This window comes from Bradyrhizobium hipponense, from assembly GCF_008123965.1.
GTDB classification, from domain to species: Bacteria; Pseudomonadota; Alphaproteobacteria; order Rhizobiales; family Xanthobacteraceae; genus Bradyrhizobium; species Bradyrhizobium hipponense.
The window spans coordinates 110,483-167,309 of record NZ_VSTH01000078.1 but is presented as its reverse complement, the minus strand read 5'-3'; the positions used below and the strand labels follow the sequence as shown (position 1 = coordinate 167,309).

50 protein-coding genes, 1 tRNA gene and 1 pseudogene (1 of these 52 only partly in view) are annotated in these 56,827 nt (G+C 62.1%); 27 read left to right on the top strand and 25 right to left on the bottom strand.

Annotated features, from left to right (window positions below):
• Window positions 1-202: 202 nt before the first annotated feature.
• From FXV83_RS23195 to FXV83_RS23180, 4 genes and pseudogenes are all read right to left on the bottom strand, one after another.
• On the bottom strand, window positions 203-1,399 hold the full coding sequence (locus FXV83_RS23195) for a DUF932 domain-containing protein (protein WP_430648944.1): 1,197 nt from the start codon (window positions 1,397-1,399) through the stop codon (window positions 203-205).
• A gap of 391 nt (window positions 1,400-1,790) precedes the next feature.
• Window positions 1,791-2,102 (bottom strand): DUF736 domain-containing protein, encoded by a 312-nt coding sequence (locus FXV83_RS23190; RefSeq protein ID WP_148741686.1) that lies wholly within the window; start codon window positions 2,100-2,102, stop codon window positions 1,791-1,793.
• Window positions 2,103-2,872: 770 nt separating this feature from the next.
• Window positions 2,873-3,574, bottom strand: a pseudogene (locus FXV83_RS23185) (chromosome partitioning protein ParB); the annotation flags it as partial.
• A 670-nt stretch (window positions 3,575-4,244) separates the two neighbouring features.
• Window positions 4,245-4,766, bottom strand: coding sequence for a Cache 3/Cache 2 fusion domain-containing protein (locus tag FXV83_RS23180; protein ID WP_148741685.1), 522 nt, complete (start codon window positions 4,764-4,766; stop codon window positions 4,245-4,247).
• 900 nt (window positions 4,767-5,666) lie between these two features.
• Here FXV83_RS23180 and FXV83_RS44950 point away from each other — a divergent pair.
• Together FXV83_RS44950 and FXV83_RS23170 are read left to right on the top strand one after the other, a co-directional pair.
• Window positions 5,667-6,005, top strand: a complete 339-nt coding sequence (locus tag FXV83_RS44950; RefSeq protein ID WP_187436095.1) for an ABC transporter substrate binding protein — start codon at window positions 5,667-5,669, stop codon at window positions 6,003-6,005.
• Entirely contained in the window at window positions 5,944-6,549 is a 606-nt protein-coding gene (locus tag FXV83_RS23170) for an ABC transporter substrate binding protein (RefSeq protein ID WP_148741683.1), read from the top strand. Before FXV83_RS44950 ends, FXV83_RS23170 begins: the two co-directional genes overlap by 62 nt.
• Window positions 6,550-6,917: 368 nt before the next feature.
• Here the strand turns inward: FXV83_RS23170 and FXV83_RS23165 are convergent, their stop codons facing one another.
• Complete coding sequence (locus tag FXV83_RS23165) at window positions 6,918-7,865, bottom strand: MBL fold metallo-hydrolase (protein WP_235940107.1); 948 nt, start codon at window positions 7,863-7,865, stop codon at window positions 6,918-6,920.
• Window positions 7,866-8,823: 958 nt separating this feature from the next.
• Between FXV83_RS23165 and FXV83_RS23160 the strand changes: the two genes are divergently transcribed.
• The 3 genes from FXV83_RS23160 to FXV83_RS23150 all read left to right on the top strand — a co-directional run bounded on the left by FXV83_RS23160 (window position 8,824) and on the right by FXV83_RS23150 (window position 12,955).
• Window positions 8,824-10,458, top strand: coding sequence for a recombinase family protein (locus FXV83_RS23160; RefSeq protein WP_148741682.1), 1,635 nt, complete (start codon window positions 8,824-8,826; stop codon window positions 10,456-10,458).
• 360 nt (window positions 10,459-10,818) lie between these two features.
• The gene (locus FXV83_RS23155; RefSeq protein WP_148741681.1) at window positions 10,819-12,372 is read left to right on the top strand and encodes a hypothetical protein; all 1,554 of its coding nucleotides are present in this window, start codon (window positions 10,819-10,821) and stop codon (window positions 12,370-12,372) included.
• A gap of 325 nt (window positions 12,373-12,697) precedes the next feature.
• Complete coding sequence (locus FXV83_RS23150; protein WP_148741680.1) at window positions 12,698-12,955, top strand: hypothetical protein; 258 nt, start codon at window positions 12,698-12,700, stop codon at window positions 12,953-12,955.
• A gap of 201 nt (window positions 12,956-13,156) precedes the next feature.
• Here FXV83_RS23150 and FXV83_RS23145 read toward each other — a convergent pair whose 3' ends face one another.
• Window positions 13,157-13,576, bottom strand: a complete 420-nt coding sequence (locus FXV83_RS23145; protein WP_148741679.1) for a hypothetical protein — start codon at window positions 13,574-13,576, stop codon at window positions 13,157-13,159.
• 549 nt (window positions 13,577-14,125) lie between these two features.
• Between FXV83_RS23145 and mobF the strand changes: the two genes are divergently transcribed.
• From mobF to FXV83_RS44190, 6 genes are all read left to right on the top strand, one after another.
• Window positions 14,126-16,762: a MobF family relaxase gene (mobF, locus tag FXV83_RS23140; protein ID WP_148741678.1), complete on the top strand. Its 2,637-nt coding sequence runs from the start codon at window positions 14,126-14,128 to the stop codon at window positions 16,760-16,762.
• Window positions 16,763-16,865: 103 nt separating this feature from the next.
• Window positions 16,866-17,048, top strand: coding sequence for a hypothetical protein (locus FXV83_RS23135; protein ID WP_148741677.1), 183 nt, complete (start codon window positions 16,866-16,868; stop codon window positions 17,046-17,048).
• Between the two features lie 136 nt (window positions 17,049-17,184).
• Window positions 17,185-17,730, top strand: a complete 546-nt coding sequence (locus FXV83_RS23130) for a hypothetical protein (protein WP_235940097.1) — start codon at window positions 17,185-17,187, stop codon at window positions 17,728-17,730.
• A gap of 145 nt (window positions 17,731-17,875) precedes the next feature.
• Entirely contained in the window at window positions 17,876-18,463 is a 588-nt protein-coding gene (locus FXV83_RS44200; RefSeq protein WP_235940096.1) for a recombinase family protein, read from the top strand.
• Entirely contained in the window at window positions 18,375-18,689 is a 315-nt protein-coding gene (locus tag FXV83_RS44195) for a recombinase zinc ribbon domain-containing protein (RefSeq protein ID WP_235940094.1), read from the top strand. Before FXV83_RS44200 ends, FXV83_RS44195 begins: the two co-directional genes overlap by 89 nt.
• Before the next feature lie 51 nt (window positions 18,690-18,740).
• Entirely contained in the window at window positions 18,741-19,082 is a 342-nt protein-coding gene (locus FXV83_RS44190) for a hypothetical protein (protein WP_235940092.1), read from the top strand.
• 253 nt (window positions 19,083-19,335) lie between these two features.
• Here the strand turns inward: FXV83_RS44190 and FXV83_RS42940 are convergent, their stop codons facing one another.
• The 3 genes from FXV83_RS42940 to FXV83_RS23115 form a co-directional block, all read right to left on the bottom strand.
• Window positions 19,336-19,506, bottom strand: a complete 171-nt coding sequence (locus FXV83_RS42940; protein ID WP_187436094.1) for a hypothetical protein — start codon at window positions 19,504-19,506, stop codon at window positions 19,336-19,338.
• A 223-nt stretch (window positions 19,507-19,729) separates the two neighbouring features.
• The gene (locus FXV83_RS23120) at window positions 19,730-19,894 is read right to left on the bottom strand and encodes a DUF2934 domain-containing protein (RefSeq protein ID WP_148741675.1); all 165 of its coding nucleotides are present in this window, start codon (window positions 19,892-19,894) and stop codon (window positions 19,730-19,732) included.
• Between the two features lie 534 nt (window positions 19,895-20,428).
• A complete protein-coding gene (locus tag FXV83_RS23115; protein WP_148741674.1) occupies window positions 20,429-23,374 on the bottom strand; it encodes an EAL domain-containing protein in 2,946 nt (981 codons plus the stop codon).
• 210 nt (window positions 23,375-23,584) lie between these two features.
• On the opposite strand from FXV83_RS23115, the gene FXV83_RS23110 reads away from it, so the two are divergent.
• On the top strand, window positions 23,585-23,941 hold the full coding sequence (locus FXV83_RS23110) for a methylamine utilization protein (RefSeq protein WP_235940091.1): 357 nt from the start codon (window positions 23,585-23,587) through the stop codon (window positions 23,939-23,941).
• Window positions 23,942-23,946: 5 nt separating this feature from the next.
• Here FXV83_RS23110 and FXV83_RS23105 read toward each other — a convergent pair whose 3' ends face one another.
• Entirely contained in the window at window positions 23,947-25,008 is a 1,062-nt protein-coding gene (locus FXV83_RS23105) for a hypothetical protein (RefSeq protein WP_148741672.1), read from the bottom strand.
• Between the two features lie 238 nt (window positions 25,009-25,246).
• On the opposite strand from FXV83_RS23105, the gene FXV83_RS42935 reads away from it, so the two are divergent.
• Window positions 25,247-25,408 (top strand): hypothetical protein, encoded by a 162-nt coding sequence (locus FXV83_RS42935; protein ID WP_187436093.1) that lies wholly within the window; start codon window positions 25,247-25,249, stop codon window positions 25,406-25,408.
• Window positions 25,409-25,430: 22 nt separating this feature from the next.
• Here the strand turns inward: FXV83_RS42935 and FXV83_RS23100 are convergent, their stop codons facing one another.
• The 3 genes from FXV83_RS23100 to FXV83_RS23090 form a co-directional block, all read right to left on the bottom strand.
• Window positions 25,431-26,468: a cytochrome-c peroxidase gene (locus tag FXV83_RS23100; protein WP_148741671.1), complete on the bottom strand. Its 1,038-nt coding sequence runs from the start codon at window positions 26,466-26,468 to the stop codon at window positions 25,431-25,433.
• A 384-nt stretch (window positions 26,469-26,852) separates the two neighbouring features.
• Window positions 26,853-27,044 carry a hypothetical protein gene (locus FXV83_RS23095; RefSeq protein ID WP_210250750.1) on the bottom strand — a complete coding sequence of 64 codons (192 nt, stop codon included), beginning with the start codon at window positions 27,042-27,044 and terminating at the stop codon, window positions 26,853-26,855.
• A 457-nt stretch (window positions 27,045-27,501) separates the two neighbouring features.
• On the bottom strand, window positions 27,502-27,900 hold the full coding sequence (locus FXV83_RS23090; RefSeq protein WP_148741669.1) for a hypothetical protein: 399 nt from the start codon (window positions 27,898-27,900) through the stop codon (window positions 27,502-27,504).
• Between the two features lie 1,047 nt (window positions 27,901-28,947).
• Here FXV83_RS23090 and FXV83_RS23085 point away from each other — a divergent pair.
• The 3 genes from FXV83_RS23085 to FXV83_RS23075 all read left to right on the top strand — a co-directional run bounded on the left by FXV83_RS23085 (window position 28,948) and on the right by FXV83_RS23075 (window position 31,683).
• Window positions 28,948-29,136, top strand: coding sequence for a hypothetical protein (locus FXV83_RS23085; protein ID WP_148741668.1), 189 nt, complete (start codon window positions 28,948-28,950; stop codon window positions 29,134-29,136).
• 304 nt (window positions 29,137-29,440) lie between these two features.
• The gene (locus FXV83_RS23080) at window positions 29,441-31,366 is read left to right on the top strand and encodes a diguanylate cyclase domain-containing protein (RefSeq protein ID WP_148741667.1); all 1,926 of its coding nucleotides are present in this window, start codon (window positions 29,441-29,443) and stop codon (window positions 31,364-31,366) included.
• Window positions 31,363-31,683 carry a PilZ domain-containing protein gene (locus FXV83_RS23075; protein ID WP_430648943.1) on the top strand — a complete coding sequence of 107 codons (321 nt, stop codon included), beginning with the start codon at window positions 31,363-31,365 and terminating at the stop codon, window positions 31,681-31,683. The genes FXV83_RS23080 and FXV83_RS23075 overlap by 4 nt, the downstream gene beginning before the upstream one ends.
• A gap of 666 nt (window positions 31,684-32,349) precedes the next feature.
• Here the strand turns inward: FXV83_RS23075 and FXV83_RS23070 are convergent.
• Both FXV83_RS23070 and FXV83_RS23065 read right to left on the bottom strand, forming a co-directional pair.
• Window positions 32,350-34,314, bottom strand: coding sequence for a DUF6538 domain-containing protein (locus tag FXV83_RS23070; RefSeq protein WP_148741666.1), 1,965 nt, complete (start codon window positions 34,312-34,314; stop codon window positions 32,350-32,352).
• A gap of 97 nt (window positions 34,315-34,411) precedes the next feature.
• Window positions 34,412-34,486 (bottom strand) — tRNA-Gln (locus FXV83_RS23065).
• A gap of 255 nt (window positions 34,487-34,741) precedes the next feature.
• Between FXV83_RS23065 and FXV83_RS23060 the strand changes: the two genes are divergently transcribed.
• Window positions 34,742-36,520 (top strand): acyl-CoA dehydrogenase family protein, encoded by a 1,779-nt coding sequence (locus tag FXV83_RS23060; RefSeq protein ID WP_148741665.1) that lies wholly within the window; start codon window positions 34,742-34,744, stop codon window positions 36,518-36,520.
• A 235-nt stretch (window positions 36,521-36,755) separates the two neighbouring features.
• Here the strand turns inward: FXV83_RS23060 and FXV83_RS23055 are convergent, their stop codons facing one another.
• The gene (locus FXV83_RS23055; RefSeq protein WP_148741664.1) at window positions 36,756-37,997 is read right to left on the bottom strand and encodes an MFS transporter; all 1,242 of its coding nucleotides are present in this window, start codon (window positions 37,995-37,997) and stop codon (window positions 36,756-36,758) included.
• 304 nt (window positions 37,998-38,301) lie between these two features.
• On the opposite strand from FXV83_RS23055, the gene FXV83_RS23050 reads away from it, so the two are divergent.
• From FXV83_RS23050 to FXV83_RS23015, 8 genes are all read left to right on the top strand, one after another.
• Complete coding sequence (locus FXV83_RS23050; RefSeq protein WP_148741663.1) at window positions 38,302-39,060, top strand: enoyl-CoA hydratase-related protein; 759 nt, start codon at window positions 38,302-38,304, stop codon at window positions 39,058-39,060.
• A gap of 187 nt (window positions 39,061-39,247) precedes the next feature.
• On the top strand, window positions 39,248-40,909 hold the full coding sequence (locus FXV83_RS23045; RefSeq protein ID WP_148741662.1) for a bifunctional metallophosphatase/5'-nucleotidase: 1,662 nt from the start codon (window positions 39,248-39,250) through the stop codon (window positions 40,907-40,909).
• A gap of 134 nt (window positions 40,910-41,043) precedes the next feature.
• A complete protein-coding gene (locus FXV83_RS23040) occupies window positions 41,044-41,973 on the top strand; it encodes a histone deacetylase family protein (protein WP_148741661.1) in 930 nt (309 codons plus the stop codon).
• Between the two features lie 73 nt (window positions 41,974-42,046).
• Window positions 42,047-42,298 carry an exodeoxyribonuclease VII small subunit gene (locus FXV83_RS23035; RefSeq protein WP_008132970.1) on the top strand — a complete coding sequence of 84 codons (252 nt, stop codon included), beginning with the start codon at window positions 42,047-42,049 and terminating at the stop codon, window positions 42,296-42,298.
• A 590-nt stretch (window positions 42,299-42,888) separates the two neighbouring features.
• A complete protein-coding gene (gene dxs, locus FXV83_RS23030) occupies window positions 42,889-44,817 on the top strand; it encodes a 1-deoxy-D-xylulose-5-phosphate synthase (RefSeq protein WP_148741660.1) in 1,929 nt (642 codons plus the stop codon).
• A 194-nt stretch (window positions 44,818-45,011) separates the two neighbouring features.
• On the top strand, window positions 45,012-45,566 hold the full coding sequence (locus FXV83_RS23025; RefSeq protein ID WP_148741659.1) for a nucleoside 2-deoxyribosyltransferase: 555 nt from the start codon (window positions 45,012-45,014) through the stop codon (window positions 45,564-45,566).
• A 22-nt stretch (window positions 45,567-45,588) separates the two neighbouring features.
• Window positions 45,589-46,323 (top strand): TlyA family RNA methyltransferase, encoded by a 735-nt coding sequence (locus FXV83_RS23020; RefSeq protein ID WP_187436092.1) that lies wholly within the window; start codon window positions 45,589-45,591, stop codon window positions 46,321-46,323.
• Window positions 46,316-47,563 (top strand): class I SAM-dependent RNA methyltransferase, encoded by a 1,248-nt coding sequence (locus FXV83_RS23015; protein ID WP_148741657.1) that lies wholly within the window; start codon window positions 46,316-46,318, stop codon window positions 47,561-47,563. The genes FXV83_RS23020 and FXV83_RS23015 overlap by 8 nt, the downstream gene beginning before the upstream one ends.
• Before the next feature lie 40 nt (window positions 47,564-47,603).
• On the opposite strand, the gene FXV83_RS23010 is transcribed toward FXV83_RS23015, so the two are convergent.
• The 5 genes from FXV83_RS23010 to FXV83_RS22990 are packed head-to-tail and all read right to left on the bottom strand — an operon-like array spanning window position 47,604 to window position 52,540.
• Entirely contained in the window at window positions 47,604-48,455 is an 852-nt protein-coding gene (locus FXV83_RS23010; protein WP_148741656.1) for an ABC transporter permease, read from the bottom strand.
• A 2-nt stretch (window positions 48,456-48,457) separates the two neighbouring features.
• A complete protein-coding gene (locus tag FXV83_RS23005) occupies window positions 48,458-49,306 on the bottom strand; it encodes an ABC transporter ATP-binding protein (protein WP_148741655.1) in 849 nt (282 codons plus the stop codon).
• A complete protein-coding gene (locus FXV83_RS23000; protein ID WP_148741654.1) occupies window positions 49,303-50,349 on the bottom strand; it encodes an ABC transporter substrate-binding protein in 1,047 nt (348 codons plus the stop codon). The genes FXV83_RS23005 and FXV83_RS23000 overlap by 4 nt, the downstream gene beginning before the upstream one ends.
• 38 nt (window positions 50,350-50,387) lie before the next feature.
• Window positions 50,388-51,608: a CaiB/BaiF CoA transferase family protein gene (locus FXV83_RS22995; protein ID WP_148741653.1), complete on the bottom strand. Its 1,221-nt coding sequence runs from the start codon at window positions 51,606-51,608 to the stop codon at window positions 50,388-50,390.
• Window positions 51,605-52,540 (bottom strand): hydroxymethylglutaryl-CoA lyase, encoded by a 936-nt coding sequence (locus FXV83_RS22990; RefSeq protein WP_187436091.1) that lies wholly within the window; start codon window positions 52,538-52,540, stop codon window positions 51,605-51,607. Before FXV83_RS22990 ends, FXV83_RS22995 begins: the two co-directional genes overlap by 4 nt.
• A 193-nt stretch (window positions 52,541-52,733) precedes the next feature.
• Between FXV83_RS22990 and FXV83_RS22985 the strand changes: the two genes are divergently transcribed.
• Complete coding sequence (locus FXV83_RS22985) at window positions 52,734-53,540, top strand: GntR family transcriptional regulator (protein WP_235940089.1); 807 nt, start codon at window positions 52,734-52,736, stop codon at window positions 53,538-53,540.
• Between the two features lie 48 nt (window positions 53,541-53,588).
• On the opposite strand, the gene FXV83_RS22980 is transcribed toward FXV83_RS22985, so the two are convergent.
• Together FXV83_RS22980 and FXV83_RS22975 are read right to left on the bottom strand one after the other, a co-directional pair.
• Window positions 53,589-54,191 (bottom strand): hypothetical protein, encoded by a 603-nt coding sequence (locus FXV83_RS22980; RefSeq protein ID WP_148741650.1) that lies wholly within the window; start codon window positions 54,189-54,191, stop codon window positions 53,589-53,591.
• Window positions 54,192-54,262: 71 nt separating this feature from the next.
• Window positions 54,263-54,718 carry a GNAT family N-acetyltransferase gene (locus tag FXV83_RS22975; protein WP_148741649.1) on the bottom strand — a complete coding sequence of 152 codons (456 nt, stop codon included), beginning with the start codon at window positions 54,716-54,718 and terminating at the stop codon, window positions 54,263-54,265.
• A gap of 180 nt (window positions 54,719-54,898) precedes the next feature.
• On the opposite strand from FXV83_RS22975, the gene FXV83_RS22970 reads away from it, so the two are divergent.
• Window positions 54,899-55,783: a nucleotidyltransferase domain-containing protein gene (locus tag FXV83_RS22970; RefSeq protein WP_347341080.1), complete on the top strand. Its 885-nt coding sequence runs from the start codon at window positions 54,899-54,901 to the stop codon at window positions 55,781-55,783.
• 4 nt (window positions 55,784-55,787) lie between these two features.
• Here FXV83_RS22970 and FXV83_RS22965 read toward each other — a convergent pair whose 3' ends face one another.
• Complete coding sequence (locus FXV83_RS22965) at window positions 55,788-56,420, bottom strand: hypothetical protein (RefSeq protein WP_148741647.1); 633 nt, start codon at window positions 56,418-56,420, stop codon at window positions 55,788-55,790.
• Window positions 56,421-56,563: 143 nt separating this feature from the next.
• Window positions 56,564-56,827 carry the 3' portion of a DUF1194 domain-containing protein gene (locus FXV83_RS22960; RefSeq protein WP_148741646.1) on the bottom strand. 615 nt of this gene lie beyond the right edge of the window, so only the last 264 of its 879 coding nucleotides appear in the window; the start codon falls outside the window, past its right edge; it ends in the stop codon at window positions 56,564-56,566.

Here is a 56,827-nt window from a genome sequence, read left to right as displayed (position 1 = left end):
CTCATGCTCTTCAAATGAGAATTCTTCTCAAGGTGCGGACCGTTCTTCCTCGCGAGCCGGGCCGATAGGCCCGGCGAGCGGCAGGCGCGGCCACGCGTCAACCGCCGATCCGGCAGCCGGATCGGCGGCAAATTACCTTCTTTCGCTCAGATGGGGCATCAGCCGTGCAGCCGGGGGAGCAGCTGCACGGCTGATGCGATGCTCAGGCGGCCTGCTCCAACAATCGCTTTGCCTTACCCTCAAGATCAAGGCGCACATCCTGATGAGCCTTGCCGCGGGCAAGCGCCGTGATCCCCTGCACGAAATCGAAAACGCTTTCCGGGGGGCGCCCTTCCTCCTGCAACACGGTTGCAATGATCTTGGCAGTCTCCGCCTTGGAGAACCCGCGCTTGCGCAGGAAGCCGTCTCGGTCCTCCTCTGTCCGGGCAACGATCCGCTCGCGTGCGGCTCTTATCCCCGCGATGAACGGGGTGGCCGAGGAGTTGGCAAAGCTTGTCAGGGCGGGAGCCGCTTCGTGCGCAAAGCGCTGCGCCGCGAACTTGGAATGGCGGATGGTGATTTGCTCGAAATTCTCGACGCCCCAAAGGTTGCGGTTCATACAGACCGCGCGGAGATAGAAGCTCGCGATTCCAAGCGTCTTGCTGCCGACTTCACTATTCCAGCAATAAAATCCCCGGAAATAAAAATCCGGCGACCCGTCCGCCAGGCGCCCCGCTTCAATCGGGTTGGTGTCGTCGACGAGAAACAGAAACACGTCGCGGTCGCTGGCGTAAAGCGTGGTTGTTTCCTTGGTCACGTCCACAAAGGGATTGTGGGTCATGGTCGCCCAATCCAGCACGCCCGGGACCTTCCATCTTGTGTCACCGCTCCCATTGCCGGCGATCTTCATCACGGCGGCCGTAAGTTCGTGATCCCAGATACGCCCGTAGTCCGGACCAGTCACTGCGCGAAGCTCGACCCGCCCATCATCGGCTTCGAGTGTTTTCAATAGCTCTCCACGATGTGACAGCAAACCGTGTTGCAGGTTGATCCCGGCAAGCGGCGCAGGAAGCTGCCGCATGTAAGATGTCGGGGCGCCGACAAGGCTGCACAATTGCCCAAAGCTCCAATGCGTTGGTGCGACCAGTGCGCTGCGGCCTGGCACCGCTAATGCCAGTTGTTCGGCGTTGTCGCGGCTTGCCTCCACCCGCACGGCTCGGCTCTCAAGGGTGCGGGTTTGGGCGCAATCAGCGCGGCGGCGCACTGCGTCATGAAGATCGGTCAGGCTGAGATAACGCTCGTCATCGGGGCGGGAAAACCACTCCGAAGACACGCGGCCGATGCGTTCGCCGCGCGCCACGTTCACACGAAAGCCGCTGGAAACAGGTTGCTCGTTCCGGGTCACGGTCATCATGGTCATTGGTCTTTCTCCTATGGGCTTGGGTTGAAGCGCAGCGCTGCGCTGCAACCCTGCCCGTCGGCGAGACCGGGGTAGCAAGAGCAAGGGCGGCGGGACGCGGAGGGGGATCACCCGCCCAAAGGGGCGCGCGTCCAGCGCGCGTCTGCACGCGCCTAACGACCATGTCGTTCAAAACTTTCGTGGGCGCGGAAGACCGGGGAAACCGCTCCAGCCGGCACCGGCTTCGGTGCTTCACCCTTGCTCGCGCGAGGGCGGAGCCCTTAGCAATCGTCCTGAAAAAGTATGCCCGAGGTTCTCGCCGAAGGTCTTCCACTCTTCCTTCTGCGCGTCGGGCCATAGGCACGGAAAAGAGCCCCGCCTCCGAGGAGGCGGGGCGGATCGGTTCGGCGGGTTACTCGCCGTTGCGGCGGGACCAGATCAGCGTGTAGCTGTCGTCGCCTTCGCCCTTGACCAGCGAGGCGTAGATCGGGGCCGGGAAGCTCGGATCGTCGAGCTTGACGGAGAGATATTCGCGGTCGGTCTCCCGCGCGGTCTTCTTCCACGCTGCACCGAACTCGGTCGCACCCGACCGGATGCGATAGTCCGGCGCCTTGTCGTTGTCCTTTTCGGATGCGACGAAGGTTGCCTTGACGTTGAGCGTAAGCGTCTTGACCGAGCCAGTGAAGCCGTTGTTCGACGCGGTGAAGGTGCCGATGGTAGCCATGGTGTCTCCGTTCTGTTGTCGGGCCGCGACCGTCGCAGCCTTGATGGCGGTCCTTGGCCCGGGGAGCGATCGGCCCGCAGCCGTCAGGCCCGCAGCAGAGCGTAGGACGGCGTGAGACGGCTTTTTTGTCTCCCGCGAGGAATGCCGCCACTTCGCGGCAGGGGAAAAAAGCCGGCGAAGCCGTTGCGGGAAGGCGATCGAGGCTCTTGCCGTCCCTCGGGACTGATCCGTCCATTCGAGGTTGCAGAGGACGCGGCGCGTGAACGAACCGGCGGAGACACCGTGGCTAAGATCATCCAACCATCACAAGGAAAACGGCTCACGGACGGCGCAGAGACGCTTGCTGGCGCATCAACGACGACAAAGATCCGACATGGGGACCGACACCTTTCGATTTCGCATCTGTGCGCGCACATTCGGATGCCTCTGGAAGACCTCGCGGAGTTGAGCCCGTGATGCGATCTCGACGTGAGACTCCGATCGTTCAGACGGTAGACCTCGTAAAAAGGGCCGCAACGACGAGCTGCTCCACGCAGAGCTGGTCTCGCCGCAACGGCGACTGATCCGGCCGGATCGAACGACCACCAATCCTCTTGGTGGCGGGACCACAAACGTGCCCAGACGCGCCTCTTCTTGCCTTGCTTTCGAAATGCTAACGGTCGGGATATGGGAATCGTGATGATGGCCGCGCGCCGTAAGGCGCGCGGCCCAAAAATTCGACAGTTGCGGGCGAGAAGGCCGGGACCGCAAGACGGTCCCGGCCTTGCCGATCACTCGGCCGCGTTGGCGTAGGCGTTCGCAGGCCCATCCGTGGCAGCATCCGCCGCTGATTGCGTCACGTCCTGCTGCGCGGCTTTCGGCAACCGTATCAGCGCAGGCAGCCAATCCGTTGTAGCCAGCAACTGCTCGGCAGCTTCCGCCATGTCCGGCTTCTTCATGTCGGCCATGCGGTCCGCTGCCTCAGCGCTGACGGCTTCCCGCACCGCTTCGATGATGCGCGCCTTGGTGACGCGCCCGAAATAGGTTCGCACCGTCGGTCGCCAATAGCCGGTCATGTCGAGAGCTACGGCTTCGGCCAGACTATCGGCAGTTGCCAGCGCACGCGGTCGATGATCGCGCGGCAATTTGACGGCGTTGACGGTCAGAGCCGCGCAATGCGCAAAGATCGCCATGCGGCTGTCGTGGTCGAGGGCAACGACGAATGCCCAGAGATCGGCGACATCTCGCGGCAACTGCGCCGCCCAGCGCGCGTGGCGATCCGACCAAGACAGGCCCGCTTCGGTATCCGCTATTCCGTCCGCGTGAGAGCCAAGGAACAAGCTGCCCGGACGAATATCGAGGACATTGGCCTCGGCTCCCCGATAAAACGTCTGCGCCACCAGCGCATGGGTGACGGCGACAAGCGCGACGTCGGGTTGCTCCGACAAGGCCAGACGAAGGCCAAGGGTTCGGTGCGCCGTCAGGTCGGCGACGCTCTCGCGCTCGGTTACGCCGATACGAGCGGCATGCATTTCAGCGCTGGTCGGGCGTAGCGCCGAGCGAATGGCGGACCAGCTGATTGGTTTTGGCCCGACCCGGTTATTGACGTGACCACACGTCAGGCTCAAGTCGAGCCTATAGTAACGAGAGGTGACCACCCCACCCCACAAGCAGACCCGCACCTTGCTGCAGCCGGTATGTGATGAAAGGGCTCCGCGATTGTAACGCCGAACGCAGCGCGGTTCTTGCAGCACCGAATTTCCTGATCGAAGGCGACGCAGGCGCCCCGGCTGGCGCCAATCATTCGACGTGAGTAGGTAATGAGAATGGCTCTTTTAGTGCTTCGATCAGGAAGCCGTGGGGCCCCAAAACGGGTGGGGTACTTCTGACAAAAAATAGACCCTCGACGCCGCCACGTTCAGCGGATCGGCTGCTTACCTATTGCTTACCCGACGCGACGCCCCGAAAGGCGGGGAATTGCAGAAATGCCTTGAAATCCTGGCGCGCCACGGCCGATGAAGATGGGCACTATTGTTTCGCCGTGGCGCTATGATGCTGCAGCCCGCCACGCGCTCCAATCGGCCAATCTGCGACGGCTTGCGATCTTGCGCTACGCCTCACGGACCAGGTTCTTGCCGGTCTCACCGGCTGGGGTCGGACGGTCTACTTCAAATAACCTACGTAGTAGATTCCGATCACGTTTTTCGACGAATCCCGTATCGGCTTGTACCCTGTGATGTAGGGTTTGCCGAGGATGTCCACCTCTCCATAGAACGCTTCGTCTTTCCTGATGGACTCGATCGCTTTGCCTTTGGGATCCAGAATGGTTCCGATCGCTCGCGAGCCATCATCCTTTTTCACGTTGGTGGTGACGCGGACATATTCCTCACCGCTCTTCACGAAGATCGTGGCCGTCCCCTGAGCTTGCTTCACGACCTCATCAACCAAGTCGAAATTGTTGTTCATCTTGGTTGAACCAAAATAAATGGCAGGCACCTCCTTACCAGCGACAGCATCGGTCCCTTCGATCCTTGGCGGACCTAGTTTGTTCGCCATCGACTCCAAGAACTCCATCGCCGTCTTCACCTTAGCATCCTGAGCTTGGCCAACGTTCGGCAGAAGCATCGCTGCCCCGATCAGGTACGTGACTGTCAAGATGCCGATAGCAATTTGCTTGAAGTTCATGAGCGTTCCTCCTTGAAAAACGCCTGCGTGCGTCAGGGTCCTCACCGCATTTCGGTGACGGCTCGGAGGATCAGGCTGTAGCGGTTTGGTTCGATGTCACGCTATGACCTCGCACTTATGGGCGTGTCGACGCGCGTCTTGACCAAGTCCGGCACAATAATAGCCATGCGCTTGATCACTTGTGATGATAGGGGAAAGTAGGTCGCAGTGCCATCTTGATCCGCAGACCGCAGAGCGAGCGACGGTAATATAAAAGCGACGGTGTCGCTCCGGGCCGTCGGGGGTCGTAAGTGTTTGTTTGCACGTTGTTTTGAATGGCACTGCAACGGCACCGTGCAAAGCGCTTCAGTGCCGCTTGAATGAAAAAGGCATTTGGAATCAATATGCCGAGCGCCACGCATCGCAGCGTAGCGGTTTGCCGCGCGTGCTCGGGAAGATGCCCGGCCATGATCGCATGGGAGGCCGCTGCCACCCTGCTGCGCTATGCCGAGGCAACCGGCAGCAAGTTCCACGTGAGGCTGTCGGCGGCTTGATGCGGCGCTTGCCGGCGGCAGGGAATGAAATCGCGCAAATTCGCAGAATGGCGCGCCACGGCCGATGAAGGTGGGCACTATTGCTTCGCCGTGGCACTATGATTTCTAAGCCTGCCGTGCGCTCCAATAGCCAAAGCTGCGGCGGGATGCGGTTCGCGCTATGCTTGGTTGGCGGCCGGTCGTGCCGATACGGCAGGGTGCCCCGTCCCCCCTTCAGAGCGCCCGCTGCGATCGAACCCGGCGACGGACACAATGTGCCAAGAACCGCTTATGTCGCCCTCGGTGGCTGGGTCTAATCACCCAAGGTGCTGCTCTCGCTCGCGCGTGTTATTATCCTTGCCGAATTCGTCCCAGGAGAACCGCACCCATGAAGCGCATAGGCATCATCGTTGCCGGCTCAGCCTACCCAATGGATGGTTTCAAGTCGGGACTCCGGGACCTGGGGTGGGTTGAAGGCGAAGGCGTCAGCTTTGAAATACGAGCAGCCGAAGGACAACTGCAGCGGCTGCCTGAATTTGCCTCCGAAATGGTCAGCCTGGGTGTCGACCTTATCGCCGTCATTGGAGCGGTGACGGTGCGAGCGGTTCGCAAGGCTACCTCGACCATACCAATTGTATTCGCGGTTGTGGTCGAGCCGATCGGAGATGGATTGGCCACGAACCTCGCGCATCCCGGCGGAAACGTTACAGGGGTCACTACCTTTTGACCCGCAGCAGGCCGCAACACAATTGCGGTTTCTCAGCGCCGTGATTCCTGGCCTTGAACGTGTCGCTATCCTTAGCGATCTCGGCGTTTCTGACTGCATGTCAAATTCGAACCGGGAAGCAACGCTTGCTTTGCAACTCCGCCCCCAAGTGATCCGCGTCGAGGCGCCTGCTCCGGATTACGAGAGTGCCTTTGCGGCAATGGAGCGCGAGCGCGCACAGGCGCTAGTCGTCCTTGAAGAGCCGATCAACCAGGCTTGCAGGAAACAGATAGCGGATTTGGCTGCGGCCCACCGTCTACCCACGGTCTTTCCAATATCGATGCTCGATGCGGGCGGCTTGATCGCTTACGGGACTAGTCTGCGCAACGCGACGCAACGCATGGCCGGCTATGCCGACAAGATCTTCCGAGGGTCCAATCCAGGCGACATACCGATTGAGGCAGCGTTGTCGCATGAGCTCGTGGTCAACCTTCAAACCGCACAGCAACTTGGCGTCACCGTCCCATCTCGAGTACTCGCGCAGGCGGATCAAATTATCCAGTGACCGTATCGCAGTTGTGTGGTGACCGTCATATCCGGCCGAAGAGCGGCAAAGAACCGCGTGAAATCGGCGCTGGCAGGATGCCCCGTAGTGCTCTGGCGAAGTGGCGCGCCACGGCCGATGAAGATGGGCACTATTGCTTCGCCGTGGCGCTATGAAGCAGCACTCGAAATCGCGCTGCGACCGACGAACGCACTCATTCCCGGCCATCGGCGCGATGACAACTTGAAGCTTGCTTGCTCAGGCAGCGAAGACGAAGCGTGTCCCCGTGTAGGAGCGCAGGAGCTTATTTGGCATCTCGGCCCTGGCGATCTCGTAGAACGACTCGCCGGTGCAATGCAGTGGGATGACGTAGTCGATATCGATCTCCCTCAGCGCTTTGATCGTGTCGCGTACATAGTCTTCCTTATAGGGGCGAGGTGGAATCCGCCGATCACCGCGTGAACTTTGTTGATCCCGGAAGCCGCTTGGGCCTGCTTGATCGCGTTGATCACGCCGCGATGGCTGCATGAAGTCAAAACGATAAGCCCGCGTCCTTTGAGGTTGAACGCGGCGGCGATCTCATGCCGGAACTGGTCGGGAGTGACCGTCTTTGTCCGCTCGTCCTCCGGAAGCCGGTCGGCATAGCAGCCCATCCCGTGGTCCACTCCGATCTTCATGGCGCTGGGCGACAGGAGCTTCTCAAAGCTCGCTTGGCCGATCTGCCCCGTGGTGAATCCGTGACCACCTACCAGCGCCGGTCCTTCGGCATATGTGACCGCAAGATCGGCGTTTTCCAGCGCTTTGCGATCCAAGGTGCCGAAGTCGCCGCGCGCCGGCGGGGCCGTCCACTCGCGCGAGCAGAACGCCTCCTCGCCGCCGACATAAATCGGCAGCTTGGCTTTCAGCTTGCCCTTGTTGTGCCGCAGGAAGCCGGCGAGACCGCCGAAATGATCGTAGTGACCGTGACTCAGAACGAGGGCGTCGAGCTGCGCCGGATCGATGCCGATGAGATCGGTGTTGTTGATCAGCGCGTCCGGCGTGAAGCCGAAATCCATCAAGACATTTCGTACCTCAGTGCCGCGCCGCGACTCGACGTGCATCGACAGGCCGAACTCGCTGATCAGCGTTTTACCAGGCGGCTTGCCGCCGCCAATGCCCCAGCCGAAGTGTTCGATGTCGACATCGGTCACCTTCCGGCTGGGCGCGACCGCGAATTGGTAGCTGTCCACGATGACACGTATGGCTACCCGGTCGATTTCCGGAACCGCGCCCGAGATCGTTTCAGCGCGTACTGGCTTCGCGCCGCCTATCAGCATCGTCACAATCGCGGTGAACATGGCAGCGCCGCCGCCGCACACAACATCACGCCGACGCATTGCGTTGCACTGGCAAATTAACATGACGAAATCCTCCTTTTGCGTGGCCTCTGCTGCCGCAAGGCGTCACGGACACACACTCCAGGGCGGAGGCGTTGGGGTGCCGAACACGCCAGCGTCTGGCAGCTCGCACACCGAGGATTAGAGGCATGCTATTCCGGGCTGGACACTATAGCGAGTCTCATTCGGGACGAGCGGGGCCGAGCGCAGTTTTGACGGCAAGATAAAAGCGACGGTGTCGCTCCGGGCCGTCGGGGGTCGTAAGTGTTTGTCTGCACATTGATTTGAGTGGCACTGCAGCGGCACCGCATGAAGTTGGCCTGGTGCCGCTCGAACCGAGAAAGCATTCAAAATCAACGTTCCGAGCGCCATAGTTCGCAGCATAGCGTCTTGTTGCGCGTGCTCGGCGGGATGTCCGGCCAAGATCGCATGGGAGGCCGCTGCCGGACCAACGGAGCGCCGTCAAGGCTCGCGCTGCGCGCGACCGGCTCCGCCGGCTCGCGGCCTTGACTGCGCTCCGCTGGCCCGGCTCTTTTGCTTCCATGCGTTCATAGCCTGCTCTGCGCGATCGCGCTCATGCTGCAGAGAAAGTGCGAGTTCGCAGGGCTACGGCGTGACTTGGCGTGGACATCGGCTGTTCTGTGGATCGGTCAGGCTTGCCACAGTGGCGCCATGGCTCCCCCTCACAAATCGCAGCTACGGCGTCCGCCGGACCGGGCCCCACTTGACGATCTCTACGATTATGCGCGTGCGCCCGCGCGTCCTGGTCGACGACGAGCGAAGCGCGCTTCGGTGACATTGGCGGTGACGGACGACTGGCCTAAGGACGTGCCGGTGACCGAAGCCGAGATCGATGTCTTCGAAGCCTGGTTCGGTGATCTGTTCGACGAGTTGTTTGGAAAGTGCTAGGGGAATCACCATGGCTGCAACGGTTCGGGCGGCGCTCTACCTGCGGGTCTCGACGGGACGGCAAGCCGATAGCGATCTCTCCATCCCAGATCAGCGCCGCCAAGCGAAAGGCTATTGCGCCTCCCGCGGCTGGGAGATTGTTGCCGATTATGTCGAGCCCGGCGCCTCCGCGACCGACGATCGGCGGCCGGAGTTCCAGCGCATGATCGACGCGGCGACCACCAAGCCGCCGACGTTCGACGTGATCCTGGTCCACAGCTTCAGCCGCTTCTTTCGCGACCAGTTCCAGCTTGAGTTTTACGTCCGCCGGCTTGCCAAGAACGGCGTGCGGCTGGTGTCGATCACCCAGGAGCTCGGCGACGATCCGATGAGCAACATGATCCGCCAGATCATGGCGCTGTTCGACGAATACCAGTCCAAGGAGAATGCCAAGCACACGCTGCGGGCGATGAACGAGAATGCGCGTCAAGGCTTCTGGAATGGCGCGCTGCCGCCGATCGGCTACCGCATCGTGGAGGCCGCCGAGCAGCGCGGCCATCGCACGAAGAAGACACTGGAGATCGATCCCATCCAGGCCGAAACCGTGCAGTTGATCTTCCGCCTGGCGCGCGAGGGAAACGGTTCATCGGGGGCAATGGGCGTCAAATCGATTGCCAAACATCTGAATGAATCCGGCATCCGAACCCGCGACGGCGGACGCTGGGGCGTCGACGCCGTGCACAAGGTGCTCACACGAACGACGTATATCGGCCGCCACCGCTTCAACACCAAATACTGGAAAACGCGCGAGCGCAAACCGGAGGCCGAGGTGGTCGAAATGGCGGTGCCGCCGATCATCGACTTGGCCGAGTTCGAGACCGTGCAGACGCTGCTCAAGACGCGCTGCCCCGCTCTAACCGCGCCGCGCGTCGTCAGCGGCCCGCCCCTCCTTACCGGCATCTGCTTCTGCGCCGCTTGCGGTGGCGCGATGACGCTACGAACCGGGAAGAGCGGGAGATACAAGTATTACACCTGCTCGACAAAAGCGCGCCAGGGCGAGACCGGATGCAAGGGTCGGACTGTTCCAATGGAAAAGCTCGACAGTGTGTTGGCCGAACACATCGAGCACCGTCTTTTGCAGCCCAAACGTCTCGAGCACATCCTGTCACGCGTGCTCGACCGTCGTGAGGAACGTGCCACGCGTCGAACGTCGTATATCGCCGAATTGCGCAAGCGTGCGGCCGAAGCGGAAGCCAAACTCAAGCGGCTGTACGATGCCATCGAAAACGGCATCGCCGACGTGTCCGATCCGCTGCTCAAGGAGCGCGTGACCGAGCTGAAGGCCGTCCGCGACCAGGCCGGCGCCGACGCAGAGCGGGCCGAGGGCGCGCTCGATCGGCTCGGGCCGAGCGTCACACCGCAGGCCTTGAAGACCTTCGCCAGGCAGGCCCGCAGGCGCATGAGGATTGAGTCGGGCGGCTACCGTCGCGATCACGTCCGCGCCCTGGCTCAGCGCGTCGAGGTGGACGCGAAAGAAGTTCGCATCATGGGGTCGAAAAGCGTACTGCTGCGCACGCTCGTCGCCGCTGAAAGCGCAAAAACGCCAGGTTTTGGAGTGCCCAGTTTTGTACCGAAGTGGCGCACCCGACACGATTCGAACGTGTGACCTTTGCCTTCGGAGGGCGGAGCCCTTAGCTCGTGAAGTGAGCCGGATGGAAGAGAGCGTGCGGGGTGGCGCATTGACGGGTATCGTCCGGGTTGGTCGGTTCAGCGCGGCGGTTTGCAATAGCTGCAATTTTAACGGCTTTTATCTTCGGTTTGAGGCGAAGGCGTTCACGCGAGCTCAAACCTTCTGGCCTATCCCTGTTTCCTGAAAGCTCAGGACGGTTCTGCCAGTTCTCGCACCTCCACGCGCCGATGTAAGCGGATCGAAGTGCGGTCCGGTTACGCGCGGTCGGAATGAAGGCAGCCACTCTGACATCCAACGAACAATTGCTAGAAGCATTATACAAAAGCGGACGGAACGATGAGCCTGGAAGTCCTGAGAAGAGCAGCCTCAACCCTCGGCGGCAGCGAAGACACCGACTATGTTGATGGTCCTGAAATCCCAGCTCATCTTCATCTCGACGAGCCGCCGCGGCCTTGGGATGCCGAGTACACTCATTCGGTGTTCTTCAACCCAGATCGATTTCCGACGGACGCAGAGCGCGACGAGTTGCTGGAGCGCGTTCGTCGCCAATTCCCTGAAAACCTTAGGTGGTGCCTCGAGCCGGTAAGCGCACTGACTTTGCACGGTCGCATGCACATCTACAGCGCGCATCATACCACGCTTTTCGAGCAAAATGGATACGTCGCGGAGATTGAACCGCCGCGATTCAAAAGCGGCCCTCGCGCAACGCGTTCGCTGCGAAGCCAGCAGGCTTGGGACGCGTTTTATGCGAATTGCACGATCGCGGAGGCCGTCGTCGATGCCTGGCTCAGGCTACCGGCGGGGCTGCGAGCACGCACCGTGTTCGAGGATCTGCGAGTGGATGCCGTCGCTCCGATGGTCGGCCGACTCGACGATAACGCCCCTACAAAAGGCGCAAGCGTCCTGTATAACTACCATGGGATGTTGGTCGCGCCGCGTGGTCTTCTAGCCAGCCGGCGTGAGGGGGGAGAACCCTGGATCGCATACCCGGCCGAACCTGTCACATTGAGAACTGCTTTTGCAAACGGTCGAAGAGTCCTGAACGCCTGGACCAGTGACGACCGTCGCAGCATTCGGCAACGGATCTATAAGGAGATCCGAGCCTGGTCGGAGCTTCAGCGAGGCCAGTTCAGGATCGACGCGATCGTCTTATGGATCGCGCAGACCCTCGGCATCCTTCGCGTCCAGGCAACCGAATGGAAGCTCCGCGAGAAACCCAGCTACGTGCGAAGCGGAACTCGCGAGTTCGAAGGTGACGAACACGCTTTTCCGACCAAGGCTGATTTCGTGCGCGAGGAGTTTCGTTCGCTCACGGATGGGCTTCGGGGAGAACTCCCGAATTTCCGTGCTCCAATTATCAAACGCCCGCCCGTGACTGCGCGAGCGGACGTCATATCGCTTCTTGCCGGAGGGATCGGCCTCGAGGACGAAGCGATTTGGCGAGACGATCGGATACACCGGGACAACTTGGCAAGGCAGGAGCTCGGCTATCTCGCAAGCTGGATCGGCGAACTGAAACGATTTCATCGGGCCACGTTGACAGCGGGAGTTGCACGGTTGATGGAGGAGGTTGTTAGCGAGGAGCCGGCGAGCCTTCAAGAACTCGACATGACCAACGACGACTTGTCGGGACCTCGCTTGATCAAGGCGCAATTTCCTGTCGCTGTTTGGCGCCAAACGCTCGATTTTGCGGCGGAAGCGCTGCAACATTCGGATGGGATTGAGATTCAATACCGCTGGAATGACAACCCCACCGATCCAGTTGCCGTTCTGCGCGACAACGACACGATCGTCATCGTCGGACCGCTGCTGGATTTGAGTGCGGAGCGGCGCGCAGGGTGGGCAACCCGCGCAGATCGTTTCCAAGAGACCCGCTCTCTACGGTTCTGAGAGCTCCAGGGCCAGGCGGCGGCATCAGTGATGCCGTCGCTTTGCTCCGAATATTTGGCGCGCATTCCGACGAAGTCGGCCAGGGATACCGAGCGACACCGGCCGCCTGTACCGATGGAAGCCGGCCGGGGATTTCCGATGCTCGCTTTAGTGCGGTTAATGTCTCAGCCTTTCGCAAGCCTCGATTTTTGCAATGCAACTCACGGAAGCCCTTTCAGGTCTTGGATGTCGGTCGATCGGTTCGGCTAACCGATCGGGTTCGCGGGTCGGATGCCAGTAGGTACCGATTGGACTCGAATCCCAGTCTAACGAAAGGCTCAGCACAATGTGTGCCGACCATGAGACCGACGACGCCCTCAAAGTGCGGAAGTGCCGCGCGCTTCTCGATCCTCTGATGGAGATCTGCGCCACGGAAGAGCTGGCACTTGAGATGTGGAGGCGAATCATTGGCCTTCACTTCGACGGGGTGAATCCGCCGGTGTTGCACGATCAGGATGTCCGGACGCTGGCCGGCTGGCTGAACGGCGCAACAAAAGCGGTGGTCGAACTCACGAACTCGGACTTCTTCGACAAGAAGTCCTGACTTCGGAAGCATCGCCCCCAAAGAAAGAAGAGCCCGGCGAGGAATCGTCCGGCTCTTCTCATTGCTCAGTCGCAATAATCGTGAATTTGCGTTGCAATGCGGTGCAAATCACGCCGGCACTATGCGTGATTGAGATGGCCTACTTTGATGGAGGCGATCGTAACAGCAGAGGACGCGGCCGTGAGCCGCGCCCCCCTTGGCTCAGAAGCGGTCCGAGACGGACGCGCACCTCTTTGCGAAGCTTCCGTGCTCATCAACCATCACGGCCGCGGTCAAGGTCGACAGCAAGGAGGTAATGACAACCGCGCGCAATAGCCGGGTCATACGCGGCAGCAGCAGCCTCTTGAGCACTGCGATGTCCGGCTCCTGATGATCGATGACGTACCATCGGAGATCTGCGCCAGTGCGAATGCCGACGACAACACCGGCAACCACGCAGACCCAATCCCAAAACGTCGTCCGCAGATAGCAATCGGGATGCCCAGCCGGCGAACCACCGAACCAGGTTTCGAGGGCATTCAAGCTCCATCCCTCAAGATTGAGCATCAGGATGCCAGAGACGCCCCAACAGGCGACAACCGTCAGCACCATGGCTGCGAAACCAAAAGTGCCGTTGGCCAAGCCATTGATCGCCGAGGCCGGGGTGACGGGATTTCCCCGAACCCTCTCCTGTTCCGCAACCCTCAGCAGCTCGCGGAGCGCGGGCCACAGCCGTTTCAGATCGTGATGCACTAGCAGTCTCCCTCGTTGCATTAACGCGGTCGCTTAACTGGTCGCCACCGCAATGAGGGCGAATGTAGGAGGGGTGTTGCGGCCGTGATTTGCAATGCAATGGAAAATGCTGGCCGGCTCGCGAGCCAAAGTGAGCGACGTAACAATGAAAAAGCTGGTTCCGCCACTGCCTACTGGCCCGTCGCGCCACGTACTGTGCTCGCGCTTCGAAGGAGTACCATCAGGTATTCACAATAAGATGGCGGACTTGTTGAGCAGCGCGCGAAGGCCGTCTCACTGTGTCTTTTTCTTTCAACAGGTTTAACGGAGTATCCAGCGACATCAGCCGAGTTCAGAACTATCGATTTGCATTGCAAAACAAAGCCTATGCGAATTTTGCGATGCAAATCACGCCGGCACTATCCGTGATCGAGATGGCCTCCTTCGATGGAGGCTTCCATGGTTGCGACAATCGCAGCTGGCACAACGGCACAGTATTATTCCCGGCAGTCCGAATACTATCTCGGCGGCGGCGAGCCTGCGGGCCGTTGGATTTCGTCCACCAATAATTTCGGCGTCGAGCATGGCGCAGAAATTGACAACACGCTTTTCGAACGCCTTCACGCTTGCCTCGACACCGATGGCCAACCGCTGCTGTCCAATAGCGGCGGCACGAAGAAGCGCGTCGGCGGCATCGATCTCACGCTGTCAGCACCCAAGTCGGTCTCCGTTGCGTATGCCCTCGCCAGCGACGAGACAAGGCGCGCCATTGAGAAGGCTCAGCACGAAGCGTGTGAAGCAACAATCGCTTTCCTCGAAAGGAATGCCGCCTTTTGCCGTCGCGGCAAGAACGGCCATCGGCTCGAACGAGCAACGCTGACGGTTGCCTCGTTCCAGCATGGCGAAGCGCGTCCCGTCGAGCACGATGACGGCAAGGTCTACGCGGACCCGAATTTGCACAGTCACGCAATTCTGCTGAATTTTTCGCTGCGTGAAGACGGCACCGTGGGCGCCTTGGATGCGAGGCACTTATTCGCTCACAAGATGGCGGCCGGATCATTATACCATCTCGCATTTTCTTCAAATTTGAAGAAAATTGGTTTCGAAATCGGGGAGATCGGCAAGAACGGCATCTTCGAGATCGTCGCGCCGGAGAACAACGCGGAGCAAAAAGAACAAGCGCGAAAATTCCGCGACCTGCAGCATCACTGGTCCGGGCGCCGGAGAGAGGTGGAGCAGGCGATTGCCGCGGAAGGCCTGTCGACCGCAGAGGCGCCGGCCCTGGCAGCGGCGATCGCGCTGGGGACCCGGTCGTCGAAGACCGAGGAACGCACGATCGACCGTTTCGAACTGTGGGCCAGCGAGGCCGGACGATTTCTGACGGTCGATCGTTTCGTCGAGTCCATGCGGACGTACCGCGAGATCGACCCAGCTAGGCGCGAAGAGATCATTGCGGAGCGCGTGGCAGCGATCCCCGGCGAGTTGACCGAGCACGAGAGCGTCTTTGAAAAGCGGCACCTCTATGCCGCGGTGGCAAGCTGCCTCGTGGGCACGGGGGTAGATGCCGCGCGGGTCGAGGTGGAAGTCGAACGCCTGATCGAAACTGGCGTTGTCGTCGAGCTCGGCCGCGACGCCCTGCAGCAGGCGGTCTATTCGACGCCCGAGCAAATCGCGATTGAGCGTGAGCTGGTCTCCCTTACCGAGCGCCTGGCACGGGAGCACCGGCCGGCACCGGATCCCGATTACGTTCTGCGACTGTGCCGGGAACGCGGACTCTCGGAGGAGCAGACCAGGGCCGCCCAAGCGGCGACATCGTCAGCCGCAATCGGGGCAATCGAGGGGGCGGCCGGCTCGGGCAAGACCCACTTGCTCGCCAGCGTCGTGGCCGCGCACATCGATGCTGGCCGGCGCGTGATTTTCGCCGCGACGGCTTGGAAGATCGCTCTGGAAGGGCAGGCGCTCGGCATCGAATCGCGGGCGATAGACTCTTGGCTGGCGCAAACGACGCAGCCGTTCCTGGATAGCAACACGGTGCTCATCGTCGATGAAGCGGGCCTTTTGTCGTCGCGCCAGATGCACGCAATCGTCAGCAAGGCAGTGCAGGCAGGCGCCAGGCTGTTGTGCGTGGGGGAGCGCAGGCAACTTTTGCCGATCGGCGGCGGCAGCGGCCTTTCCATCGTCGCCAGCGTCACGGATACCGCGCGCGTTGAGACGATCGTTCGGCAGCGCCAGCGCTGGATGCGCGAGGCCATCACTGATTTCGCAAACGGACGAGCCGAAGCGGGCCTGCAAGCGTTCGATGAGCGCGGCTGTCTGACCTTCGCTGCTGGCGAAAAGGCAGCGGTCAGGGCTCTGGTCGACGCCTGGGAGAAAACCCAAACCGTCGTCACTAACCCGAACGTGCTGCTGATCGCCAAGACGAATGCTCAGATTCGCGCGGTGAACGACGAGGTGCGGGCGCGGCTGAAGCGCGTTGGACTGATCGGGGGCATTGAGATCGCCATCCCCGCGGTGACGCCGTCGGGCCACGGTCAGACGCTTGAATTCGCGGTCGGCGACCGGGTGCGTTTCCTGGTCCGTCATGACGGGCTCGGCGTCATCAACGGCACCACGGCGACCATCACCGATATCGAGAATGCCGCCACGCTCGATCCGATCATCCGCGTGTCGGTCGATGGCCGACTTGCGTCATTCAGGGTCTCCGATCTCGCCGACGAGCATGGCCGCGCGCGGCTTGGGCATGCCTACAGCACAACCATTTACGGCGCCCAAGGCCTGACCACGGATCAGGCTTTCGTCTGGGCGGACCCCGCCATGACGCGGCATGACGCGTATGTGGCCTTTTCCAGAGCCCGGGACCACGTGGGCATCTACGCCGACTCGCGGCAGTGCGAGGCCCAGGCGCGGCTGGATCTCCCCCTCTCCGAGCGGCGCGGGGCGAAGATCTCGGCCGAGACCCGCCTGAGTTGGCTCGCAGCCAGATTGTCCCGTGTCCAGGTGAAGACCTCGACGCTCGATCCAGCCCTCGAATTGGCTGGACGGACGCCTGACCGGATCCGTGAGCACGACCGGTCCCGGAGTTACGACCGTGGCTAAGTCGCAAAAGACACGGCGGCAACCGCCGCGGATCGCGTCATCAGCCGACCGTCCCCAACGGGCACGCCGGCCCGCGGGACGCGCGACGCCAGACGATCCGATCGTGCTCGACGACCTACCGAAGCGGATTCCTGTGACCGCGCGGGAGCTGGACACGATCCAGATCTACCTGGGCGACCTGATCGATCGGCTGATCGCGGACGCCGTCTCCCCCGCCGGCACCAAGCCTGTTTCCACCCCGAAGGCCGGGAAGCCCGTCGGGGTCCCGCCCCTAGAGCGTGACTAGTAACGCCATGTGCCCTCCTGACCAACACTCTGATGAAACTGACGACGCGGACAATGCAGCCGGCGGCACCGATCGGGCTGCGCAGCCCAATACCATCGTCGGCCCCTTGACGGACGAGGAGCTCCGGGCCGGCGGCATGAAGAGCGCCGTGGCCTTTGTCCGGACCGAGAGGTCGAAGGCTTCAATCCGTAAGGAAAGGCACCGCAAGAAGCAGGAAAACGCCGGCAAGCGCCAGATGAACCTCTCTGTTCCCAAGGACGATCGCTCGCGTGCCAATATGCGCAGCGCCGCAATCGCGATCGAAGACGCGGTCTTCCATCGCGCCCTTGAACTGCTCCTGGCTGATGAGGATCTGCGTCCCTTGGTTGCTGACGTTGCTGCCCAGCCCGAATTGCGCGTGTTCGTTGAACTTCTCCAGCGAGGGCCGGCTGCAACACAGTCCCTGGAGGCCGCCAAACTCATCATGGCCGACCCGGAGATCACGGCGCTGATGCAGCGCGTGAGCGCGACGCGCCGCGTGCGAGACGCGGCGGCCATCGCGGCTGCCAATCCCGAATTCGTCTTCTTTGGCCGCAAAGCCGTGACTGAACGCAGCGTATGCGCCTGGCTGGCGCGGCTCCTGCTGAGGATCCGCAAGACTCGAACAAGCGATGACGGCACCACGGTAGAGGCCGGCCATTGAGAGTTCTGACTACCCACGAACACGGGAGACTCTGATTTCCGAATCTTGTCGAGCAAACCAACATGATCGGTGTTCGACTTGCAAAAAATAGACTTTGCAGCACCTCCCGGAACTGCGAAAGTCAGAGATGAAGAGGCTCGGTGACATGAGTAAACACGGGCATAAGCCGAATATCGCGATCGATCCCAACGCGTCCCGCGTCGCGTTCTACTTGCGCGTCTCAACGGATCGGCAAGCAAAACACGATCTCTCCATTCCAGATCAGCGGGCGCAGATGCTCGCTTGGTGTGAGGCCAAGGGCCATCAGACCGTCGCTGAATTTATCGAACCCGGCGCCTCGGCCACCGACGACAAGCGCCCCATATTCCAGCAGATGATTGAGCGCGCCTGCGACGGCGAGCATGCGTTCGATGTCATCGCGGTGCATAGCTATAGCCGGTTCTTCCGCGATGCTTTCGGTCAGGAATTCTATCTGCGAAAGCTGGCCAAGCACGGCGTCAAGCTCGTTTCGATCACGCAGCCGCTTGGTGATGACGATGATCCCGTGCAGGCGAAGATGCGCAAGGTCATCGCACTGTTTGACGAGTATCAGTCCAAGGAAAACGCAAAGCACGTCATCAGAAACATGAAAGCGAACGCTCAGCATGGCTTCTGGAACGGCTCGCCGGTCCCGTCGGACCGGCACCTCGAAGACCGGCCTCGTCCATCGCTACTATTCCTGTTCGACCTGTAATCGAAAGGGAAAGACCGTGTGCAAAGGCCGGTCGATCCGCATGGACAAGCTGGACACGCTGGTCACGACGCACCTGACTGAGCGACTGTTCCAGCCCGAGCGGCTGGCTGAAATCCTTTCCTCGCTTTCCTCGCGCCGCGCGGAAAAGGCAGACGCCGTGAACGCGCGCATCACGGCACTCCAGCGGGAGGTCACCGATGCGGACGACAAGCTCAAGCGCCTTTAAAAACTCATCGAAGACGGCGTCACCGAAGTCGATGATGTCCTCAAGGACCGCTTGAACGTTCTCAAGGCTGATCGGGATCGCTCAAAGGCCGCTCTCGAACGTGCCAAGTCACACTCATCGAACGCGATCCAGATCGCCCCAGCATTGCTGGAGCAGTTCGGGCGCACGATGCGAGAGAACTTCGCCTCGGGCTCTATCCCGTTCCGGAAAGCCTACCTGCAGTCTCTCATTAGCGTGGTCGAGGTTGATGACACCGCGGTCCGCATCAAGGGCAGCAAGGATGTGCTCGAAAGGGCCGTCTTGGCCAGTCGGAACGGCACGGTCCCGGGTTCGCAGATGAGTACTGAGTGGCGCGCCATTCCGAATAAAAACTACGAACTCTTGTGCCATTGAAATGGCTAGGTAATTTTTGGTGTCTTTGAAAATCATTCCGGGTGTAGGTCCAAATTCCGATCTCAAGCTTATCGAGGCCGCGGACGACAACTGCGAAATGGCCGATGTTGGAGAATCCCGGTCGCAAGCCTGGCATTGCTGGTGCGGGAAGTGCCGAGGCGCGATCCGCTGAGCGGCGATCTGTTGAAGGTGATCTGGCATGCTTGCCTTTGCCGGTCTTGCGAACAGGGGGACTCCAGAGCGGCCGCGTCAATCAGTTCGTCGGGCAGACCAGCTCAGGCCTAGCCTCGAACCGCCGGGTGATCAACCGCACTGTCGAGGGCACCAGGCCCATCCCCCGCACGATCTCGCGGCTCGGAAGCCCAGCGGGCTTCATGCTGATCACATCGCGCACACGGCGCATCGCAAGGCTCTTCGTCTGCATCCAGGGTCCCCCTTCGCAACGCCGGAAGGAGGCCCCTATGGGGCCAGAAGAGGCCACGTCACCCCAGCGACGTCATCCCGGACTACCGGGCGAGATCGTCTCGGAACCGGTGGCGACTCCAAATCGAAATGGTGAGCGAGATCATCTCGCAACGATGGATGGCATCGAGCGGAATCCGCATTGATGAAGCGGATAACGCTCCCCAACGTGATTTCTCGCGGTTCTACAGCGTATCCGGCGTCCTGAGTTCGTGCCGGACCAACTCTTCCCTCAGCTGTCGTTCCGCTTCCAAATAGAACTCTTGATCTCGCCCGTCGGGCATTCCGGCCTGCTGCCACAGCTGATACGCTCGGCGCTCGATGTCCTTTATAGTCGGAGGACCTGCCATGTGCGTTACTCCCGATGAAGCTAAACTGCGGGCTCTTAGACGCCGGCCATTCCGGGCGAGCCCGTCATTGCCGTCGGGCCGTACCAGTAAAAGAGCTGGATGGCCGTCATCCGGACGACGGCTACGTTGGCGGATGGCGCAGCGATAAACGCCTGCTGGGCACTCCACCATGACGGACATGCCGGGGCAACCCGCTCGGGCACCGCGCTCCAGGGGATATTGCCGCGATGACACTCCAACTCGCGATGAGTAGCGCGGCTGCATCAGCCAGGCAGGCCAACGCGTGCTTGACGACTTGCCCTGGTACCATTTGAGGAGACTATGTTGACGAAGCTAACCAAGAGGAAAGCTGTGGGTTGAGCCATCGCTCGGTGCTCGGCGTGAGTGCACAGGATGGCGCGACAGCGCACCTGTGCCGCCCGACCTTCCTACCCAAGACCGATACCTGCCCCAGGCTGGTGCGGATCGTCAGTGATGCAGCGCCGCGAAGTTGCCGAGGCCATGATCGATTTCAGTGGCATGCGACACATAGCCTTAGCTGGCGATCAGATTGCCCCAGTCAGATCTCTTGAGGCTCTGGAGGCCGTTTCTCAAACTCAGGATCGTTGATGCGAGTTCGGTTGCCGGGACCGGACGGCTGAACAAGTATCCTTGCGCCTCGTTGCATCCTTCGGCCTTCATCTGGTTCAACTGCTCAATCGTCTCTACGCCCTCCGCCGTCGTCGTCATACCGAGGCTCTTGCCGAGCCTCGTGATAGCTCTGACAATCAACTTTGATCCCTTTTTGGCCGTCACGTCGCGGACGAACGATTGGTCGATCTTGAGTTTGTCAAAGGGGAAACTGCGCAGATAGCTGAGCGAGGAGTAGCCGGTACCAAAATCATCCAACGCGATGCGCAGCCCACGCGCCTTCAGCTCATGCAGCGTCGCAATGGTTTCGGCGCTATTGCCAAGCAGAACCGATTCGGTGATTTCGAGTTCAAGCCGGTGCGGCGGCAGCGCCGAAACCTCGAGGGCGTTTGCGATGACGGCTGCGAGCCGTGGGTCACGAAACTGAGTGGCCGAGACATTGACCGCAATCTTGAGCTCGTTCGGCCAACTCGCCGCCTGCGCGCAGGCGCGATTGAGCACCCACTCCCCAAGCGGAGTGATGAGGCCAATTTCTTCGGCGACAGGGATGAACTGATCGGGCGGCACCAACCCTCTTTCCGGATGTCGCCAGCGCAATAATGCCTCAAAGCCGCTGATCCGGTCCATGCGCAAATCATAAATGGGCTGGTAGAACAGATCGAACTCGTTCTTGTCCATGGCCGCGCGCAGATCGGTTTCGAGCGCTCTTCGGCTTTGCAGGCTTGCGTCCATTGCCGGCTCGAAAAACCGCCATGTTCCCCTGCCGTCCATTTTGGACCGGTACAACGCCATGTCGGCATTTTTCAGCAGCTTTTCGCGCGTCGTGCCGTCACCCGGCGCCATGGAAATTCCGACGCTGCAGCCGACGATGACCCGATGTCCGTTCAGCTCATAAGGCGCTCCGACATGCTCCACGACACGCCGCGCCAGGTGCGCTGCATCGTCAGCGTTCCGGACTTCAGATTGGATGAGCGCAAACTCGTCGCCCCCTAGGCGCGCAACCGTGTCACCCTCTCGGACGCACGCGCTTAATCGCGCCGCAACCGCGCAAAGCAGCCCATCACCCACCGGATGTCCCAGAGTGTCGTTGATCTGCTTGAAATTATCAAGATCGACACAGAACACGGCAAAGCCTGCACCTCGGCCCGCCTCTGCGACAGCCTGCTCAATCCGCTCGGCGAACAGAGAGCGGTTTGGCAATTTGGTCAGAGCGTCATGCCGCGCCATGAAGGCGATTTGAGATTGCGCCCTTTGTTGTTCGGTCACATCTTCACAACTGATGAGCCAGCCACCGTCGGTTGTGGCGCGATGGGCGATCGACACGACACGGTTGCCGCTGAGCTGCTGAAGGTAGGAGCCGCCCTTCCGGCGGGTCAAGAACTCCTCGGCTTCCGCTAGAAGGTCGGCCACCGTCTGGCTGCCATGATTTCCAGCGGCAACACTCAGGCGGAGGACGTCCTCGAACGTCATCCCTGGAAGCACAAGCTCCGGCGAAATATCAAAGATCTCGCAGAAGCGCCGGTTCACGACCTGCAACCCTCCTTCTCTGTCATAGAGACAGAGTCCCTGCGACATGTGCGTGAGCGCCGCATCCAGTCTCAGATTCGTCGCATGCAGCTCGGCCTCCTGCTGCTTCAAACCGGTAATGTCGCTATAGACGAGAATGACGCCTTCCTGAGTCGGGCTGCGGCTGACCCGCAGCCATCTTCCGTCCGGGAGCTGGGCCTCGCTCTCCACCCCTTCGACGCCGTTAGCATCCTCTTGCAGCATGAGTTCCGTTGAGTGCTGGGCACTGGGCGCCCGCGCCGTCGGCAACGGATGGACAAGCTGGGGAGAGCAGCGAATGAACTCGCTCGCTCTGGAATTGGCCAACGCGATCTGACCGTTTTGGTCGAGGAGCACGACGCCCTCACGGGAGTGCTCGAGCGCATCGGAAAGCCGCGCCTGCGCCGAACGCCGCTGCGCCACCTCTCGGTCGACCATCGCTCTGATGTTGTCCCGCATTCGGCCCATAGCGGTCAGGAGCGTACCCAGCTCGTCACCGCTGCCCTCCGGAATGCTTGTGTTCAAATCGCCATCGGCGATGCCCTTGGCCGCTTTGGACGCGATAGCGACGGGACCAATGATCCGCCGCGCCAACAACCAGGAGAAAAGGCCGGACAGAAGAAGGGCGACGGTCAGCCCCGCCACGTTGAGTTGTACATCCCGCTTGATCGCAGCAAGCGCTCTCTGGCGAAACAGAAATCCATCCCCGGCCGTATAGTTCACCAGCAATTCAATCTGCTGATTTACAGTGTTGGAATACGGATCAACACCGTTGATCTCACGACCGCTCGCTTCAACGTTCCCAGTTTCGTCAGTAGACCTCTGAAATTGACGTCGATGAAGCCCGATCCAGGCATTTGCCGCCTCCTGGACCTTGGCGGCTGCTTTTGCGGCGCGTGCGGACTGTGACCGCTCCGCAGCTATCGTGACGTCTTCCGAAAGCGACTTGGCCAATTCGTCAATTTCGCCATCGAGCCGCGCCTGGACCGCCGGGTCTTTTGTAAGCAGCCGTTGTGCAGATGCCACCCGCATTCCGGCGAAATCGGCGCCAGCCGCCCGCGCGTAGTTGATCGACATCAATGACTCGTCGAAGGTTTTCGCAACCAGGTCACCGGCGTGCCGGATGCCGAGGCTGGCATACCCTCCCAAGGCTGCCGCAATCGCGCTCATTGCAAGGCAGAAGATCAGTATCCCGGTTCTAATCGAACCGCGCGCGACAAGCCGCGACAACCGAGCGATTATCGACCGGAAGGTCTCGAGAACCGCTTTCGGCTGACGCGCAACGCTGCCGACGAAAGGACTCATCACGGTGTCTTTCGCTGTAAACAACTAATCGAAAACATAGCTCGCGGTGACAGCCAGCGGCCCCGCCTAAAATTTCCCTAGTAATGACTGCAAGGGATGCGGAAATCGTTAAGATCAACCTGTGATAAGTATGGGAGTACTCACGCGGCTCGGAAAGCTCCGAGCCCGGACGGATTCTTGGTAAAGTTGAAGTTTCAGCGGGGTTGAATAATGGCGAGGCTTTTCCCTTTGCGTACGGGCGAGCTCGGTTTTCAGATCACGGCCGCAATTGTGGGGGGACTCTTCGCGGGAGCCGCTTTGGGCGCGGCCCCTTACACGATCTCGCAAAGGGATCGAGAATTCAGGCCCAGAGAGGTCATCATCAAACGCGGCGAGACTTTACGGTTCGTTAACGACGACGGCGAGCTCCTGCACCACGCTTATTTGAGCGCGGACAGCTTTGATTTCGATACCGGGGACCAGCAGCCGGGCAGCCAAGTCGACGTGGTTTTTTCCGTGCCTGGTGACTACACCGTGCTGTGCGGCATTCATCCCAAGATGAAGCTTGGCGTGCACGTGACCAAGTAACAGGCCTAGAGAATCGTCGTGTTGAAGATCGCGGCGTGGCCAACATAGTAGGCGAACAGGGTGAGCGTCAGCGCCGCGCATAGTCCCGCCGGGGCGAGCAGTGGGGCGCGATGGTCTGACTCGGCCTGCCGGGTATCGGAAACGATTGCGACCAGGACGACGATGATCGCCGAATGCCCGATGACGTCAAGCTTGCCGAATTCGAAGCACGCGCTGATAAACATGCCGAGCAACATGGCCGCCGCAACGCGTCTGACCAGCGGCGTCCAGGCCAAGGCAAAAGCGAGGGTGAATTCGACCATGCCCGCGGCCCGCATGTAGAACTCGTTATTGAATCCGAGCGTGATGCCGGGATGCTCGATCAGGAGCGGGAAACTCCATTCCGGATAGGCCCACTTCTCGATCGACGCCCACATCAACGTGACGGCGGTCGCATAGCGCACCACATCGAGTGGCGAAACGCCGAACAGGTCCTTTTGGAGGCCGGTGAGGGCGAGGTAGGCCGCCAAGCCCAGAAAGATCGGATAATCGGCCAGATGAAAAGTGCCGTAGTCCCGTATGGCGAGCGCGAACAACACCGCGATCCCGGCCGCGGATAGCGGCATCGTGCGACGCGACAGCAGGCCGGCGGCGATGGCGAGCTGCAAAGGCCCGACCAGCGCGGAAGTCGTTTTCAATTCGGGGGTCAGGATGATACCTCCGACCGCCCAGAGCGAGATGAAGAAAAACCCGCAGACTGCGCGCATCATGAGCTCGGTGTGCAGCTCCAGGCTCGCCGTGAAGCGGTTCATCGAGCGCGCCAGCAGCTCGCCCAGCGACGTCCGCTCCACCACGCAGCCGGAAAAGAACCAGAGCAAGGCAACGCCCAGGAGCAGCTCAAAATCCTGGCACAGAACGTTCTCAAGGCCCCGCGGCTGACCCGCAGCGTCATAGGCACAAAACCATTTGACATGGGCCGCGGCCTCTTGGGTCCCCAGAATCCAGACGCAGAATCCGGCGATGGACGTGGCAAACAGGTAGATTCCTCGGGATGCCGAAACGGCATCTCGTCCCAGAGACCTGAACATTTCAAACAACCGCCCGTCCTAAAAGCACAGCCTTAACGATCTATTCACCTTAGCATAGATTTTAAGCTTTGTGGCGTCCGTCGCATCCACTGGTTGTTTGGTGGTTAATGGGGGCTGCGGCGGGGCTGATTTGGATGGCCAGGCCACCCACAAATCCTTCAAACTTTACGGATTTCGAGGAGGGGTCTTCAATCCGAGCGGCGTACTGGACGGGACAAGCGGATAATTGGAGCAGTCCATGTTCGGAGCGTTAAGCGCGGCAGGAGTGGCGGTGGGCTCGGTGCTGGCCCGCGGCGCGAAGCGCTACGGAGTGCGTGGCGAATCCCTGGTGGCCTGGACAGGCGCCCTTCTCATCTTCGGCTTTGGCCTGTTGGGGTCGGCATTGCCGCACTTCCATTGAGGCCCTTCCCGGCCCGATCCCATCAGGGAGCTCGTTGTCCGGGCACATCGGGGAAAGGCGCGGTCGGGGACGAGGCCGTAAGTGTTTGAAGAAAGGCGATCAGATCGGACTTTTCGTCCGCCGTAAGATAGAGTGGCCGGATCGAAGGCGATCGGCTCGGGCGATCAATCCCGCCCTTGTCATAGAGTTCGATCACCTGTTCGACTGTGGCCACCGATCCATCATGCATATAGGGCGCGCGGCGCGCGACATCGCGCAACGTCGGCGTCTTGAACGCGTATCGCAGCTTTTGCGATGTCGGAAACAGTCGGCCACGCCCAACATCATCATCTGTTGCGGTGCCGATATCCTGGAAGGATCCATCTGTAAAAGACGGCCCACTATGGCAGCTTGAGCACCGTCCTTTGCCGTTGAAAATCTCAAAGCCGCGTTTCGCCGGCGCGCTGATGGCGGCGTCATCGCCCATGATCCACCGATCGAATGGCGACTCGCCAGCGACAATGGTGCGTTCAAAGGTCGCCAGGGCGGCTTCGATCCTGGGGCGCGTAATCGCACTGTCTCCGAACGCGCTTGCGAATGCATCGCCATAGGCCGGTGCGGCAGAGAGACGGTCGATCAGCTCCGCTTCCGTCAGGTTCATATTCGCCCGGCCAGTGATCGGACCAAAAGTCACCGATTCGATATCGCTGAACTTTCCGTCCCAGCCCAGCGGTTCACTGAAGGCCACATCGATCAGACTGGGCGAACGCAACGGCAGGCCTTTCGGGTTCTCCCCAATCGCACGCGCGAGGCCATCACCCCACGAAAGCGACGGGTTGTGGCAAGTCGCACAGGACACGGTACGGGACCTCGAGAGCAGCGGATCGAAGAACAGCATCTGCCCAAGACCCGCTTTCGCCGCGGAGTATGGATTGTCATCCGGAAAAGGAATGGTCGCGGGTCGACGATAGCTGGCGCGGATCTCCGCGGCCTCGCCTGATTTCTCGGCGGACCTCAAGGCAAAACGCTGGCCCAGCGGCAAAAACGCCACAAGCAAAGCCAGGCTGACCCAGACCTTCATCGGCTCCTCGGACGGAAATACCCGGCCCTGTATATGAAGTGTTAGTCAACGAAACCTTAATAACTGACGGCAGATCCGAACGAACGCGGTGTACCGAAGACGATGACCGCAAAGGCGCTGCAACAGGTAACATGATCGGGTCATCCGCGCGACTGCCAACAGGCAACGGCGCATCCAGGACGCCGTCAGGTCGGGGGCTGGTAGAGCCGCGTGGGGCCGGCCAATACGGCCCAATCGTGCTCTCGCGCGGTGATAGAACTGGCGCGTCTGCGAGGGGTGCCACTGTCCCGGTGATGTGCACACGCTCCGATATTGCTGCCATTGCAGGCGTGAGAGCGAACGCACGCGCAAAGCTCTTCCCACGGGCTGCCGAGGCGCCTGCCTCTAGTTAAGTTTTGGCCTCCTCTCATCGATGTAGGCTTGCAGGTCCGCTTGGGCTCGCTCGATCAGCCACAAGGCGCGGAGCGGCGCGCCCGTGCGCTTCCCGACCTCTATGACATGATCGAGCGATCGCCTGAGCTCGCAGGCCGCGGCAAGCAGCTCAAACTCGATCTGTCCGGACATGTTTTCGCGCATGAAAATCGCAGCCAGATCAGCCGGACCAGCTCGGCGACATACCGCCATCGCAGGGTCTTGCAGAGATGCGTAAGCCGCTCTGCTTCCGCGCCCGGCAAATGAAAACACATGGTCCAATAGAAATTGGTTCAGAATTAATTTTCATTGAAGCGCAACCAGAGATCGACCGCAAGTGAAAAGACAGGTGATGCTGAGCGACGGCCGCGCCAAAGGGCGAACTGTCCCTTGCAGGATGCCGTCGGCTGCGCGCACGACTGCATTGCGAGCAACCGAGCCCGCGCCGGCGTTTGGCTGCGCGAGCTGTTCACGGTCCGGTGGTCACGTGCTGATGGACCGCCGGCTGCTCAAGGCCCTGCCACTGATCGGCGGACCAAGCACCAGCAACTCGGGCGCGCATCCAAAAAACTTCCGCTATTCCGCAATCATCAGAGTTGCGGCAGAAAACCGCTCCGGTGAGTTAGGAAGCGTTCGCCCGCGTCCGTTCCCCGGGCTCGCGGCGGTGCTGCCGGTCTTTCGGCCCTGGGCGCCTGACGCGAAGCCGCAGCGCAGGGGGCGCCGGCGACGGCTCGGCTGGCATGTTTTTGTTCGCCGGCTCCGGATCGCAAGCACGCGCTTCCATGATGTCCAGCACGGCGCGGCCGTCGTCGGTGATCCGCCAGCCGCCGTTCAGGCGCTCGATCAGCGCTTGCGAGAAGATGTCGAGATCAGGCACCCGCGATGCCAAGCGCTTGGTGCGGTCGGCCCAGTCGCGTCCACTCGTCGCGAGGATGGCCATATCCCGCTTGAGATCCGCCATTGGCGCGAAGCCGCCCGGATAGCTCACCAGGATCTTCAGCACCGTGACCTGGAAGTTCACCCGCCCCTCCCCCATAGCGCGACATCGTAGATCCTTCTGAGCGAGCTTCGCAAGCGACCTTGGCTTCGGACCGTCCGGCTTCGCCATCGAGAAAGATGCTGGTGACCCAAGCTGCACATCCCGTGGTCCAAGGCCTTTAGCTCACCTGGACCACCAGGCGCCGAACGCCAGCGACTGCTTGCGGAGCCGGATTACCTTCGGGCTGAACCGCCGGCATGCTGGCGGTTCCAATGTACCGCCGCGAGATCGTGACGATCTCAAGCTCCGCTCCATGATTCGCCGGGCGCGATCCAAATGGGATGCCAAGGGTATTCTCGGATTCGCAGGTGACCGGCAGATCGGGCTGCAGATTCGCAATTGCACGTTCAACCCCGGTGCCTTCAATCGATGGTATCAGCCCCTCGGCAGGATTGGGCCGTCACTCGATCGGCCGCGGCGGCAGCTTTCCCCGCCGACGTGGAATCTGTTCACTCGGTTCGACCAGCCGTAAGACGGTCTTGCAGATCGGGCACCTATAGGAGCGGATCTCCCATTTCAGCGTCACCGGCTCTGAGAAGACCGGCGCCCTCTCGACGGCGCAGACGGAGCAAATTGGTGCGGCCACAACAATTTCCTTCGGAGTATCGGATGGGGAGCGGCTGCGTTCACAATCGAGCCTCTGTTGGTGAAGAAAACGGGCTCGCCGGAGTGGAGGTGGCCGGTAGCGAATCTAAAATCACTCGTCAGAAACAGTGCAAAACCGACCTAGTTGAGATGGAGCGATCCATCAACCCAGGATGAATACGGAGCAGGACCGCGCTGTCACGCTCTCTGGTTTCTCCCTTGCGACTCTGCTCGCGACATTTAGTCCAGGATACTCCAGGACTGGTCTGACTGCAGGCTTGGCTTTGAGCCTTTGTCCGCCGTCAGAGCGAACCCGAACGGTTGCAGAGCCTTCTGGGTGACCCCGTAATGCTTCGCCGGGGATACTCATTCCGTGATACAATTTGCGGGAATGCACGGGGGGATCAGGGATTGGCAATTTACCGACTGCTGGAGAAGCAGGCGATGGCGGCAGACGACGTCAAGAGCGTTGTCGCCGCCTATGAGCAAACCTTGCGTGGGCTCGGGATCCAAGATCGCGGCGATCCGCTCGCCGAATTGGTTGCGAAGAAGGTCTTTGAGATCGGACAAGGCGGCGTCAAAGACCCGGCCCAGATTTGTAAGCAGGCGATCGAGGAGCTTCGGATCGTCTGAGCCGCCTCCTCGCAATTCCGAAACGGCCCCAGCGGGGGGCTGCAGGCTGGGGCCGCCATTCCGCACTGGACGCTGATCGGCGGTAAGGCGTCCGGTGAACTGAACCAAGTCCCTCGGAACCTATGGTTCCAACAGGCGGCGCAATTGGAGCCCGCTACCGTATTACCACGGCTGGTGCTGGATTCCGTTAGGCTTTTCAAGGGTCTGTTAGTCAGCGCAGCGGATGCGCTTAAAACCAATCCGCGGTCGTTAGGCGTTTAGAAGCGGAAGTTGACGATTATCCTCGTGCAACCGAGCAGGTGCGATGGCCACTTCCGCGCTACACCAATCGATCCACCGCAAGCCACACGTTGTGGTTGGGACGTTCCTGGCTTTGATGCTGGCCTGCGTGCTCGGCTTGATAGTCTGGAAGGCGTCGGTCGCGCGGGACGCAACGCTGAGCCGGGCACAGGAAGACCTGAAAAATCTGACCCGCTCGCTCGCCGAGCATGCAGCTCACGCCTTCAAGGCGCCGGACGTCGCCATGGCAGGGATGGCGGACCTGCTCAAGTTTCAGAACCCGTTGCCCGAACGCTTCAACGCCTATCTGGTCGCCGCCACGCGATCGATGCCGCAAATCCGCGAGATCGGCGTGCTCAATACGGAAGGCAATTGGCGGTACGGCTCGTTCGCGGCTTTGCCGAGCCACAACAGCGCGGACCGACCCTACTTTGCGTATCACCGCGACAATCCCAGCCCGAAGATGCTGATCAGCGGCCCGATCACTTTGAGGACCAGCGGTCGCCCTTCGATCATTCTCTCGAGACGGATCAGCACGTCGAGCGGTGATTTTGGCGGCGTCCTGATCGCAGCGATCGACCGTGATTACTTCGGCGAGTTCTACCGAGCGTTCGAGGTTGGCTCGCACGGTGGCATCAGCCTTCTGTCGACGGACGGAACGTTGCTTGCGCGTTGGCCGGTGGCAGACACGGGCCAGAAAATTGCTGATACCTCGCTGTTCCAAGAGCGCCTGAGCAAGAGCCGCGCCGGATCCTACAAGGTCAAGTCGCCGTTCGACGGCCTTTCCAAGTACATTGCCTATGAGCAAAGCACCGAGTACCCCGTCGTTGTGACGGTCGCGCGAGCGGAGGACGATGTGCTCGCGAGCTGGCGAACCGATCTGGTGTCGGATGCGCTGGTGGCCGGGCTCTTGGCAGCAATCATTGTGGCGATAGCTGCGCTGTTGAGCAGCCAATTCCGCTTCAGAACCAGGCTCGAGCAGTCACTGCGCGAACGCGAAGCAAGGTTTCGACTGCTCGCGGACAACATAGCCGACATCGTCATCGTCATGGATCGGAAGGGATACCTGCGCTACGTGTCCCCATCCGTGGTAACGGTGCTTGGGAAGACGGAGGATGACTTCCTGCGGCGGCTGTGCTTCGAGGTGGTCCATGAAGATGACCGTGAAAAGGTGTTGGCCGCAGGCAGCGAGCTGCAGGGCCCCATGGCGTCCCGTTCGGTCCGATTTCGCGTCCAGCGTGGCGACGGCGCTACAGCTTGGCTTGAGGCGAACTTCAAGTTGGCCGAAATCTCATCCGGTAGCGAATTGGAGATCGTCGGCGTTCTTCGAGACGTTACCAACCAGAAGGTCCTCGAGGACGAGTTGTCGTCAGCCAACTTGAAGCTGGCGCAGCTTGCTACTACGGACGGTCTGACCATGCTTGCTAACCGGCGTAGCTTTGATGCGTTCCTGCGCCAAGCTTACGCCGAACATGAAGTGGTGTCGGTGCTGCTGATCGACATTGACCATTTCAAAGGCTTCAATGATGCCCTAGGCCACCAAGCTGGTGATGGCTGCCTCCAGCGTATTGCCGAGTTGATCGGAAGCGCCACCGCAAAAACCGGCGGACTATCAGCGCGGTATGGCGGCGAGGAGTTCGCTGTGGTCCTGCCCGGCGTTGACGAGGAGCGAGCAGCGAGGGTAGCGGACGCAATTCGGCTGTTGGTCAGGCGGCTGGAGATCTACCATCCCCGGTCGCCACGAAAGTACGTCGCGATAAGCGTCGGTGTCGCCGCAAAGGGCGATGCGACCACCGATGAGTTGGCGCTCACGCGTGACGCCGACATCGCTCTGTACCACGCAAAGGAACAGGGGCGGGATTGCACGGTCGCAAGCTCCTCGCTGGTGTCATCGCGTCTGGAAATGCCATCGCTCGCTCCCTCTCTTTGGGATCTGGAGGGCGCGTTATGATGCTGCCAGACAAGCGAGGGGCGCGGCGAGTTTCGTTCGAGAGGGCGGTGCCGGCAAATATGATGGCCATCGACGGAACGTGGCAGCGCGCCTGCACTGTCAAAGACGTGTCTGATAGCGGAGCCAAGTTGATTGTCGGCGGACCGGTGCTGGGCCTCCCATTCAAGGAGTTCTTCTTGGTGCTCTCATCCACCGGCCTGGCGTGTCGCCGATGTGAACTGGCATGGGTGAACGGCAGCGAGATCGGCGTGGCCTTCATGAGACATGGTCATACGAAAGCTACGAAAGCGATGATTGCTGTGAGCCATCCTCAGTAGTTGCTGTGTTGGTTGACGCCGAAGCTGGGAATGTTCCCAGTGGTCGGATCGGGAACATGGCGGGTTGCGGCGCCCAGGTGCGGATCGCCAGCACGACCTGAAAAGCGCTGGCGATCCCTGCGGACACTCTAATTGCCCCTGCCCGAGGGCAGCAGGCGTGACCGTCATTACCTCGATGCTATCGATGGAATGAGCAGGATCAATTCCAGGCGATTACTGACAGAAGTGGCGCCGCCGCGGCGAGCTGCGCCGGAGACGGTTGGAAGCCCCGCCGAACTGCGCTATCTCGCCGGTCCATGTGGCCAACGAAGACCTGCGAACATTGCGAGACTGACTTTCGGCGGTATGGCAGGCCTCAGCGGAGGTCCTGCTCGATGGCGTGCGCGGCTGTCATTCGCCATGCAAAATTTTGCAGGCCGATTGACAACCGAAGGAAAGCGATCGTCGGTCTGGCCGGAGTGTCGACCAGACGATCGCCGGCTTGCTGCGAGTAAGTAACCTCAGCTGCGGTACGATGGCGCCATCGAGTGCACAATCACCGTGGCAGATGCGGAACCGGAAGTGTGGTGCAGCACGTGGTGCAGAAAAGTTCAGAGGAAGAAAAGATCGTCTAAGCTATTGATTTTAATGGTAGCGGGAGAGGGACTCGAACCCCCCACCCCAGGATTATGATTCCCGTGCTCCCTTAGTTTGCCTTCTGGGCCGAGCCGACGGACGCTGACGCTTCTGCAGGATGTCTCGGCGCAGGGAAATTTCCTTCGATCCAATCTGCTCCGTCACTATCGGGAGCTTTTCTAGCGCCTCAAGCATCTGCTTCAGTTTGGCGGAGCTGACGTAACGCTCTTCCGTGATGTTGTCGCCGCCATGCCCCAGTATGTCCGCACGGAGTTCGGAAGCAACTCCGGCATCCTTCAAATCTGCACCACCAGCCTTCCTGAAAGAATGGAAAACTTTGCGCTCTTCGGCAGCTTTCGGGACAGCTTGATCTTGAACCTTGATCCAATCACCATAAAAGACGTCACCTAAGGGTGTACGATCACTTGCCGCGCGAAGCTCAGGGAACAGCAGTTTGTATCCAAGGGATTTGATCTCTGCGCGGTAGCGAAGAAAACCGAGACGAACCACTTCGCCAACTAGCGGAATTCTTCGCTTTGACTGCGGGTTCTTCAGCGTCCGATGTTCGTTTGGACGAATGAAAATGTAGGGAATTCCACCCTCTTCCAACACATCATCGACGTCGAGGCCGCAGAGCTCCTCGCGCCGTCCTAACGTGTATCTTGCAAGATAAGGCACGATCGACAGAGCGTCGTGATAGATCATCACTCCCGAGACCAGCCGGTTCTCGAGACTTTCGCATCCTGTCCACGGCGGCTGACGGAAAATTGCAGCCAGATCTTCTGGAGAAAATGGATTCCGTTCGTCGCGAGCACGGCCCTTCTTCTTCGACAACAGCTTTGAAACACCAGAGAACTCGGGAATCTTGTGACCGCACGCCTCGATGTAGACGAGCACCTCCTGGAGCTGCGTAAGATGGCGATTAAGCGTACCGGGCTCGCGTCCAACCTCATTCTCAGGCAACGCTTTCGCTCGTTCGAGCCAGACCGAAAGAGGAGTCTTTCGGTCATTCTGTCCTTTCCCGTAGGTTCGCGGAAGAGCGAGCAGAAGCGAGCGATATTCAGCAACGCGGCTCTGCGCGAGTGATCGGACGTGATCATCACCGATCATTTCGACAAAGGTCGCGACAAGTGATCGAGCTTGTCGCTGGGTTTTGCCATTCCATTCTCCGAGCTTGGCTTTCTCCTTGATCAGATTTTCGGATAGTTTCGTAATCGAGGTTTCCTTCTGAGAGGGCGCTGGAACACTGCTGTCCGCTACCGTCGCGACTTCCTCGGCTCTTGAGGCTGGACGCTCGCGCAGGGCGTCAGGCGTCGTTGCCATCACCCTTGACGCAACGCCATGATCCGAAAGAAGCTGTTCAATCAGCTTATCGTCTTCCCGATACTCGCCAGACCATCGCCGATCGACTGACAGCAAGGCAGCGGCTTGTCCACGATAGTAGATCCTCTCCGCCTGCTGGATGTCGCCTTCCCCTTGGGGAGCTCCGCAGGCTTCCAACAGCGCCATCAACTTCTGACGCGGTGAACTGCCCCGCGAACTCTTCCGCAGCAGATTGAGCGTCCAGTTCACTTCCTCGATTTCCTCCAGACTGAGGCCGTTCGCCGCCAACACGCCGCGTTCAGCATCCCCAACTGCCGCGGCGATACCCTGGGAGGCCTGGAGGCGTCGAGCCCAGCCCATGATGCGATCAGATGTGCGCCCGTCATCCGCAGTGATGCCGTCGGCCGTCTCCAACGCGGCCAGCCGATCGAGCTTAGCCAGGTGGGTGCGCGCGACCGACTCCAGCATCGACCGAACCTGAACAGGCGATAGCACTTCTCTCCCCTCCTCCTGGCGCAAGATGCCATCACTCGCCACGGCCAAATGGGCCGCGATAGTGCGCGCCTTGGAAAGGTCCCGCGTTCTCAGGCTGATCGCAATCGGCGCGAGTTCTCTCTCCCCTGCTTTCTTGAGAAGCCGCCGGCGCCACCAGTAGACAGCGCCTCGCCTGAAAACATGCTGGACCACGCGCACGTAAACACCCCTGTGATACAGGCGCGTGATACAGTCGCGACGCAACTCCCCAGCCGAAGCCGGAGAATTGCGTTATTTCAAGGGGTTAGGCGTTTGCTGGCTGGGGCGGGAGGGATCGAACCTCCGAATGGCGGAATCAAAATCCGCTGCCTTACCGCTTGGCTACGCCCCAACACGTGACTGACGGAACGGCGGAAGAACCGGCTACCGCGGATTCCCTCCAGTCGCAGCCGGTCTATAGGGAGCGGCGCGGCATTTCAACCGCTTGGCGGGCAAAATACCACAGCCCCGCGACCCGCCCGCCACACTCTATTATGACCCGGCGATGGCGCCGTTCCGGGCCGGAGCGCTCCCCTGCCGTCCCAGCAGTTGAGACCTCCGGCGTTTCATGGGAATACGGCGCCAAGACTGTCCACGGGAGTGAGCCATGACCTACCGCGCGCCGATTAATGACATGCTGCTGTCGCTCAACCATGGCGCCGGCCTGAAGGCTGCCCTGGAGGCCGGTCATTACGGCGATTTCGACGCCGACATCGTCGCGGCCGTGCTGGAGGAAGCCGGCAGGTTCGCTTCTGACGTGCTGGCGCCGCTCAACCGGATCGGCGACGAGCACGGCATCAAGCTCGACGACGGCAAGGTCACGACCGCGCCGGGCTGGCCAGATGCCTACAAGCGCTGGACCGAGGGCGGCTGGAACGCGGTGTCCGGTCCGGAAGATTTTGGCGGCCAGGGCCTTCCGCTCGCGATCAACGCGGCCTGCACCGAGATCTGGAGCGCCTCCAACGTTGCCTTCGGCCTCTGCCCGCTGCTGACGGCGTCGGCGATGGAGGCGCTGGACGCGCATGGCAGCGACGAGCTGAAGAAAATCTATCTCGAAAAGCTCGTCTCCGGCGAATGGACCGGCACCATGCAACTGACCGAGCCGCAGGCTGGCTCCGACGTCGGCGCGTTGCGCACCCGCGCCGAACGGCAGGCCGACGGCACCTATCGCATCAAGGGGACGAAGATCTTCATCACCTATGGCGAACACGACATGACCGACAACATCGTGCATTTCGTGCTCGCACGGCTGCCGGATGCGCCGGCCGGCACCAAGGGAATCTCGCTCTTCCTGGTGCCCAAGTTCATGGTCAACGCCGACGGTTCGCTCGGCGCGCGCAACGACATCTTCGCAAGCGGCGTCGAGCACAAGCTCGGCATGCATGCATCTCCGACCTGCACCATGACGATGGGCGATCATGGCGGCGCAATCGGCTTCCTGGTCGGCGAAGAGAACCAGGGCATGCGCTGCATGTTCACGATGATGAACCAGGCTCGCCTCGGCGTGGGGCTGGAGGGCGTCGGTGTCGCCGATCGCGCCTATCAGCAGGCCCTCGCTTATGCGCAGGAGCGCAAGCAGGGCCGCGCGGTCGGCAGCAAGGGCGAAGGCTCCGAGGCGATCTTCGTGCATCCCGACGTCAAGCGCATGCTGATGCGGATGCGGGCGCAGACCGCGGCCGCGCGCACCATCTGCTACGCCACCGCGGTTGCGATCGACGTCTCCACGCGCGCGAAAGATCCCAAGGTGCGGGCCGACGCAGCCGTACGCGCCGCGCTGCTGACGCCGATGGCCAAGGCTTATTCTACCGATGTCGGCAACGAGGTCGCCTATCTCGGCGTGCAGGTGCATGGCGGCATGGGCTTCATCGAGGAGACCGGCGCGGCGCAGCACTATCGCGACGCGCGCATCACCGCGATCTACGAGGGCACCAACGGCATCCAGGCAATCGACCTTGTCACGCGCAAGCTCGCGGCCAATGGCGGTGCCGCGGTGTGGGCGCTGCTGTCCGAGCTCTCGGCGACCGTCAAGCAAGTCGAGGCCTCCAACGATCCCGCCTTCGGCACCACGGGTGCAAAGCTGCGCGAGGCGCTCGAGGCGCTTCACCGCACCAGCAAATGGCTTCTGGAGCGTGTCGCCTCTGCGCCGAACGAGGCGCTCGCGGGTGCGACGCCCTATCTCCAGCAATTCGGCGCCACGCTCGGCGGCTGCATGTTGGCATCCGAAGCGCTCGCCGCGAAGGCGGAGGGAAATACGGACGCGCCGCGTTACGTTTCGCTCGCCCGCTTTTTCGCCGAGAACATCACGGTGCAGGCGGCAGCGCTGGAGCGCACGGTCACGGAGAGCGCAGAGTCGGTCGCGGCGGCGGATGCGGTGTTGTTGGGATAAGCTGCTAGGATGTACGTGCCGCACATTCAGTATCGTCCCGGCGAAGGCCGGAACCCATACTCCCAGGCAGAAGTTTGACGAAGATTGGCAATTAAGCGGTCGTGCGTTACTGCGATCCGAACCCCATCGACGGATCACGCGGGATGGGTCCCGGCCCCCCGTGCGCAATTGCGCACTAGGCCGGGACGACAGCGGAATATACGGCGTGCTCCCGGCCAACTCTCAGCTCACGGACTTACCTCGACCTTCGTGCTGCGCCACTTGCTCCCGGCCGCCACAGCACGATCCCGGCCGCCACGAGATCGAGCACCACGCACATCGCGAACGCCGTCGTGTAATCGCCGGTCAGGCTGCGCACGAGGCCGACGATGCCGGGACCGAACGCGCTGACGATGCCGCTGATCGAGGTCCCCAGTCCCATTGCGGCCGCGAAGGCGGCAGCGCCGATCTCGCGCTGGATGATCAGGGGCGGGAACGTGATCATGTTGCCGATCGAGAAGCCGTAGACGGCGCAACATATCAGCAGCACCGTCGGGCTCGTGCTCTGCACGATGACGAACAGCGCCGCCGCCTGGCTCGTCATCGAGGCGGCGCTTGCGAGCCGCGGATCGAGCCGGTCGACGAACAGGCCGAGCGACAGGCGGCCAACCACTGCCATCGCCGCCATGATGGTGACCGCAAGGCCCGCGGCATAGCGGCCGATCAGCGGCTCGAGAAACGTCACTTGGTGGACGATGAAACCCATCTGCGCGAGCAATGCGATCGCGAACGGCAGCACCATGGTCCAGAACGCCGCCTGGGCGAGCAGCGCCTTGCGCGAATGGGCCGGTGCGGCCGCGCCGCCACCGGAAGGACGGCCGCCCGAATCCGGCGACATCTCGGCCGGCCAGCCGGTGAAGATGACCACCACCGGCAACACCAGCACCACCATCGCCATCGTGACCGCCAGCATGGCCGAGCGGAAGCCGATGCTGCCGGTCAGCGTCAGCAGCAGCGGCACGAGGACGATCCCGCCGCACGTCGCGCCGTTGAACGCAAGGCTGAGCGCGAGCCCGCGTCGCCGCTCGAACCAGGAATTCAGCACGGTTGCGATCACGACGGTGCCCATGCCGGTCCAGCCGACCGACATCAGCGCGTAGGCGAGATAAAGCTGCCAGGGCGTCTGCATCAGCGCCAGCATCACCGTCGATGCCCCGAGCGCCGTCAAACCGCACAGGATCAGCGATCTCAGCCCGATACGCGCCAGGAGATTGTCGGTGAAGATGACGAGGACGGAGGTCAGCAGAAACGAGAAAGTGCTGGCGGCGGAAACCAGCGTGCCCGGCCAGCCATGCGCGCGCTGGAGCTCCGCAAGATAGACGCCCTGGCCGTAGAGGCCGAAGCCGAACATGAAGAAAGCCATCAGGAAACAGGCCAACACGACGCGCCAGCCGCGATAGTGCACCGAGGATTCGTCAATGCCCGTTGTGGCAATCATCAATCAAGCAATCGACCAAATGGAAACGAGACAGGACATCGTGCCGCACAACCAACGGTTTTTCAATCGAAACATTGTAGCCGATTGTTGCAGCACGAAATACCGCGTAAAGTATTGCGTTGGCACCATCCATGGCGGGTCGGTTCCCGGGACAAATGCAGCCATGGCGCAAGCACCAAGCGTCTGTCTCACGGAATTGCCACGAAAAGGTTGAGCGAGCGCATTGGCACGTCCGTGGGATGATGTAGGCTGAAGCCAGCGAGACTCGCGGGAGGCAAGCGCTGCGGTGGCGCGGGGGGCATTCATGCCGAACGGTAACATCGTCGTCACCGAAGAGCGCGCGACGCGCGTGATCACATTGCGCCGGCCAAGCAAGAAAAACGCGATCACACAGGACATGTATCGCGAGATGAGCCGCGCGATCGACACCGCGCAAGACAATCCCGAGATCCGCTGCATGATCATCACCGGCGGCTCCGGCGTGTTCACTGCCGGCGACGATATCGATGATTTCATGCAAGCCGGGGAGGCGAATTCCGAGACGCTGACGGACGGAGCGCGCTTCCTCTACTCGCTCGCCCTCAACGTCAAGCCGATCATCGCGGCCGTGGACGGCGCGTCGATCGGCATGGGCACCGTGATGCTGTTCCATTGCGACTACGTGCTCGCCTCCACCGCCGCGACCTTCTCCGCGCCCTATATCCATCTCGGGCTCGTGCCGGTTGGCGCTTCCAGCCTGCTGATGCCGAGCACGATGGGGTACCAGCGCGCCTTTGCGATGCTGGTGATGGGACGGACCTTCACCGCCGCGGAAGCCCACGCCGCAGGCTTCGTCAACACGGTGGTCTCGTCGGGACATACCGAGGTCGAGGCCCGCAAGGTGGCGCGCGAGATCTGCAAGCTGCCGGCCGAGGCGGTTGCGACCTCTCGCAAATTGCTGCGCGCCCCGCCGGAAGAGCTCACCCGCCGCATCGACCAGGAGAGCCATTTGTTCGGCGAGCGGCTGAAATCGGACGAAGCCGTCGCTGCGTTCAATGCGTTCGCGAACAGGAAGCGGCGGTGAGATTATCGCTATCGTCATTCCGGGGCGCGACAAAGTCGCGAGCTACGATGCGCAATTGCGCATCTGAGAATCCATCGATACACCAAGCTTGTCGCCCGATAGATTCCGGGCTCGCGCTACACGCGCCCCGGAATGACGGGTAACAAGCCTCGTGAAATCTTCGCGCGGAGCGTCTAATCTTAGTTCCATGCGACATCTTCTCCGCCTGACCATTTCCGCCCTCGCGCTCGCCGCTGCCCTGCCCGCTGCGGCCCAAGCCGCAGCCCCCGTCGAGCTGCGCATCCTCGCGATCAACGATTTCCACGGCAATTTGCGGCCGCCGCCCGGCGGCATCCGCATCGGTGATCCCGAGGACAAAGCCAGGAAGGTGATGGTGGCGGCCGGCGGGGCCGAGTACATGGCGACACTGGTCAGGCAATTGCGCGAGGGGCGCCGGAACACGATCTTCGTTGCCGCCGGCGACCTGATCGGGGCAAGCCCGTTCTTGTCGGCGATGTTTCACGACGAGCCCTCGATCGAGTCGCTCTCGATGATGGGGCTTGCGATCAGCTCGGTCGGCAATCACGAGTTCGACGAGGGCAAGGCGGAGCTGCTGCGGATGCAGAACGGCGGCTGCCATCCGGTCGACGGCTGCCAGGGGCCGCATCCCTTCACGGGCGCGAAATTCCACTATCTCGCAGCCTCCACCGTCGAGACCGCGACCGGCAGAAGCGTGCTGCCGCCCTACGAGATCAGGGAGTTCGACGGCATCCCCGTCGCCTTCATCGGACTGACCTTGAAAGGCACAGCCGGCATCGTCTCGCCCGCCGGCATTACCGGTCTCGAATTCCGCGACGAGGCCGAGACGGTGAACGCGCTCGTGCCGCAACTGAAGGCACGCGGCGTGGAAGCCATCGTGGTGCTGATCCACGAAGGCGGCGAGCCGGCCGGCGACTACAATGACTGCCCCGGCATCTCCGGGCCGATCGTCGAGATCGTCAAAAAGTTCGACCGCGCCGTCGACGTCGTCGTCAGCGGCCACACTCATCGCGCTTATGTCTGCAACATCGACGGGCGGCTCGTCACCAGCGGCGACAAATACGGCACGCTGGTCACCGCGATCGATCTCAAGCTTGATCCGGCAACGCGCGATGTCGTCAGCACCAGGGCCGAGAACGTCATCGTCGCCAACGCCTCGCTGCCGAAGGATCCCCAGCAGACCGCGCTGATCGAGGCCTATGACAAGCTCGCCGCCCCGATCGCCAATCGTCCGGCCGGGTCGGTGACGCAGACGCTGTCGCGCGTGCCGAACGAGGCAGGCGAAAGCGCGCTCGGCGACGTCATTGCGGACGCGCAGCTCGCGGCGACGAAGGACACCAAGGATGGCGGCGCTGTCATCGCGCTCACCAATCCCGGCGGCATCCGCACCGACATCGTTCCGAAGGAGAATGGCGCGATATCCTTCGGCGATGTCTTCGCGAGCCAGCCGTTCCGCAACCGCCTCGTCACCGTGACGCTCACAGGGAGCCAGCTCAAGGACATGCTGGAGCAGCAATGGCTCGATCCGAAGCGGCCACGGATCCTCCAGGTCTCGAACGGGTTCAGCTACACCTGGGATGCGTCAAAACCGCTCGGCGAGCGCGTCGCTGCCGAGACGATGACGCTCAACGGCAGGCCGATCGAGCAGTCCACCGGCTACCGCGTCACCCTCAACGATTACCTCGCCGTCGGTGGCGACGGCTTTACGGTCGCCAAACAGGGCAACTCGCCGCAATATGGCGGTTACGATGCGGACGCGCTGTTTGCCTTCTTCAGGGCGCACGGACCGATCGGCCCACTGCCGCCCACCCGCATTCTTCGCGTGAATTGATCTGGCGCAAACGGGCCGGAACGGGACCGCCATTTGCCATTTAACGCCAAGCGCATAGATTGGGTCTTGCATTGCGTTTTGGCGCCGGATGCGCCAAGCGACATCAAGAGCCCGCATCCCATGAGCCCGACCTGATGAGCACGCTTCTCCTCTCCCACAAGGCCTGCCTCGACCACGTCACGCCGCCGGGGCACCCGGAAAGGCCCGACCGCCTGCGCGCGGTGGAGGAGGCGCTGTCGCATGAGCGCTTTCAGTTCCTGGTGCGCGACCAAGCGCCGGAGGGCGATCTCGACCTCGTCACGCTCTGCCACAACGAGCATTACGTCACCGAGTTGCGCCACATCGCGCCGACCAGCGGCCAGGTCTATGTCGACGGCGACACCTCGATGTCCCCAGGCACCTGGGAGGCGGTAATGCGCGGCGTTGGCGGCGCGGTCGCCGCGACCGAAGCGGTGATGGCCGGCGAGCACCGCAACGCCTTTGTCGCGGTGCGCCCGCCCGGACATCACGCCGAGATCGGCAAGCCGATGGGCTTCTGCTTCTTCGACAACGTCGCGATCGCGGCGCGCCATGCGCAACGCAAATATGGCATCAAGCGCGTGGCCATCGTCGATTTCGACGTGCATCACGGCAATGGCACGCAGGACATCTTCTGGTCGGATCCGACCGTGATGTACTGCTCGACCCACCAGATGCCGCTGTTTCCGGGCACGGGCGCGCGGGACGAGCGCGGCGACCACGAGACCATCGTCAACGCGCCACTCGCCTCCGAAGACGGCGGCCCCGAATTCCGTATCGCATTCGAGAACTTGATCCTGCCGCAACTGACGAAGTTCAGTCCCGAGCTTCTCATCATCTCCGCGGGCTTCGATGCGCATTACCGCGATCCGCTGGCCTCGCTAAATTTGCGTGCCGAGGATTACACCTGGGTCACGCGCAAGCTGATGGACCTCGCCGACAAGAGCGCAGAGGGCCGAATTGTTTCGGTGCTTGAGGGCGGCTATGATCTGCAAGGATTGAAAGAATCTGTTACGGCGCATGTCGGCGCCCTGATGGGCGCCTGAAAACACCCGCCACATTACGCCCGCAAAACCCTGCTCTTCTGCAGGGAAGCGAATCGGGCAATCGGAAACGGATATGGCCGAAAATACTCAAGTCGACGTCTCCAGGCTCACCTTCGAACGTGCCATTGAGGAGCTCGAGACGATCGTGAAGCGGCTGGAGGACGGCAAGGTGCCGCTCGAGGAATCCGTGACGATCTACGAACGTGGCGAGGCCCTGAAGCGCCGTTGCGAGGAGCTGTTGCGCCAGGCCGAGGCGCGGGTTGACAAGATTACTACCGATGCCAGCGGCCAGGCCACCGGCACCGCGCCGCTCGACGTGCAGTAAGGCCCGTTTGTCAGTGCCGCCCATTTCGGGCGGTAACCGCCCGCAATTTTTGATGATCATGTGGGGTTCCGCTCGCGGAAGATCCGCGACGCACGATCTGCTTGGTCGCGGTTCGCGTCCCAAGAGGCTTCCAGCTGGTTGAATCCGCCCCCAAACGGCCTCGCGCTCGCCTAAAAGCCTGCCAAGGAACCGGGCAGGATTGGAACCTCGCCTCCCGCGCCAGGATTAACTAAACTGGCCTGAGGGTTGCACCTGCATGGCCGTAGTCGGTCCTGCGGGTTGGCTTTGGCCCAAGGTTTGGTGTAAAGCTGCGCGGAGTGTGGCTTTTTGTAAGCCTTGCGTGGGCATCGATTGCCGACGACAAGTGCCTCAAATCGCTAATGAAATTGGCTGGGATGGACGAAGCCGATCTAAGTGACAGGGATCACAGAGGCTGAACCGGAGCGCACTTAAGCTCACCTAAGCTTGAAGAGGGGGTTCTGGCCCCATGCAGGTGGCTCCGACGGTTTAAGGACTCGCGCTGCGCCGATATTGTGCAAACCCATCGCGCACCGGAATGACCTTCCGGCGCTGACAAATTGGAAATCGCCGTGAACGCATACAGTAAAACGCCGCTTCTCGACACCATCCGAACGCCGGACGACCTACGCAAGCTCAAGATCGAGCAGGTTCGCCAGGTCGCCGACGAACTGCGGCAGGAGACGATCGATGCCGTCTCGGTGACCGGCGGTCACTTCGGGGCGGGCCTCGGCGTTGTCGAGCTCACCACCGCGATCCATTACGTCTTCGACACGCCGCGCGACCGGCTGATCTGGGACGTCGGCCACCAGGCCTATCCGCACAAGATCCTCACCGGCCGGCGCGACCGCATCCGCACACTGCGCACCGGCGGCGGCCTGTCCGGTTTCACCAAGCGCAGCGAGAGCGATTACGATCCGTTCGGCGCCGCGCATTCCTCGACCTCGATCTCCGCCGCCCTCGGCATGGCCGTGGCGCGCGACCTCTCCGGCGGCAAGAACAACGTCATCGCGGTGATCGGCGACGGCGCCATGTCGGCCGGCATGGCTTATGAGGCGATGAACAATGCGGGTGCGATGAACTCACGCCTGATCGTCATCCTCAACGACAACGACATGTCGATTGCGCCGCCGGTCGGCGCCATGAGCGCCTATCTGTCGCGACTCTACTCCGGCAAGACCTATCGCACGCTGCGCGAGGCGGCCAAGCAGATCAACAAGCGGCTGCCCAAGATCCTCGCCAACCGCGCCAACCGCGTCGAGGAATATTCCCGCGGATTCATGATGGACGGCGGCACGCTGTTCGAGGAGCTCGGCTTCTATTACGTCGGCCCGATCGACGGCCACAACCTCGACCATCTGCTGCCCGTTCTGAAGAACGTCCGCGACATGGAGACCGGCCCGATCCTGGTCCACGTCGTGACGCAGAAGGGCAAGGGCTACGGTCCGGCGGAAGCCTCCGCCGACAAATATCATGCGGTCGTCAAGTTCGACGTCGCGACCGGCACCCAGGCCAAGGCCAAGCCGAACGCGCCGGCCTATCAGAACGTGTTCGGCCAGAGCCTCGTCAAGGAAGCCGAGAAGGACGACAAGATCGTCGCGATCACTGCGGCTATGCCGTCCGGCACCGGCGTCGACATCTTCAACAAGGCATTTCCGGACCGCACTTTCGACGTCGGCATTGCCGAGCAGCACGCGGTGACCTTTGCTGCCGGTCTTGCCAGCGAAGGCTACAAGCCGTTCTGCGCGATCTACTCGACCTTCCTGCAGCGCGGTTACGACCAGATCGTGCATGACGTCGCGATCCAGAACCTGCCGGTCCGCTTCGCTATCGACCGCGCCGGCCTCGTCGGCGCCGACGGCGCGACGCATGCCGGCTCGTTCGACAACGCCTATCTCGGTTGCCTGCCGAACATGGTGATCATGGCTGCAAGCGACGAAGCCGAGCTCGTGCACATGGTCGCAACCCAGGTCGCGATCAACGACCGTCCGAGTTCGCTGCGCTATCCCCGCGGCGAAGGCCGCGGCATCGAGATGCCGGACGTCGGCGTTCCCCTCGAAATCGGCAAGGGCCGCGTGGTCCGCGAGGGCAGCAAGATCGCCCTGCTCTCCTTCGGCACGCGTCTGGCCGAATGCGAGAAGGCGGCCGACGAGCTCGCAGCCCACGGCCTCTCCACCACGATCGCCGATGCGCGCTTCATGAAGCCGCTCGACACCGAGCTGGTGCTCAAGCTCGCCCGCGACCACGAGATCCTGATCACGATCGAGGAAGGCGCGGTCGGTGGTTTCGGCTCGCATGTCGCGCAGTTCCTGACCGACCAGGGCGTGCTCGACAGCGGCCTCGTGCGCTTCCGCACCATGGTGCTGCCCGACGTGTTCCAGGACCACGACACCCCGGCCGCGATGTACGCCCGCGCTGGTCTCGATGCCAAGGGCATCGTCGCCAAGGTGTTCGAGGCGCTCGGCAAGGACGTCAAGGCCGAGACGGTCAAGCTGGCCTGATTATCGGCCAGACGCTGCCCGCACCTCTCCCATAGAGAGAGGTCGGATTGCGAAGCAATCCGGGTGGGGGGGGGTAGAGGTCCCACGTGAGAGCGTAACCCCTCACCCGCGCCTTCGGCGCGACCTCTCCCAATGGGAGAGGTTTTGCACTTCCGATGCCGCAGCAACTCCACGCCTCTTCGACCGGTGATCCCATGAAAATCTATCTGGCAGGCCCTGACGTGTTCCTGCCGGATGCGGTCGAGATCGGTCGCCAAAAGGCGGCGATCTGCGCTCGCTTCGGGCTCGTCGGCCTCTACCCCCTCGACAACGCCATCGACCTCGCCGCCGACGATGCCTCGCGGCGGATCTTTGCCGGCAACGAGGCGATGATGGATCAGGCCGACGCCGTCATCGCCAACCTCACCCCGTTCCGCGGCGCCGGGGCCGATCCCGGCACCGTCTATGAACTCGGCTACATGGCCGGCCGCGGCAAGTTTTGTCTGGCCTATTCCAACGACGGCGCCGTCTATACCGACCGCGTCCGGCGCTTGATGGACGTTACATCCGAGAACGGGCGGCTGGTCGATGCGCAGGGGCTGACCGTCGAGGACTTTGGCCTCCCCGACAATCTCATGATGATCCATGCGCTGGAGCTGCATGGCTGCCCGCTGGTGACGCCGGCGGCGATGCCCATCGACGTCTGGCATGATCTTGCCGCGTTCGAAACTTGCGTCCGGATGGCGGCCGCGCGAGCGATCACTACATAGTCAGTCGTCTCCGGAGAGCGTGATGTCCCCTCCCCGCAAGCGCGCGGATGTTCTGCTGGTCGAGCGCGGCCTGTTCGAAAGCCGGGCGCGGGCGCGCGCGGCGATCGAGGCCGGGCTCGTCACCGCGAACGACAAGCCGGTTTCCAAACCGTCGGAGACGGTCGCAGAAGATGCAGTGATCCAGGCCGAGCCGGCGCATCCCTATGTCTCCCGCGGCGGCGTCAAGCTTGCCAGCGCGCTGGAGCGCTATCCGATCGAGATCGAGGACCATGTCTGCCTCGACGTCGGTGCATCCACCGGAGGGTTCACCGAAGTGCTGCTCGCCAACGGCGCGAGCCTCGTCTTCGCAGTCGACGTCGGCACCGCGCAATTGCATCCCTCGCTGCGCGGGCATCCAAAGATCATTTCGATGGAGGAGACGGATATCCGCAGCTACGAAGGCAAGCGGCTGCCGGCGCGGCCCGACGTCGTCGTCATCGATGTCAGCTTCATCTCGCTGAAGACGGTGCTGCCCGTTGCGCTCTCGCTTGCCGCGGCGCCCATGAGCCTGCTGGCGCTGATCAAGCCGCAATTCGAGGCAGACCGAAAGCACAACAAGAAGGGCATCATCCGCGACGCCGCCGTGCATCGGGAAATCTGCGACGATATCGCGGCCTTTGCCGCATCGCTCGGCTGCACCGATATCGAGGTGTTCCCTTCCTCAATTGCGGGCGGCGACGGCAACATCGAATTCTTCCTGGGCGCGCGCCGTGGTTGAGCGCGTGAAGATCGATCATGTCGGCCATCGCGGCGACGGCGTCTGCCTCGATGCAAGCGAAGCCATTTATGTGCCTTATGCGCTCGGCGGCGAGACCGTCGAGGTCGACCATGCCGCGGGCAACCATCCCGACCGCCGCAAGCTGCTTGCGGTCGATGTTGCAAGCCTGGAGCGCATCGAACCGTTCTGCCCGCATTTCGGTGTCTGCGGCGGCTGCGCGATCCAGCACTGGGCAGCCGGGCCGTACCAAGCCTGGAAACGCAACATCGTGGTCGAGACGCTGGCGCAGGCCGGCCTCGACTGCGAGGTGGCGCCGCTGGTCGATGCCCATGGTGCGGGGCGCAGACGCATCACGCTGCATGGCCGGTTCAGTACGCATGACATCCTCAAGGTGGGTTTTTCCGCCGCAAGCTCGCATGACGTCATCCCGATCCATCGCTGCCCCATCCTCGATCCCGCGCTTGAGGGGGCACTCGATGCCGCCTGGGCGCTCTCAGAGCCCCTGACGTCCAGGATGCCGGTGACAAAGCCGCTCGACATCCAGGTCACCGCCACCGCCAACGGCCTCGACGTTGACGTGCGCGGCTCCGGCCCGCTGCCGACGGCGATGGTCACGGCGCTCTCGCGCGTCGCCGAGCAGCACCGCCTGGCGCGGCTGACGCGTCACGGCGAGCTGGTGCTGCAACGCCTGCCGCCGACCCTGCAGATGGGTCGTGCCGAGGTGTCGCTGCCGCCGGGCTCGTTCCTGCAAGCAACCGTCGCAGGCGAAGAGACGCTGGCCGCGCTTGTTGCAGAACGCATCGGCAAGTCCAAGGAGATTCTCGACCTCTTCTGCGGCGTCGGCCCGTTCGCGCTTCGGCTTGCCGAGAAAGCCCGCGTCGCGGCCTATGACAACGATGCCGGCGCCATCGCCGCACTGGCAAAAGCGGCGCGCGCGCCCGGCCTGAAGCCGATCAAGGCCGAGCCGCGCGATCTGTTCCGCCGCCCGCTGGTACCGCAGGAGCTGCGCGAGTTCGATGCCGTCGTGCTCGACCCGCCGCGCCACGGCGCACAGGCGCAGGCGCTGAAGCTCGCCGCGAGCAAGGTACCGGTCGTGGTCGCGGTCTCCTGCAATGTCGCAACCTTCGCCCGCGATGCACGGCTGCTGATCGACGGCGGCTACAGGATCGAGACCGTGGTGCCGGTCGACCAGTTCCGGCACACGCCGCATGTGGAGCTGGTGGCAAGGTTCAGCCGCTGACGCGGTACCGGCCGCCCACCCTTCGATTCCTTCCGGACTGCTATGCCGACGCCTCGAATTGCGGCTGCCATCGCAGCAGGTAGGACTGCAGCGAACGTACGGCGATCGCCAGTAAAATCCCAACGAACATCATGACGAAGATGGCGACCATCATCTCGCTGGCATTGGCGCGCGCCTCGGCCTCGATGATGAGCTTGCCGAGCCCGCGTTCGGCGCCGATGAACTCGCCGACGATGACACCGATCAGCGCAAAAGACACTGCCGGCAGCAGCGAGGCGAACACCCAGGCCAGTGCGGAAGGAACCACGACGGTGCGCAGCACGGTGAATTCGCTGGCGCCCAGCAGACGGGCGGCGGCGATCTGGTCGCGGTCGACCGCACGTGTTCCCTCGAAGGTGTTGAAGAACACCACGAAGAAAACGACGAGCCAAGCGGTGGCGATCTTGGAGAGATCGCCGAGGCCGAAGATCAGGATGACGAGCGGCACCAGCGCGATGCGCGGTATCGAGTTGAGCGCCACGACGTAGGGCCCGAACACGCGGGCAAGAAAGTCCGAACGGCCGAGGAGCAGGCCAACCGCGATGCCGCTCGCTGACCCGAAAAGAAAGCCCCACCAGGTGTTCTTCAGCGTGACGAGCGTGGCGACCCACAAATTGTTGTCGTTGCCGCTGATGCAGGCGGCAAAGCCGGCGGAATCGGCAAAGCAGCCAAGCCGCAAGAAGCTCTGCCAGATCAACGATGGCTTGGCGACGAAATACGGGTCCAGGATTTTCGGAACATAGGCCTTCGGCAACAGCGCCCTGCTCCATTCAAACCCCCACTGCCAGACGACGAGAACCAATACGAGAATGGCCAGTTGCCAGAACAGGACGGCGGTACGGCTGTTGGACATGGTTAGTCGGCCTTGGTGCGGCGCAATTCTTCGCCGAGGGAATGCCAGATGTGAGAGTAGAGGCGGCCGAATTCGGCGGTCTCGCGCACGCCCACAGGATCGCGCGGCCGCGGGATGGCGACGTCGAAGTCTTCCTTGAGCCTGCCGGGCCGCGCCGAGAGCAGGATGATGCGGCTCGCCAGCGTCAAAGCCTCGCCGAGATCGTGGGTCACGAACAGCACCGTCTGCCGCTCGCGTTCCCATATCTCCAGCAGCGTCTTGTGCATTTCGAGCTTGGTGTGGGTGTCGAGCGCGCCGAACGGCTCGTCCATCAGCAGGATCTCGGGCTCCAGGATCAGCGTGCGCATCAAGGCGACGCGCTGGCGCATGCCGCCGGACAGCATGCGGGGAAAGCTCTGTGCAAAACCGGAGAGCCCGGCCTTCTCGACCGCCGAAGCGACGCGCTCGGCGCGCTCGGTCTTTGATAGCCTCGCAATCTCCAGCCCGTAGCCGATGTTCTGCTCGACGGTTCGCCAGGGAAACAGCGTGTCGCGCTGGAAGACGTAGCCGACCCTGGGGTTGACCTTGCCGGTCTCAACCGTCTCCTCATCGATCAGGATGTGTCCGCCCGAGCGCGGCAATAGCCCCGCGACCATGTTGAGGATGGTGCTCTTGCCGCAGCCGGATGGACCGAGCAGCGCGACGAATTCGCCCTGCTTCACCTCGAAGGAAACGTCATCGACCGCCACGAACTCACGGCCGGACGCGTTAAAGCGCTTGGTGAGACCTCGCACCGCAATTCGAGTGCGCGGCGCGGCTCGTTCATCCTCTTCTCGCGCGAGCGCGAAGCCCGGACCTGGCGCGACGATCATTTGTATTTTGCCCTGGCCGCATGGAGGAAGCTCATGTCGACGACATCCTCGTATTTCGTCTCGGGAATATCGGTTCCCTTGCGGTGCCAGGGCTTTGCGCCGCGTTCGAACGAAGACTTGTCGATGACACCGTCATAGGCCCACGTCGACTTGTCGAAGCCGAGCTCGGCGCTGACCGCATCAGGGTCGATGCCCGAGAAATATTTGGGCGTGACCAATGCCTGCACGTCGGCGAGCGGCGTCGCCTTCACGAAAGCCATCGCGCGGTGGATCGCGTTCACGTAGGCCTGCACCATCGCCTTGTCCTGCTCGATCGTGTCCTGGAGCGTGTAGATCACGAGCACGGGCAGCGTCCCGCCGAAATCCTTCTCGAATATGCCGGGCTTGGAGGTGTCGTAGATCGTCCTGCCAAAGCCCTTCTTCTCGACCTCGACGATCCAGCTTGGCGGCGCCATGATGCCGTCGAACTGCTTGGTCTGCAGCGACGGAAACATCGTGTTGGGCCCGCCGCCAGCGACCCAGTTCACCCTGTCGCCGAGCCCGCGCGTTTCGAACACATAGGTGCCGAACACCCAGGTGCCCGACCCGATTGCGGTGGCCGCGACGATCGGCTTGGCGCCGTCAGACCGCTTGTACTCGGCGAGCTTCTCGACCGAATTGACACCGCTGTCGTAGAGGTCCTGCCGGACCATGATGTTGGCGTAGGAGCACACCATCTCGGTCGCGAGCAGGATCTTGCAGGGCTTGCCGCGCGCACTGAGCTGGAGCGGATGGCTGGCATCGCCGTGCGCGAACTGTGCTTGTCCCGCCGCCAGTGTCTGGCGACCGAATGTTCCGGCGTTACCGGTGACGAGCTTGGAGTCAAGACCTTCGTCCCTGAAGTACCCCTTCAGCTCAGCGATCATGCCGATGGCGTAGACCGGCGAAACCGGCCCGAAGGCAAGCGATACCTGCTTGGTCTCGGCGCAGAGCTGCCTGGGCAACATCGATGCGCCGGCCAAGGTGGAGCCCGCGATCAGCGCCTGGCGCCTGGTGATGTTCATGTGCTCCTCCCCTCGTTCTTGTTTGATTGATGCGTTGATCAGGACGGCGTAGGCGCAATCCGGATCGTTCCTGCTCTTCGCAGAGTTTCGATTTCGTTCGACGAAACGCCGATCTCACTCAGGATCTCGCGCGTCTGCTCGCCGATCTGCGGCGGATCGTAACGGTTGGGCAAACGTCGGCCGTCCATGGAGATCGGCAACAGCGGCGTTTTCGCCTCGCCGCCATCAGGCAGATGAATCTTGGTCAACCCGCCCGACTGGTTCAGATGCGGGTCATCGAAGAGATCGCCGGGCTTGTTCACCGGCGCGTAAGGCAGATCGAGCTGCTCAAGGCGCGCGGCGAGATCGGCCTTGTCCCATTGCTTGAATATCTTCGCGATTTCGGGGATCAGCCAGCCGCGATGGTCGACGCGATCGTTGCTCGTCGCAAAGCGCGGATCGGCAAGCCAGGATTCGCGATCGAATGCGCGGCAGAACGCCTCCCACTGCTCTTCACCGACGATGGTGACGAACAGCTTCGAGCCGTCCCTGGTGTCGAAGAGATCGTAGACCGGCCACGGGCTGTCCTTGATCGAATAGGGAATCGAGGGCTGGCCGCTGACTGCTTCGCACATCATGGCCTGCGCCATCAGGAACACGTTGTTCTCGTAGAGTGCACTCTGGATGTAGCGGCCGCGGCCGGTGCGCTGCCTCTCGGCGAGCGCAGCCTGGATCGCGATCACGCCGAACATGCCGCCCATGACGTCGTTAACCGAGGCGCCGGCGCGCATCGGCCGGTCGGGCAAGCCGGTCATGTAGGCGAGACCGCCCATCATCTGCACGACCTCGTCGAGCGCGAGACGATTCTCGTAAGGGCCGGGCAAATAGCCTTTGAGCGAGCAGTAGATCAGGCGTGGCGCAAAAGCGGCCACCGACTCGTAGTCGAGGCTGATCCGCTTCAGGAGGCCGGGCCGGAAATTCTCGATCAGGACGTCGCTGTTCTCAATCAGCCTCCGCGCGACGTTCTGGCCCTCCGCGGTCGACGTGTCCAACGCGATACTGCGTTTGTTGCGGCTGTAGGTGGCGAAGAAGCCGGCAGCGGGACCCTTGAAATAACGGGTACGGTCGCCCTTGGGCGGCTCGACCTTGATGACATCGGCGCCGAGATCGGCGAGGATCAAGCCGCAGCTCGGCCCCATCACCATCTGGCTGAACTCGATGACACGAAGGCCGGCCAGCGGACGCAGCTCCGATGCCGCCTCGGGCGTAGCTGCCGTCATGCCGCCCTCCGCAGCACCTTGGGAATGCCGGCCTCGTGAAGATGCCCGGTCAGATGTCTTGCCGGGATATGGCGGGCGAGAATCTCGCGCGTTTGCATCAGGCGATCCAGGTCAATGCCGGTGGATAGTCCCATCCGTTCCAGCATGAACACGAGGTCCTCGGTCACGATGTTGCCGCGGGCGCCAGGAGCGAAGGGGCAGCCGCCAAGTCCTGATACCGCGGCGTCGAAACGGTGGATCCCGGCTTCGAGGCCGGCGACGGCGTTGGCAAGGCCAGCACCGAGCGTGTCGTGCAGATGCAGCCGCAGCGTCATTTGCGATCCGACTTCGCGCCTGACAGCTTCGACGATCTGCCTGATCAGTTTCGGAGTGGCATAGCCGACGGTGTCGGCGAGCCCGATCTCGTCGGCACCGGCTTGGGCAAAGGCGCGCGCAACCCGGCACACGGCCGCTTCGCTCACCTCACCTTCCAGCGAGCAGCCGAAGGAGGTGGAGATCGCCCCCATCAGGTGCGGCCGCTGGTCGGCCGGACAGGCGTCGATCGCGGCGCGGACTGCGCGAAATCCCTCGAGCTGCTCTTCAATCGAGCGGCGCACATTGGCGCGGTTGTGAGTCTCGCTGGCGGAGATGACGAAGTACATGGCGTTGACACCGGCGGTGATGGCGCGCTCTGCGCCCTTCACGTTCGGCACAAGTGCACCGATTGTCGCCGTCTTGTGCGCCAGTGCGTACGCCATCACCGCATCGACATCGGCGAATTGCGGCACGACCTTCGGCGGCACGAAGGATCCTGCGTCGATCTCGCGCACGCCGGCGGCGGCGATCATATCAACCAGCGCGCATTTGGCTTCGGTGGGAACGAACACGTCCAGATTTTGCAGGCCATCGCGGGGGCCGACCTCGCAAATCAGGACATCCGGCGCATGCGTCATCGGGCTCTCCCTGGCTTGATTGTATATTATTGCCTTAAAGAACAATCTGTGGAACAGTCTGTCAAGCTCAAAATCTGCGTGCACTGCAATGACTGCCTCCGACAGTTCCCGACAGCCCGCCTCACGTAGAGGCGGTTCCGAGCGCGCTGAGCACCTCGCCGGCCTGATCATGGCGCTTGCCCGACGCGAAGGCATGAAAGCTGGCGATCGGTTGATCGAACAAAGGCTTGCCGATGCGCTCGATCTTTCACGCGCGCCCATCCGGCTCGGCCTCAAGGCTCTGGAAACGGCAGGGCTCGCGCGCGGCGAGCCGCATCGCGGGTTCGTGCTGGCCAAGAACCCGACCAGCGGCGCCGCCCAGCCAGCCCTCGCAGCAGTCCGGCGCCGCGAACAGGTTTATGCGACCATCGCAGGCGACGTGCTCGCAAGCCGGCTGCCGGCTGATGTCACCGAGGCGGAGCTGATGCGCCGCTATGGCCTCAGCCGGGCCGAGCTGCAGCGGCTGCTTGACCGGATCGCTGCCGAGGGCTGGGTTGCACGCCTGCCGGGTTATGGCTGGCGCTTCGCAGAGACGGTCTCAAGCCCCGAAGCTCATGCCAAGGCCATGGCGTTTCGCGCGGTGATCGAGCCGGCGGCGATCGCGCAGCCCGGCTTTGCGCTGTCGCAGGATGTGATTGCACGCTTGCGCGAGCGTCAACAGCGCGTATTCGAGGGCGAGCTCGAGAAGATGACGATCGGCGAGGTCTTTCATTCTGGTTGCGAATTCCATGAGGAGATCATCCGCGGCGCCGGCAATCCCTTCTTTCTTGAGTCGCTGAGGCGCGTGAATTCGATCAGACGCCTGTTCGCCTATCGCAGCTTCGCCGACCGCGACGGCATGCGGCGGCACGTGCGCGAGCATTTACGCCTGCTCGAGGTTCTGGAAACGCGGCGTTATGCCGAAGCGGCAGAGCTGATGGCGAAGCACCTGCAACGCCCGCTGGTGGCGGGCTTGTCGTAGGCCAACGCGGCCGTGGTCAAGCGGGCGGCGAAATTGACGCGTGAACGCTCAACGACGCAAGCCGCCCAACGCCGGCGACTCGCCGGGCAGCATGGAGGAGTTGATGTCGCTGTCCATCTTCCCCGATTGCTGCTGGCTATAGCCGACCCCGAACGACAGGCTGAGGTTGGAGGTCGGCTTGAATTCGACCCCCGCAAACCCACCATAGCCGGGTGTGGTGCTGGAGGTGAGCGGCGCAAGCGAGCTGCCAAGGCCGTTGCCGTATTTCAGCGTGTCGAAACCGGCAAAGAACGTGACGGGCATGCCGCCAGCGGTCTTGGTGTTGTAGCCGAACTGCGTGCTGTCATAAGAAAGCGCGCTGAAATTGCCGGCCTGCGCGGGCTGGCTGAGGCCACTCAAACCAACATTGCCGCGTTGGCTTCCGACAAAGAGACCGGGGCGAAGGCCGTAGCTTCCGTCTTCATCGCCGGCATTGAAGCTTGGAAAGTTGCTATAGCTATCGGAGGCTTGGCCGCTGGTGCCGCCAAAGCCGAAAGGCCCGCCTGGCATCCAATATCTCAGCGGTGCGGCCTGCCCATGAGCCGGCGCTCCGGCGAGGCAGAGCACCGCGAAGAGAGTTGCGAGACCGCATGGACCTGCAAGATCGGACATTCAGGCTACCATCAAAAACTCCGTCGATTATACCCTCCGGACAGCGCGAATGCCAGTGAGTGGCGCCGCCATCACGCCGGGCGCGCGGGCCGGTGCGCGACATAGCCGACCCGCAAGCCCGGAATAAAACCGCAAGCTTCATAGAAGCGATGCACGCGGGCGTCCTTGCGGCCACTCTGCATCAGGACGTGATGGCAGTCCTTGCGCCAGGCCTCAGTTAGCGCCGCCGCGATCACGGCGCGTCCGTGGCCGCGTCCCTGATAGTCGGGGTGGGTCACGACATTCTCGAGGAAGCCGTGGCACCGGCCGGCGCGCAACAGGTTCGGCGCAGTGATCAGCATACAGCTGGCGACGATGCGGCTCTCCACCGCCGAGACGAACACGGCGAGATCGTCGCGGAACAATGTCTGCCGCCAGATGTCCTCCACTCTCTCCAGCGGCTCGGCGGCCACGCTGACCTCCGAGGCGCGAAACAGCTCGAGCAGCGCGGAGAGATCGGAATCTTCGGCTAGCCTTGCGGTCGGCATTCGTCACTCTCCTGACTTCGAGCCGGTCACGCCCGGCCGACGAAGTCAGCTCGAGCCATCCGTGACCATCCCGAAGGTAAGCTGATTCCCGCCGCGATCGGCCGCGACAAAGTTCTTCGATGTCTTCCGCGCAAGCTGCCACACGGCCATGCCGATCCCGCAGCCGCGCCCGGCGCTGACATCCTTGCACAGGTCGCGCGCCGACGTAAGCTGGCCTCCATACCGCACGATCCGCTGCTCACGCGTCTGACGTCCGCACTTGGCGAACTGCCAGGCGTCGCGGCCATCGTGCTCGGCGGCTCGCGCGCGCGGGGAAGCGGGCACGCAACGTCGGACTACGACATCGGCCTCTATTTCAAGGCGGCGATTCCGCTGGATACCGCACGGTTGCTCGCCGCCGTAAAGGAAATCGCCGATGATCCCGCCGCCGCGACAGTGACGAAGATCGGCGAATGGGGACCGTGGATCGTCGGAGGCGCCTGGCTGTCGGTTGACGGACAGAAGGTCGATCTGCTCTATCGCGACGCCGAGGCGGTCGAAGCCGTAATGGAAACCTGCCGGACCGGCATCGTCAGCATCGATTACCAGCCCGGCCATCCACACGGCTTCTGTTCGGCGATCTGGATGGGAGAGGTCGCTCATTGCCGGCCACTGCACGATCCGCAAGCGCTGATCGCCCGGCTGAAATCGATCGCTCTGCCTTATCCGAGGCCACTGCGCGAGGCGTTGATCCGGCGCTTCCAGTGGGAAATCCTGTTCGGCATCGAGAATGCCGAGCTTGCCATCGCGCGCGGCGAACAGACCCATATCGCTGGATGCGCCTACCGGTCGCTCGCCTGCGTCGCGCAGGTCGTGTTCGCTCTCAACGAACGCTATCTCATCAACGAAAAGGGTGCGCTCTTGGAAGCGGCGCGGCTGCCTCTGACGATTCCGCGTCTGGCCGAGCAGGCAACGGAGATCTGGCGGCTGATCGGCGGTGGTGCTTTCGCGCCCGCCTGCGACGTCTTGCGTCAGATCGACCGGCAATTGAAGGCCCTAACGCAGTCAGGCAAGAAGCAGCCCTGAGCGGCTACGCCGTCCTGTCCACCGAAGACGACGTATCTGCCGGCGGTAGTTTCGTCACCGGTACCTGGAAAGATTTGCTGCCGACCTGGAAGATGACCTTGCCGTTCTTTCCGTCGTCCGTCGAGATCTGCGTTTGTCCGAACATGACCACGTTCTTGTAGACGATGCCGGTGCCCTGCCGTGTGATGCCGTCGATGGTGGTCGTGACCAGCGCCTCGTTGCCAGTGATGGAGACGACCCGGAAGCTCGCGCTCTTGTTGTTGTCGGCCGAATAGCCACCCCAGCTTCCGATGAGGCGGCTTTCGGAGGCCGGCGGGGCCTGTTTTTCGAGCGATGCGCTCGCCTGACCGCCGCCGGCGGAGAACACGAGCGCCGCATTCTTGCCGTTCTTGGTCCCGATCGTGACCGAACCGAAGCTGATGGTTGCACCGTCAACCTTGCCAAAACCACGCTCGGTGTGCCCGTTATGGGTGTACTCCACCTGTGCCCGGGCGCCGCGGATGTTCACGACCTTGAAGCCGACGGCCTGATTGTTTCCCGCCCAATTGCCCTTCCATTCACCGAGCAGGTTACTTTGATGATAGACACGCTCGTTGGCAGGAGAAATCTGGCTGGTGCTCTGCGTGACGATGGCCATTGGATTGCTCGGCGGACCCGTCTGACAAACCCGCCTTCGTCTGCGCGCCGGCCAGCCATGTCAGGTCATTGACGGAAACAACTGGATTAGGGCCACTCACCGATTAACGAACGGTTAAATTCAACCCCCTCGGGGGTAGCGTCTCACCGCCCCCAGCGGTCCGACCAGATCTTCTCGCCGATCAAGCAGCTGACGCGCGGCTCCTTGTCCGCAACCCGCATCACGGGACGCTCCGGCTTGAGGCCTGCGACCTCCATCAGGAGTTTGGTGCGGATCGCTTCCTTGAACTTGTCGCGGTCCTTGATGGTGATGACGAAGGAACCGGGGCCGCCGATGACGCAGTCCTCATAGTAATAGTCGAGATTGTCGATATCCATGGTCGAATAGGACGGCTCCTTGACCATGAT

What these genes read in the sequence shown, in the direction of transcription:
- FXV83_RS23045 (WP_148741662.1), top strand. Translation starts at nt 39,248, where the DNA reads ATGCGACATCTTCTCCGCCTGACCATTTCCGCCCTCGCGCTCGCCGCT.
- FXV83_RS23025 (WP_148741659.1), top strand. Translation starts at nt 45,012, where the DNA reads ATGAAAATCTATCTGGCAGGCCCTGACGTGTTCCTGCCGGATGCGGTC.
- FXV83_RS23050 (WP_148741663.1), top strand. Translation starts at nt 38,302, where the DNA reads ATGCCGAACGGTAACATCGTCGTCACCGAAGAGCGCGCGACGCGCGTG.
- FXV83_RS23000 (WP_148741654.1), bottom strand. Translation starts at nt 50,349, where the DNA reads ATGAACATCACCAGGCGCCAGGCGCTGATCGCGGGCTCCACCTTGGCC.
- FXV83_RS23190 (WP_148741686.1), bottom strand. Translation starts at nt 2,102, where the DNA reads ATGGCTACCATCGGCACCTTCACCGCGTCGAACAACGGCTTCACTGGC.
- FXV83_RS23095 (WP_210250750.1), bottom strand. Translation starts at nt 27,044, where the DNA reads ATGCGCGAAAACATGTCCGGACAGATCGAGTTTGAGCTGCTTGCCGCG.
- FXV83_RS22975 (WP_148741649.1), bottom strand. Translation starts at nt 54,718, where the DNA reads ATGCCGACCGCAAGGCTAGCCGAAGATTCCGATCTCTCCGCGCTGCTC.
- FXV83_RS23105 (WP_148741672.1), bottom strand. Translation starts at nt 25,008, where the DNA reads ATGTTCAGGTCTCTGGGACGAGATGCCGTTTCGGCATCCCGAGGAATC.
- FXV83_RS23005 (WP_148741655.1), bottom strand. Translation starts at nt 49,306, where the DNA reads ATGATCGTCGCGCCAGGTCCGGGCTTCGCGCTCGCGCGAGAAGAGGAT.
- FXV83_RS23075 (WP_430648943.1), top strand. Translation starts at nt 31,363, where the DNA reads ATGATGCTGCCAGACAAGCGAGGGGCGCGGCGAGTTTCGTTCGAGAGG.
- FXV83_RS23150 (WP_148741680.1), top strand. Translation starts at nt 12,698, where the DNA reads ATGTGTGCCGACCATGAGACCGACGACGCCCTCAAAGTGCGGAAGTGC.
- FXV83_RS23020 (WP_187436092.1), top strand. Translation starts at nt 45,589, where the DNA reads ATGTCCCCTCCCCGCAAGCGCGCGGATGTTCTGCTGGTCGAGCGCGGC.
- FXV83_RS22995 (WP_148741653.1), bottom strand. Translation starts at nt 51,608, where the DNA reads ATGACGGCAGCTACGCCCGAGGCGGCATCGGAGCTGCGTCCGCTGGCC.
- FXV83_RS23060 (WP_148741665.1), top strand. Translation starts at nt 34,742, where the DNA reads ATGACCTACCGCGCGCCGATTAATGACATGCTGCTGTCGCTCAACCAT.
- FXV83_RS23155 (WP_148741681.1), top strand. Translation starts at nt 10,819, where the DNA reads ATGAGCCTGGAAGTCCTGAGAAGAGCAGCCTCAACCCTCGGCGGCAGC.
- FXV83_RS23180 (WP_148741685.1), bottom strand. Translation starts at nt 4,766, where the DNA reads ATGAACTTCAAGCAAATTGCTATCGGCATCTTGACAGTCACGTACCTG.
- FXV83_RS23100 (WP_148741671.1), bottom strand. Translation starts at nt 26,468, where the DNA reads ATGAAGGTCTGGGTCAGCCTGGCTTTGCTTGTGGCGTTTTTGCCGCTG.
- FXV83_RS42940 (WP_187436094.1), bottom strand. Translation starts at nt 19,506, where the DNA reads ATGCAGACGAAGAGCCTTGCGATGCGCCGTGTGCGCGATGTGATCAGC.
- FXV83_RS44195 (WP_235940094.1), top strand. Translation starts at nt 18,375, where the DNA reads ATGGCTTCTGGAACGGCTCGCCGGTCCCGTCGGACCGGCACCTCGAAG.
- FXV83_RS23115 (WP_148741674.1), bottom strand. Translation starts at nt 23,374, where the DNA reads ATGAGTCCTTTCGTCGGCAGCGTTGCGCGTCAGCCGAAAGCGGTTCTC.
- FXV83_RS23120 (WP_148741675.1), bottom strand. Translation starts at nt 19,894, where the DNA reads ATGGCAGGTCCTCCGACTATAAAGGACATCGAGCGCCGAGCGTATCAG.
- FXV83_RS44200 (WP_235940096.1), top strand. Translation starts at nt 17,876, where the DNA reads ATGAGTAAACACGGGCATAAGCCGAATATCGCGATCGATCCCAACGCG.
- FXV83_RS22965 (WP_148741647.1), bottom strand. Translation starts at nt 56,420, where the DNA reads ATGGCCATCGTCACGCAGAGCACCAGCCAGATTTCTCCTGCCAACGAG.
- FXV83_RS23170 (WP_148741683.1), top strand. Translation starts at nt 5,944, where the DNA reads ATGGATTGGCCACGAACCTCGCGCATCCCGGCGGAAACGTTACAGGGG.
- FXV83_RS23160 (WP_148741682.1), top strand. Translation starts at nt 8,824, where the DNA reads ATGGCTGCAACGGTTCGGGCGGCGCTCTACCTGCGGGTCTCGACGGGA.
- FXV83_RS23165 (WP_235940107.1), bottom strand. Translation starts at nt 7,865, where the DNA reads ATGTTCACCGCGATTGTGACGATGCTGATAGGCGGCGCGAAGCCAGTA.
- FXV83_RS23055 (WP_148741664.1), bottom strand. Translation starts at nt 37,997, where the DNA reads ATGATTGCCACAACGGGCATTGACGAATCCTCGGTGCACTATCGCGGC.
- FXV83_RS23080 (WP_148741667.1), top strand. Translation starts at nt 29,441, where the DNA reads ATGGCCACTTCCGCGCTACACCAATCGATCCACCGCAAGCCACACGTT.
- FXV83_RS42935 (WP_187436093.1), top strand. Translation starts at nt 25,247, where the DNA reads ATGTTCGGAGCGTTAAGCGCGGCAGGAGTGGCGGTGGGCTCGGTGCTG.
- FXV83_RS23085 (WP_148741668.1), top strand. Translation starts at nt 28,948, where the DNA reads ATGGCGGCAGACGACGTCAAGAGCGTTGTCGCCGCCTATGAGCAAACC.
- FXV83_RS23010 (WP_148741656.1), bottom strand. Translation starts at nt 48,455, where the DNA reads ATGTCCAACAGCCGTACCGCCGTCCTGTTCTGGCAACTGGCCATTCTC.
- FXV83_RS23035 (WP_008132970.1), top strand. Translation starts at nt 42,047, where the DNA reads ATGGCCGAAAATACTCAAGTCGACGTCTCCAGGCTCACCTTCGAACGT.
- FXV83_RS23110 (WP_235940091.1), top strand. Translation starts at nt 23,585, where the DNA reads ATGGCGAGGCTTTTCCCTTTGCGTACGGGCGAGCTCGGTTTTCAGATC.
- FXV83_RS22980 (WP_148741650.1), bottom strand. Translation starts at nt 54,191, where the DNA reads ATGTCCGATCTTGCAGGTCCATGCGGTCTCGCAACTCTCTTCGCGGTG.
- FXV83_RS23040 (WP_148741661.1), top strand. Translation starts at nt 41,044, where the DNA reads ATGAGCACGCTTCTCCTCTCCCACAAGGCCTGCCTCGACCACGTCACG.
- mobF (WP_148741678.1), top strand. Translation starts at nt 14,126, where the DNA reads ATGGTTGCGACAATCGCAGCTGGCACAACGGCACAGTATTATTCCCGG.
- FXV83_RS44950 (WP_187436095.1), top strand. Translation starts at nt 5,667, where the DNA reads ATGAAGCGCATAGGCATCATCGTTGCCGGCTCAGCCTACCCAATGGAT.
- FXV83_RS23195 (WP_430648944.1), bottom strand. Translation starts at nt 1,399, where the DNA reads ATGACCATGATGACCGTGACCCGGAACGAGCAACCTGTTTCCAGCGGC.
- FXV83_RS22985 (WP_235940089.1), top strand. Translation starts at nt 52,734, where the DNA reads ATGAAAGCTGGCGATCGGTTGATCGAACAAAGGCTTGCCGATGCGCTC.
- FXV83_RS22990 (WP_187436091.1), bottom strand. Translation starts at nt 52,540, where the DNA reads ATGACGCATGCGCCGGATGTCCTGATTTGCGAGGTCGGCCCCCGCGAT.
- FXV83_RS23130 (WP_235940097.1), top strand. Translation starts at nt 17,185, where the DNA reads ATGAAGAGCGCCGTGGCCTTTGTCCGGACCGAGAGGTCGAAGGCTTCA.